The organism is Pseudomonas sp. RIT778, from assembly GCF_019718735.1.
Taxonomy (GTDB): Bacteria; Pseudomonadota; Gammaproteobacteria; order Pseudomonadales; family Pseudomonadaceae; genus Aquipseudomonas; species Aquipseudomonas aphyarum.
On the sequence record NZ_JAIHBA010000028.1, the window covers coordinates 42,977 to 100,647 of the forward strand.

The window sequence follows — 57,671 nt, forward strand, 5'->3', positions numbered from 1 at the left end:
GGCTCTGCACCGAATACCTGCCGCGCCTGAAGCGCCACCGCACTGTCGGCCCCGGCCAGCGCTGCGCCGAAGGTGTCGAGAATGTGTCGCTTGGCCTGTTCCACCAACGCTGGCGGCAGATCTTCAAACCGCGTTTCGACGCAAAACTGCGCCAGCCGCTGCATGCGTTCCGTCATACGAGGTAGTCCCGATAATGGCGCTCATACACCGACGCCGGATGATCCTGCGCAACCGGCGCCGCCGTTTGCGCCCACCACTGCGCGACCTCAGCGCCGGTGGCGATCCACACATCGTCGTGCTGCTGAATGCCTTGCAGCAATTCCTGCAGCACGCCGATGCGCCCCGGCGTGGCGATGATTTCCGGGTGCAGGCGCAGCACGTAGCACAGGCCGAAGCGGTGAAACCCGGCGAAGTCCATTTGCAGGTTGCCCAGGGTGTGGCTGTAGGAAGCGATCCGCGATTGTGCCGGCGGCACGGCCGGGCTCAGGTTGAAGGCGAAGTAGGGCTCGTCTTCCAGTTCGTAATGCAGCGGCAGCTCGACCACTTCAGGCGCGGTCGGATGCAAGAACGGCAGGTCATCGCCACGCCAAGATGACGACCAGAGAATGCCGTGATCTTTCAAGGTTTCGATGAAGCCCGGCGCGCCGTTGCCCGCCGGAATCCGGAAACCGGTTGGAGGCACGCCGGTCAATGCTTCCAGCGCTGCACAGCCCTTGGCGACTTCCGCGCTTTGCGCCGCCAGATCCAGCGTGTCGTAATCCTGATGGCGGTAACCGGCGCAGGCGATCTCATGCCCGTCAGCCAGAATCGCGGCGATGTGCTGCGGGTTTTCCTCGGCAACGATGCCGGGCACGAACCAACTGCTGCGCACCCCGAGTTCCCTGAACAGGCCGAGCAATCGCTCGACGCCGCGTTGCGTGCCGTAGCGCCACACCGACAGCGTCTTGTCGCGCCCGGCGACTTCCGGGGCCTGGGTGAGAATGCCGTGGATGTCGTTGTAATCGACGGTCAGCACCACCGCGCAGCGTTTGCCGGCGGGCCAGAGGTTGTCAGCGTCAGCCATGTTGATGCTCCTTCAGCCACCAGCGGGCGACGTCGCGGCAGGTGGCGAACCACACGTCATCGCGCTGGCGCATGTGTTCGAAGAGTTTCTCCAGCAACAGGATGCGCCCCGGTTTGCCGGTGATTTTCGGGTGGAACAGGGTGGTCAGGCACAGGCCTTCGTCCATCGCGCCGTCGTACTCGCGCTGCCAGTTGTCGAGGGTCAGCTCGTAGCTGGCGGTGCGATCGAGCCCGGACGGGAAGTTCGGTGCGCGGGTGTAGGCGAGGGAGGCGTAGTCGTCCATTTCCCAGCGACCGGGGATTTCCACCAGCGGCGTGTCGTGGCCGGGGACGTTGACCAGATACGGGCGATCATCGCCGCGCATGCTGCTGGAATAGATGACGCCGTTGTCGGCCAGCATCGCCGGGGTTTCGGCACGCCAGTCGCCGGACGGGGTGCGAAAACCCTCGGCGCGGATGTGCAGGTATTGCCAGAACACGTCGCGGGATTTGTTCATCACGGCCTGCTGCTGGTCCAGCGTCAGGGCGTAGAAGGATTCGTGCTTGTAGCCGTGGTAGGCGACTTCATGACCGCGCTCGACGATGGCCTGGCATTGTTTCGGCCAGTTTTCCACGACCCAGGCGGGGACGAAGAAAGTGGTCGGGATCTTGAAGGCGTCGAGCAGATCCAGCAGGCGCGGCAGGGCGCGGTACGGGCCGTAGCCGCCGAAGCCGAAGTATTCGGGTTTGTGCCAGATCGAGTTGTTGAGCATGGCATCGCCGGTCGGGCCGTCGAGGTCGAAGGCCAAGGCGAGGCAGGCTTTGTGCTGGTCGGGCCAGGTGGGTTGGGGGGAGGACATCAAGGGTGCTCCAACTGTCTGAAGATGGGCACCTGACCTGTAGGAGCGAGCCTGCTCGCGATGACGGTATGACTGGCGGCATCAATGTTGAATGTGCCGGCCTCATCGCGAGCAGGCTCGCTCCCACATAGGGTCGCGGTGCCTGCAAAATTACTTGCCGGCGTTAATGGTCACATCCTTGATCGCACCCAACTCCAGATCCCACTTCTTCAGAATCGCGTTATAGCTGCCGTCATCCACCATGCTCTGCAACGCCACCTTCACGGCTTCACTCAGCTCAGGCTTCTTCTTGCTCACCCCCAGCCCGGTGAACTGCACGGAGATCGGCTGGCCGACCGTCTTGTACATGTCCTTTTCCTGGGTCTTGAGGTAAGACAGGGTTTCGCTGCCCTGCATCGCCGCATCAATACGGCTCTGGCGCAGTTGCGCACGGGCGTCGGCCGAGCCTTCGGTGCCGATCACGTTGATTGCAGGTTTGCCGGCCGCTTCACAGTTTTCCTTGCTCCACGCGGCGATTTCCGCCGGGAAGGTGGTGCGGCGGCTGGTGCCGACTTTCTTGCCGCACAGGTCGATGATCTCGTTGGTCGCTGCATTTTTCTGCAAGGTGTAGAACTGCGGGCCGCTGGTGAAGTAGTCGACGAAGGTCACGCTGGCCTGACGCTCGGCGGTGTCGGTCATGCCCGACAGGACCATGTCCACGCGGTCGGTGGTCAGGGCGTTGATCATTTGCTCGAAGCCGGTTTCCTGCCACTTGATCTTCACCCCGAGGCGTTCGGCCAGGGCGTTGCCCAGGTCGTAGTCAAGGCCAGTGAGCTTGTTGGTGGCCGGGTCCTTGAAATCCATCGGCGGATAGTTGGGCATGATCGCGACGACGATCTCGCCTTTTTCCTTGATGCTGGCCGGCAACTCGGCGGCCACGGCGAAACCGCAAGACATGAGGGAGGTGAGTACTGCTGGAATGACGAAGTTCTTCATGGACGTTCTCTTATGAGTGTTGTGAAGGCCAAAGGGGCCTCAGGTTCGAACGGCAGAAATGAAGCTTTGGGTGCGCGGGTTTTGCGGACTTATTAGTATTTCTTCGGGGCTTCCAGCCTCCACGATCTGCCCGCCGTCCATGAACACCATGCGGTTGGAAACCTCCCGGGCGAAGCCCAGTTCATGGGTGACGACGATCATGGTCATGCCGGTCTGCGCCAGATCGCGCATCACCGACAGCACCTCACCGACCAGTTCCGGGTCGAGTGCCGAAGTGGGTTCATCGAACAGCATCAGCTTGGGGCGCATGGCCAGGGCGCGGGCAATCGCCACCCGTTGCTGCTGACCGCCCGACAGTTCAATCGGGTAGCTGTTGCGTTTGTCGGCCAGGCCGACCCGGGCCAGCAGTTCCAGGGCTTCTTCGTGCGCCTCCTTGGGCGAACGCTTGAGCACCTGGCACGGGCCTTCGATGATGTTTTGCAGCACAGTCATGTGCGGGAACAGGTTGAAGCGCTGGAACACCATGCCGGTGGCCAGGCGCTGACGGGCGATCTGCGACTCGTTGAGTTCGTGCAGCTTGTGCCCGACGACACGGTAGCCGACCAGTTCGCCGTCGACCCAGAGGCCGCCCTTGTCGATCTTTTCCAGCTGGTTGACGCAACGCAGCAGGGTGCTCTTGCCCGAGCCGGACGGGCCGATGATGCACAGCACTTCGCCTTGCTCGACCTCGATGTTGATGTCCTTGAGCGCGTGGTACTGGTCGTAATATTTGTTCAGGCTCACGGCCTTGACGATGCTTCTCATGACGAATTCCTCAAGAACGCTTGCCGGCGCCGCGAGCGAAACGACGCTCCAGACGGCTTTGACCAAAGGACAGGACGGTGACGGTGGCCAGGTACCAGATACCGGCGACGATCAGCAGCTCCATGACCCGGGCGTTGGCGTAGTAAATGTTCTGGGCGTTGTAGAGCAGTTCCGAGTACTGGATGACGCTCGCCAGCGAGGTCATTTTCACCATGCCGATGAACTCGTTGCCGACCGGTGGAATGATGATCCGCATGGCCTGGGGCAGGATGATCCGGCGCAGCGCTTGCAGGCGCGGCATGCCGATCGACTTGGCGGCTTCGTACTGGCCGGTGTCCACCGACAGCAGGCCGGCGCGCACCACTTCAGCGGTGTAGGCGCCCTGGTTGATGCTCAAGCCGAGCAGGGCAGCCACGAACGGCGTCATCAGGCTCACGGTGTCGAGTTCGAACAGACCGGGAATGCCGATGGTGGGGAAGATCAGCGCCAGGTTGAACCACAACAGCAGTTGCAGAATCAGCGGCGTACCGCGAAACAGCCAGGTGTAGGTCACGGCCACGTAGCGCAGGATCGGGTTGGCCGACATGCGCATGATCGCGGTGATCACCCCGAACACGATGCCCAGCGCCATGGCCAGCACGGCCATGACGATCGTGTTAAACAGGCCCCACATGATCGCTTCGGAGGTCAGGAACTGGCCGATGTACGACCATTCGATCTTGCCTTCGGCGAAAGCCCGCACCAGACCGATGATCGCGATGACGATCACGGTGGCAAAGAAGATCCGCCCGTAATAACGCCGTGGCACGTGCTGGTACTGGGTAATGTCGAACTGGTTTTCCGCCAGTTTGCGCTCCGCCTGGAGTCGTTCTGCCTGAGTCTGGCTCATGGTGTTTCTCCGAACTGTACTTTCAAATCCACCGCATTCCACTGTGGGAGCGAGCCTGCTCGCGATTGCGGCAGCACTCTCGACATCTCTGCTGGCTGATCCATCGCCATCGCGAGCAGGCTCGCTCCTACAGGGTTTGCGTGTTGGCCGTTAGAGGCGGAAGCCCTGGTAGTTTTCGGTCCACTGTTGCTGCGCGGCGAGGGCGGTTTTCAGGCGGCCGATCTGCTCGCGCACCTGTTGCGGCGCGGTGCCGCCCCAGCCGCTGCGGGCGGCGATGGCGGCTTCCAGGGTCAGGCTGTCACGCACGTCTGCCGTGAGGCGCGGGTCGATCTCGGCCAGCAGCGCCGGCGAGGCTTCCCACAATTCGAGGTCGTGTTTCTCGCAGGCCTGAACCAGCGCACCGGTGATTTCGTGCGCTTCCTTGAACGGCACGCCGCGCACCGCCAGCCAGTCGGCGACTTCGGTGGCGAGGGTGAAACCCAGCGGTGCCTGACGGCGCAGTTCCTCGACGTTGACGGTCATGGTCGCGACCATCCCGGCCATCGCCGGCAGCACCAGCAGCAGGGTGTCGACGCTGTCGAGCACGCCGTTCTTGTCTTCGCTCAGGTCGCGGTTGTACGACAGCGGCAGGGATTTGAGCGTCGACAGCAGGCCGGTCAGGTTGCCGATCAGACGCCCAGCCTTGCCCCGCGCCAGTTCGGCGATGTCGGGGTTTTTCTTCTGCGGCATGATCGAGCTGCCGGTGGCGTAGGCGTCGTCCAGGTCGACCCAGCGGAACTGGCGCGACGACCACAGGCAGAACTCTTCAGCCAGACGCGAGATGTTGATCCCGAGCATGCTGGCGATGAACAGGAATTCGGCGACGTGATCGCGGCTGGCCACGGCGTCGATGGAGTTTTCGCAGACCCCGGCGTAGCCCATTTCCTTGGCCGACTGCTGCGGCTGGCGAGCGATCGCGGAACCGGCCATGGCCGCAGCACCGAGGGGCGACAGCGAAGTGCGGGTGTCCCAGTCCACCAGTCGCTGCACGTCACGCAACATCGATTGCGCGTGGGCCAGCAAGTGGTGGGCGAACACGATCGGCTGCGCCTGCTGCAGGTGAGTGAAACCCGGGCAGATGCTCTCGACGTGCTGCTCGGCCTGACCCACCAGCGCCGTTTGCAGGGCCAGCACTTCCACGGCCAGGGTGCGGACGTGGTCACGCAGGAACAGGCGTAGGTCGTTGGCGGTCTGGTCGTTGCGTGAACGGCCGGCGCGCAGCTTGCCGCCCAGTGCGCCGAGGCGCTCGGTCAGCAGGCGCTCGATGAAGGTGTGAACGTCTTCGTCGTCCAGCGTCGGGGCGATGCGCCCGGCAGCAAAATCGGCACCGATGCCGTCCAGGGCTTCGATCATCGTGCGGGTTTCCTGCTCATCCAGCAGGCCGGCACGTTGCAGTTCCCCGGCGTGGGCCTTGGAGCCGGCCAGATCGTACGGCGTCAGGCGGAAATAGCGCTCGGGGCAACGGGACAGGGCCGCCAGGGCTGCGGACGGGCCGCTTTTGAAACGGGCACCCCAGAGACGGTCGGTGGTTTGAGACATTTGTTGTTTTCCTCGTCGGTAACGCGAACTGAAATCGGTGTGCATGGCCCTGAAAAAACGTGCCGAACAATCAGCAGACGGAATCAGGCCAAAGCAGTTTTCAAGAGGGCAGTTGCAAAGAGACAAGAGCTGATCGAAGTGTCAGCTTTTAATGTTTGGCGATCAGTGAGTTGGCACTGATGTTCGGGATTTTTTGGCGGTTGCCAAGGCTTGTTTTCTGTGATCATTATTATTAGCCGGCGATGTTTTTGTTGTTGGACACAGATTGTTGAACATTGCGCCAGAGGTAAATCAGCATTATGGAAACCCCACTTTCCAATTCCGGAAACCCACCGGTCAAAACCGCTCACCGGGCACCTTTGGCCCTCAGCGGACTGGATTTCAAACTGCTCAAGGTGTTCAAGGCGGTGGTCGAGGCCGGCGGCTTCAGCGCGGCGCAAAACGAGCTGAACGTGGGCCTGGCCGCGATCAGCAAGCAGATCTCCGACCTGGAAATCCGCATCGGCATGCGGCTGTGCACCCGGGGGCGCGAAGGGTTTCACCTGACCGAAGAAGGGCGTCTGGTGTATCAGGCGTCGATCGATCTGTTTGCCTCGGTCGACAACTTTCGTGACCGGCTTAGTTCAGCGCAGAATGAACTTATCGGCGATCTCGGAGTGGGGGTGATCGATAATACGATCAGTGACGATAATTCACCGTTAGTTGCTGCGCTTAGAAAAATAAATGAACACTCGCCGAAAGTAAGATTTCAACTTCAGGCGACCCAGCTGGATGAAGTGGAAAGAGGCGTGGTGGAAGGTCGCTTAGTTGCCGGAATAGTCCCGGTTTATCAAAAACGCGAAGAGTTCGATTATTACCCGCTCTATGAAGAACGCTCGCAGGCTTACTGCGCCGTCGGCCACCCGTTGTTCGAGATGCCGGCGGAGCAGATGGGCGGCAACGTATTGCAGGATTACGAGTGCATCAACCACCGCTACGCGATCCATCGCGACAAGCTCAACTTTGCCCGCTACGACAGTTTTTCCGCCTCGGCGACCCAGGTCGAAGCGGTGGCGCTGCTGATCAAGACCGGGCGTTTCGTGGGCTTTCTGCCCCAGCATTACGCCGCCACACTGGTGGCCGCCGGGCAGTTTCGCGCGGTGTGCCCGGAGCTGATCCACTTCGACACGCCGTTCAATCTGATCCTGCGCCACAACACCGTGCGCAGTCCGTTGGTCAAGGCGTTCGCCCAGGCGCTGGGGGTTGATCTCAAGCCGACGGCGTGAGTATCAGGCGCATGGCGCAACGTCGCTCGCCGGGCAATCCGTGAGCGATTTCATCGAGCAATACATGGTTCAGACGCACGTCCGTGTCCTCGGCGTTCAATAGCGCAAAACCCATGCGTTGATAGAACGGCGCATTCCACGCCAGATCGCGAAAGGTCGTCAGCGTCACCGCTCGAAGTTGCCACAGACGCGCCTGTTCAATCGCCGCCAACAGCAACTTGCGACCGACGCCCCGGCCCTGAAAGTGTTGGCTGACGGACAGTTCCTCAATGTGCAACTGTTGGTCGACAGTCACCGCCCTTAAAAAACCTGCAAGTTGCCCGTCATTGTTTTCCGCGACCCACAGTTCGCCCCGTTCAATGGCCGGTAAATGCGCCGACGCCTGCGGCACAGACGCATCCGCCAGCCAGGCCAGTGACGGGTCGAGGCGAAACAGTTCGGCGGCCGAGCGCTCGATGGCGGGGAGGGCGGTGGCATCGGCTGCCAGGGCCTGTCGCACGGTAAAGGTCATCAGTCAGCGGTTCCTGTCGAAATCACGTCGCGCAGGTTAAGGCGTCAGCCACAGCAACACATAATCGTTTTTGTCGAAACGCCCGCTCAGCACCGGCCGCAGCGTTCCGAGCGGCGTGCCTTGCAGGGCCTGATAGTCGCTGCGATCCATCATCAGCCATGCCGGCCCCTTGAGCGCTTCGAGTGCTTGCGTGGTTTCAGTGAACAGCGGTTGCAGATCCTGCTCGACGTTGACCATAAACTTGATCGCCTTGGCATCCTTGCCCATGCCGTGCAGCACTAGCGGCGCAGGTTGCTCGTGGATGCGCGCGAGTGCCGCCTGGCTGAAGGTTCGCGTGTCATACAGCTGGCGCTCCACCGGCTCGAACACCAGCGCGTACGCCGACCAGACCGCCAAAACAGCGCTGAGCGCGAGGACTTCGGTTCGCCAGCGCGGCAGCCACAACCGCGACAACGCGGCCAGTTGCAGCAATCCGAGCACGATCATTACCGGCGTCAGGTCGGTCAACGACTCGGGAAACCGCCGCTTCGCCACCCACAACAAAGCGATCAACAACGCGGGAATCAACAACCACAATCCCTGCATGGCGACACGCAGCCACGCAAACACCCGGCCATGCACTACCTGAAACGGGTACGCCGCAATGATCGCCGCCATGGGCAGCATCGGCAGCAGGTAACGGGCCTTTTTCGCCTGCGGAATCGACAGCCCGAGCATCACGATCAACCCCGCAGCAGCGCAATACTGCACCAGTCGCAAAGCCGGGCCGCGCTGGCTGGGCTTGCTCAGCCACGCCGCCACCAGTGCCAGCAAGGCCAGCGGATACGCCAGCGCGTAGTTGCCTAGTGAGCTGGTGAAGTAATACAGCGAACCGCTGACGCCTTCGCTGCCGTCCATGCGCCCCATGAACTGCATGCGGATCACGTCCTGACGAAACGCCGGCCCACCGCTGACCTCCGCCAGCCACAACAACAGCCCGACGCAGGCCGCCAGCAACAGCGAAGCCAGCGCGCCGAAGGTCAACAGGCGCGACCATTGGCGATCCAGCAGGTAGTAACTGCACAGCATGCCGGTCGGCACCACCAGCCCGATCGGCCCGCGAATGCCAAATCCCAGCAGCAACAGAATGAACACCAGCGGCCAGCGTCGTCCGGCAGCGAAATGGTCATGGGCATAGCCGAGGTAGAACACCGAGAACGCCACGGCGGCGAGCATCAGGTCCTGCGACACCGCGCGGGTCTCGGTGATGAAGGTGCTGGTGAGCATCAGCAGCGCGATGCTGACCACCGCCCAGCGCACGGACGAAGGCGCGAGCAAGCGATACATCAACGTCACGATCACCGCGCCGGCGACAGCGCTCGGCAGCCACGCCGTCAGGCTGTTGACCGTCCCGAACGGCAACGACAACAGCCAGATGAACAAGGTCGAGAGCGACGAATAATCGGCGTACGGCTCACCATAAGTGGTGGGAAACACACTGGGCCCGTGACGCAGCATTTCCTGGGCGAACAGCACGAAGCGCGAGTCGAAACCGATGGGCGCCTGCCCGTACACGCCGGCGATGAACAGCAGAAACGCCAGCAGCCCTGCGATCAGGGACTGCCGGTGCAGGGCAGGGGTTAAACCGATCAAGCCACGTCCGAGGCGTGCGGCCATTGCTGCAACGGAATCGGCAAGGTGCGCGATTCGCCACGGCCCATCGGGAAGTAATGGAAGCCGTTGCGGGCCAGGCGTTCGGCGTCGTACAGGTTGCGGCCGTCGAAGATCACCGGAGCCTTGAGGCGTTGCTGGATCAGGTCGAAATCCGGCGCCTTGAACTGCTGCCATTCGGTGCAGATGATCAAGGCATCGGAACCGGCGAGTACCGATTCCGGGGTGCCCATCAGCATCAGTTTCGATTCTTCCGGGTACAGATGCTGGGTTTCCTGCATCGCTTCCGGGTCGAACGCCCGCACGCTGGCGCCGGCGGCCCACAACGACTCCAGCAAAACCCGGCTCGGCGCATCGCGCATGTCGTCGGTGTTCGGCTTGAAGGCCAGGCCCCACAGGGCGAAGGTCTTGCCGCGCAGTTCGCCCTTGTAGAACGCGTTGATGCGTTCGAACAGCTTGTGCTTCTGCCGCTGGTTGATCGCTTCCACCGCTTGCAGCAGATCGCTGGAGCAGTGCGCCTCTTCGGCGCTGTGGATCAGCGCGCGCATGTCTTTGGGGAAGCACGAGCCGCCGTAACCGCAACCGGGGTAGATGAAGTGGTAGCCGATGCGGCTGTCGGCGCCGATGCCCTGGCGCACCGATTCGATGTCCGCGCCCAGGTGTTCGGCCAGTTCGGCGATCTGGTTGATGAAGCTGATCTTGGTCGCCAGCATGCAGTTGGCCGCGTACTTGGTCAGCTCGGCACTGCGCAGGTCCATGAACATGATGCGGTCGTGATTGCGGTTGAACGGCGAATACAGATCGCGCATCACGTCGCGCACTTCTTCGCGCTCGCAGCCGATGACGATCCGGTCCGGCCGACGGCAATCGGCGACTGCCGAACCTTCCTTGAGAAATTCCGGGTTGGACACGATATCGAACTGCAACAGGCGCCCGGCCTTGATCAGCGCTTTGTCCAGGTGGGTGCGCAAGGTGTCGCCGGTGCCGACCGGTACGGTGGATTTCTCCACCAGAATCAGCGGCTGCTCACGGTGGCGGGCCACGGCGTCGCCCACCGACAGCACATAACGCAGGTCGGCCGAGCCGTCTTCTTTCGACGGGGTGCCGACGGCGATGAACGCGACCTTGCCGTGCTGCACCGCGAGTTTTTCATCGCAGGTGAATTGCAGGCGCCCGGCGTCCAGACCCTCGCGGACTAAGCTTGCCAGTCCGGGCTCGAAGATGCTGACGTAACCCTGGCGCAGCAGCTCGACTTTTTTCTCGTCGATGTCCATGCACACCACGTCATGGCCGACTTCGGCCAGCACGGCGGCCTGCACCAGGCCGACATAACCGCTACCAAACACTGTGATTTTCATGGCGAACTCCTCAATTCGGGCGCACGGGCCGGACGAGTGTTGATGGTGATGACCCCGAGCATGACCAGCGCCACGCCCAGTGATTTAGAGAAACTGAAGGATTCGTTGAACAGCGGCAGGCTGGCCGCCAACAGGTACACCAGCGCGTAGCTGATGCTCAGCAGCGAATAGGCCCGGCCCAGCGGCAGATCGCGCAGGGCGGCGAGCCAGCAGAGCATCGACAGCGCATAGGCGAAGATCGCCGCGAGCACCACGGCCAGCGCAACTGAATCGACGCTGGGCACGGCCAGCCACTGATCCGGCCGGGGCAGGCGCGTCATGCTCCAGCGCATGCTCAGTTGCGCCACGCTGACCAGCAGCACGCTGGCCAGGGCGAAGAAGATTCCACGACGCTGGTTCATGACTGCTGCCCCAACAACGCCACGCCACCGATTACCAAAAACACGCCGAACCAGTGTTGAACGTCGACGGGCTCCTTGAACACAAAGCGGGCGATCAAGGTGATGATCACGAAGTTGAGGCTGAGCATCGGGTAGGCGATGCTGACCGGCAGACGCTGCAATACCAGCAGCCACACCAGCAGACCGGTGCCGAGGGCAAACAGCGCCAACCACAGCCACGGCGAGCGCACTTTGCGTGACCACGACAGGCTCGCACCGCGCCAGCTCTCGACGGCGAATTTCTGCGCGACCTGGCCCAGGCAGGTCAGCACGCAGGCGAGCAACAGCAGCCACAGACTCATGAGGCCTCCTGCGGAAGAATCACGATCACCAGATTGCCTTGCTCATAACGAACGCCGTCCTTGGGCAGTCTGTCGAGTTCGTCCAGTTCGTCTTGCCCCTTGACCCGCATCAGCACGCCGACCGAACCGGTCTTGCGGGCGTCGCGCATCCACTGTTGCACCTGATCGGGATCGACCCGTTGGTGAATGCCATCAGGATAGGCAAGGCCATATTTCAATTCGCCTATCGTGTTGTACATCGCCACCTGCGGGCGTTTGACCCGCCAGGACAGGGCCGACGCGGCGCCCAGATCGTTGCTCAACAGGTGCGTGGTGGCCGCCAGTTCCGTCTGGTGGGCGAGCACGAACTGATCGGGCATCTTGTTCGCCACCACCGATTTGGGCAGTGCCGCCGGCAGCAATGCGATCAGCAACAGGCTGCCCACCGCTGGCGCCGCCCAGCATTGCAACGGGCGGAAGGCTTGCAGCAGGTTGCTGATGATCCAGCCGGTCAGGGCGATGAACACCAGCACCAGGCTGTGCAATTCGTGGTCGTACAGCGGACGCTTCAGTTGCACGTAAACCAGTCCGATCAGCGTGACCAGTCCCAGCAACAGGTTCAGCAGACCATTGAGGCCCAGCGCCCGGCCTTGCTCCAGGCGCAAGCGATCGGCCAGCGCATGGCCCAGCAGCAACGCCAGCGGCAGCAGGCACGGCAGGATGTAGGTCGGCAGCTTGCCGTTGCTCAGGCTGAAGAACAGCAGCGGCATCAGCAGCCACAGGCCGAGAAACGCGATGCCGGTTTCGCGGCGGGTCTGCCACGCCTGCTTGAATGCCACCGGCAACATCCCGACCCACGGCAGACTGAACGCCACCAGCAGCGGCAGGTAGAACCACCACGGCGCGTCATGCTGGGCATCGTCCCCGGCAAAGCGGCGGATGTGCTCGTGCCAGAAGAAGAACCGCCAGTAATCCGGTTCCTGACCGTGCACCGCCAACACCCACGGCAGGCTGACGATGATCGCCACCGCAATGGCCAGCGGGCCGTACAGCAGCAATTCCTTCCAGCGTTTTTGCCAGAGCATCCACGGCAAAGCGATCAGCACCGGCAGCAGCCAGGCGAGAAAACCCTTGGTCATGAAGCCCATGCCGCAGGCCAGGCCCAGCACCGCCCAACCGGCCAGGCGCTGACCGTTGGAGCGGCTGTCGAGGGCAAACCACAGCGCCACCAGACTCAGGTTGACCCAGAAGGTGAATTGCGGATCGAGGTTGGCGTAACCGGCCTGGCCGGCGACGATGACGAAGCTCATGTAGAGCAGGGCGCAGACGAAGCTTTTGCGCGGGTCATTCCACAAACGGCGAGCGATGAGGAAGCACAGCAGCACGCTCAGCCCGGTACTCAGGGCCGAGGCAAACCGCACGCCGAACAGGTTCTGCCCGAACACGGCCTGCCCGAGGGCGATCATCCAGTAACCGGCCGCCGGTTTTTCGAAGTAACGCAGGTTCATGAAATGCGGCGACACCCAGTTGCCGCTCAACAGCATTTCCTGGCTGATCTGCGCATAACGGGTTTCATCGGGAATCCACAGACCATGACTGCCCAGCGGCAGCAGACAGGCCAGCAGGAAAATCCCCAGCAACAGCGGCAATGCCCAGCGTTTGCTCATGCGCCTTGCACTCCCAGCCAGCCTTCGCGGCCTTCGAGGGCACCGCGTTGCACACGGCCGACGGGCAGGGTGTTGAGAAACTCGGGCAGCAAGTCGCCCAGCGGCTGAAAGTTGATATCTCGCTGGCGTGCGTCGGCCAGCAGTCGACGAAAATCTTCGGCCATCAGAATCCCTTCTACTTCGGCGTGAATGGTGTAGACGTTGAGGTTGTCCGGGCGGAACCGGTCGAGGATGAAGGCGTTGAAGTCCTTCGCCGCCACACTCGGCCCGACCACTTCATCGAAGGTCGGCAAGTCCACCGGAATCTGCGGCGCACCGACCGAGCCGTCAGACAGCAACGGGCGGAACAGCCGCTGCCCACGGCAATCGCTGTTGTAGCGAAAGCCGAAGGCTTGCTTGGCTTCGATCACACGCTCGTCCGCACGCCAACCGGCGGCGGCCGAACACGTGACCTTTTCGCCGAGGATGTCGCTCAAGGTGTCGACACCCTGACGGATCTGCTCGACCAGTTGCGCATCGCTCCAGCGCCCGGCATTGGCCTGCCAGCCGTGGTGATCCCAGGCGTGCAGGCCGACTTCGTGGCCGGCGGCCCGGGCCTGACGCATCAGGTGCCCGAGGTCGCGGCCGATCGGTTTGCCCGGCCAGGCGGTGCCCGCCAGCAGGATGTCCCAGCCGTACAGGCCGGCGGCGTTGGAGCGCAGCATCTTCCAGAGAAACCGCGGACGGATCAGGCGCCACAGATGCCGGCCCATGTTGTCCGGGCCGACACTGAAGAAAAACGTCGCCTTGATCTGCGCTTCATCGAGGATTTCCAGCAAGCGCGGCACACCTTCGCGGGTGCCGCGAAAGGTGTCGACGTCGATGCGCAAACCGGCCTGCATCAACGCTTGCTCTCGATTTCGGCCATTGCTTCACGCAAGAAGAAATCCAGCGTGTTGCCGATGGTCTCGCGCATTTCCACGGTCGGCGTCCAGTCCAGCAGGCGCTTGGCGTTGGCGATGCTCGGTTTGCGGTGCTCGACGTCCTGGTAACCGGCGCCGTAGAACGCCTTGCTTTCCACGTCGCGGAACCCGGCGAACGGTGGGAAGTTGGAACGCAACGGGTGAGCCTCGAACTGGCGCAACAGTTCTTCGCCCAACTGACGAATGCTGGCTTCGTTGTCCGGGTTGCCGATGTTGATGATCTGGCCGTTGCAGACGTCGTTGTCGTTATCGATGATCCGCGCCAGCGCCTCGACGCCGTCGGCGATGTCGGTGAAGCAGCGTTTCTGCTCGCCACCGTCGAACAGGCGGATCGGCGTGCCTTCCACCAGATTGAGGATCAACTGGGTGATGGCCCGGGAACTGCCGATGCGCGCCGAATCGAGGCGATCCAGCCGTGGGCCCATCCAGTTGAAGGGACGGAACAGGGTGAAATTCAGGCCCTTGGCGCCGTAGGCCCAGATCACCCGGTCCAGCAGTTGTTTGGACACCGAGTAGATCCAGCGCTGCTTGTTGATCGGGCCGACGATCAGGTTCGAGCTGTCTTCGTCGAAGTGCTTGTCCTGGCACATGCCATAGACTTCCGAGGTCGACGGGAAGATCACGCGCTTGTTGTATTTGACGCAGTAGCGCACCAGTTTCAGGTTTTCTTCGAAGTCGAGTTCGAACACCCGCAGCGGGTTGCGCGTGTATTCGATTGGGGTGGCGATGGCCACCAGTGGCAGGACCACGTCGCATTTCTTGATGTGGTACTCGATCCACTCCGAGTGAATGCTGATGTCGCCTTCGACGAAGTGAAAACGCGGGTGGCTGCGCAGCCGGTCGATGGCATCGGAACCGATGTCCAGGCCATAGACTTCGTAGCGATCGTCACGCAGCAGGCGCTCGGACAAATGGTTGCCGATGAAACCGTTGACGCCGAGGATCAGCACCCGCGTGCGGCGCGGGCCACGGCCGGATTCGGCGCCGCGCAGCAGCGAACCGTCCACCAGACCGAGTTCATTGGCCAGTTGCGGGCCGCTCAGGTACAGGCCGTTGTCGTTGCGCTGGCCGGCGTTGATCACCAGCGAATCTTCACCGCAGGCGATGCGCAGCGGATCGACACTGATGACCCGGCCCGGCGCCTGGCCTTCGTTGCACTTGACCACGTCGGCGCTCCACACGATCAGCTTGTGCTCGCCCACGGCGCAAAAGGCGCCGGGGTAAGGCTGAGTCACGGCCCGCACGAGGTTGAACAGTTGCTCTGCCGGTTGCGCCCAGACCAGTTTGCCGTCTGCCGGAGTGCGACGACCGAACACCGTGGCCTGGGATTCGTCCTGCGGAGTTTCCCGCAGCTTGCCGTGCAACATCGCCGGCAGAGCATCGCGCAGCAGGTCGCTGGCGGCAATCCGCAGTTTGCCGTGCAGGCTCAGCGCGGTGTCGCTGCGTTCGATGGCCACGCGTTGCTGGGCGAGGATGGCGCCGGCGTCGGCGCGCTTGACCATGCGGTGCAAGGTAACGCCGGTTTCGGTTTCGCCATTGACCAGCACCCAGTTGGCCGGGGCGCGGCCACGGTAGCGCGGCAGCAAAGAGCCGTGCAGGTTGAACGCGCCTTTTTTGGCGGTGGCCAGCAAGGGCTCGCTCAGCAGGTTGCGATAGTAGAACGAGAAGATGTAATCCGGATCGAGCTTGGCAATCCGCTCGATCCACAGCGGGTGGTTGGCGTCTTCCGGTGCATGAACCGCGATGCCTTTGTTGGCGCACAGTTGCGCGACGGAGGCGTAGAACGCATTTTCCTGTGGGTCATCGGCATGGGTGAATACCGCCGCAATGTCGTAGCCGCTGTCGAGCAGGGCTTGAATGCCGGCGCAGCCAATATCGTGGTAGGCGAAGACAACGGTTTTTGCGCTCATGAGAGAACCTGATCGGACGTGGAGTTGGAAGTGAGGCCGTCAACGGTGATGGCGGGGGCCGGCGAGGCGGGGTGCCCGCGCAGGACCTTTTCGATGAAGAAACGCGGGCGGGCGCGCACATCGCTGTACATGCGCCCCAGGTATTCGCCCAGCAGGCCCATGCCGATGAACTGGCCACCGGTAAACACGAACAGCACGGCGAACAGCACGAACAGGCCATCGCCGGCCCATCCGGCGCCAAAGGCCAGGCGCATGACGATCAGCGCCGCGGCGAACAGCACGCCGAGCCCGGCCATGGCGAAGCCGACGATGCTCAGCAGGCGCAGGGGTGTGGTGGTCATGCAGGTGATCAAGTCGAACATCAGGTTGATCAGGCGCATCGGGCTGTATTTCGAATCGCCGTGTTCGCGCTCGGCGTGGGCCACGGTGATTTCCGTGGTGTGGCGGGCGAAGCTGTTGGCGAGGATCGGGATGAACGTGCTGCGTTCGCGGCAGGCGAGCATCGCGTCGATGATCGCGCGGCGGTAGGCGCGCAGCATGCAACCGTAGTCGCTCATGGCAACGCCGGTGGAGCGTTGCACGGCGAGGTTGATCAGTTTCGACGGATAACGGCGCAGGGCCGAATCCTGGCGATTGCCGCGCACGGTGCCGACCACGTCAAAGCCTTTTTCGGCCTCGGCCACCAGGCGCGGGATTTCTTCCGGCGGGTTCTGCAAGTCGGCGTCGAGGGTGATCACCACGTCGCCCTTGCACTGTTCGAAACCGGCCATGATCGCCGCGTGCTGGCCGTAGTTGCGGTTGAGGATGACCGCCACGAAAGGGCTGTCTTCGACTGACGCGGCGTCTTCGAGCAATTGCGCGGAGGCGTCGCGGCTGCCGTCGTCGACCAGCACGATTTCGTAGTCATGCCGCAATTGCTGGCAGGCGGCCTGGGTGCGGCGCAGCAGCTCCGGCAGACTGTCTTCTTCGTTGTAGACCGGGATGACGATCGACACGCAATGAATCGGATAAGGTCTCACGGGCGTTTCCCCATCAGGTGTTCAATGGCCCCGACGACCCGGTCCAGATCCTGGTCGGTCATGTCGGGAAACAAGGGAATCGAGCACAGCCGCGCCGAGTTCCACTCGGTGTCGGGCAGGGACAGGTGCGGATCACGCTGGCGATACCAGGTGTGCAGGTGGGTGGCGATGAAGTGGATGCCGGTACCGATGCCTTGCTCCTGCAAACCCTTCATGAAGGCTTCGCGATCGATCCCGAAGTGCTCGCTGTCGATGCGCAGGATGAACAGGTGCCAGGCGTGTTGTTGGGCGTACTGCGGCACGGCCAGCGGTTGCACCGGCAGGCCTTCGAGTTTTTGCAGGTATTGCGTGGCCAGTTCGGTGCGGCGGGCGTTGATTGCGTCCAGACGCTCCAGTTGCACCAGCGCAATCGCGGCGTTGATGTCGGCCAGGTTGTACTTGAAACCGGGCTCGATCACCTGGGCCTGGGGTTTTCGGCCGTGGGTCAGGCGGTCGTAGGCATCGACGCCCAGGCCATGAAACTTGAGCATGCGCACACGGTTGGCCAAGGCTTCGTCGTCGGTGACGAACATCGCCCCTTCGGCGCAGGTCATGTTCTTGATCGCGTGGAACGAGAAGATCGCGGTGCCTTGCGAACCCACGTGGCGGCCCTTGTAGCGAGTGCCAGCGGCGTGGGCGGCGTCTTCGATCACGGCGATGCCGTGTTTGTCAGCCAGTGCGTACAGCGGATCAAGGTCGAACGCAGCGCCGGCGTAATGCACGGGAATGATCGCTTTGGTGCGCGGCGTGATGGCGGCTTCGATGCGCGCGGCGTCGGTCATCAGGGTGTCGCGGTCGACATCGACGAACACCGGCGTGGCGCCGAGCAGGGAAATCATGTTGGCGGTGGACACCCAGGTCTGCGACGGGGTGATGACTTCATCGCCGGGGCCGATCCCCAGCGCCAGTAAAGTTACATGCATGGCACCGGTGGCCGAGGAAAGTGCTACGGCGTGCCGACTACCGACATAGTTGCCGAAGTGTTCTTCCAATGCCTGATTCTTCGGCCCGGTGGTGATCCAGCCCGAACGCAATACTTGTTCGACGGCGGCAATTTCTTCTTCACCGATACTGGGGCGGGAAAACGGGAGAAACGCTTGACTCATAAGAACCTCGGGGCGACAGCCATCCTTCAGCCAATTGTCTGAAAAACACGTGTTTTCAAGGGTTTGAAGTACCACCCGGGGAATGCCTGATTGACTTTTGCGTCCCCGGACGGCACGTTGTGAGCCATTCGGGGCCCACCGGATGCATTTAAGGTTATGCGCGTTTTTGTGAAAGGAACATGAAAAAGCGGTTGGTGATTCGTCTATCTGAAACTTATACAGCCACCGTTCAGACTTCTTCCGTTCATCGGCGTTTTTAGTAGAAAAGTCCTACAGAAGTGCCCCGTCTTATTTAAGTTTTGTTGCCGTTTTTAGTTGTTTTGTTGAACTGTTTCTTATTCAAGGCCGTTTCGTTTGATTGACTTGTCGAGTACTGAATCCTCACCCTCCAACAGCAATCCGCTGACTGTTTATCTGGCGCGCCTGGCGCCCTCCAGCCAACTGACCATGCGTTACGTGTTGCAGGACGCTGCCGACCGTCTCGGTTTTGAAGACGTGAACCTTGAGGACATTCCCTGGCACGGGCTGCAACCGGATGACGTCGTTGCGTTAGTCGCTGCATTGCGCGCCGACAATTACGCACCGAACACTTCTTCGCTGTATGTAAACGCGATTCGCGGTGTGATGAATGAAGCGTGGCGCATGAGCCTTATCAGCCAGGACCATCTGTTGAAGATGCGCTCGGTCAAAGGCATTGCCGGCACGCGACTGTCTCAGGGGCGCAATCTGAAGCGCACGCTGATTCATGAATTGATGGAAGTTTGCGCGGCCGATCCGCGACCACAAGGTTTGCGCGATGCGGCGGTGATTGCGCTGTTGTACGGCACCGGCATGCGCAAGTCGGAGTCGGTGGATCTGGACCTGAATCAGGTGGACTTCACCGAACGCAGTCTGTGCGTCACCGCCAAGGGCAACAAACAACTGATCAAGTACGCGCCGGCTTGGGCGTTCGCCAAACTGAATGCGTGGCTGGAGTTCCGTCGCTCGGAACTCAAGGAAGGCGAAAGCGACGACGCGTTTCTGTTCAACCGTATTCGCCGTGGCAGTCACATCACCCGCGAGCGCATCACCAAGCATGCGATCTATTACATCGCCCGCCAGCGCGGTACTCAGGTCGGGGTGAAGATCATGCCCCATGATTTCCGGCGCTCGTTCATCACCCGGGTGATCGAAGAGCACGACCTGTCGATCGCCCAGAAGCTGGCCCATCACAGCAACATCCAGACGACCGCCAACTATGACGTGCGGGACGACAACGAGCGGCGCCTCGCGGTGGATCGCTTCGACCTGTAGTCAGGGTGTTGCAAAGACGTGGGCCGCTCCCAGAATGGACAACTGCACAGCGCTGCCGGCGGGTGGCGCGTGCATGCCGGAGCTGCGCACCAGCAGTGAGCGCCCGGGGCTGGCCTGGGAGCGAAGTTCCACCGTCAGGGTGCAGACGTTACCGCCAAAGTCCCGATCAGTGACCACTGCGTGACAGCCGTCCGGATCGGCGGGGATGTCCGACAGTTGCAGCTGTTCGGGCCGCAGCATGATCTGCGCGGCGCCGGAAAAACCGTTGGTGTTGACCGCCACCCGACCCAGATCGCAATGGGCCCAACCGGCTTCGATCCGGGCGGGCATGACCACGGCTTCGCCGAGAAAACGCGCGGTCTGTTCGTCGTCTGGGTAGCGATAGAGGTCCATCGGATGCCCCGACTGCACCAGCCGCCCATCACGCATGACGGCCAACTGGTCGGCGAACGACAGTGCTTCGCCCTGATCGTGGGTCACCAGAATCGTGGTCACGCCGGCATCTTCCAGCAGGCGCGCGACCATTTTGCGCATGGCGCCGCGCAGGCCGGTGTCGAGGGCGGAAAAGGGCTCGTCGAGCAGCATCAGGCGCGGCCGCTGGGCCAGTGCCCGGGCGAGTGACACTCGCTGCTGTTGACCGCCGGACAGTTCGTGGGGCCAGCGCGCGGCCATGTCGGCGTTCAGGGCGACGCTGTCCATCAGCGCCTGAATGCGCTCGGTTCGGGTACTGCCGGTTTCCGCCAGCCCGAAGCCGATGTTGTCGGCCACGGTCATGTGCGGGAACAGCGCGCCGTCCTGCGGCACGTAACCGATCTGCCGTTGATACGCGGGCACGGCGTGGGTGCTGTCGACCAGGGTCTGGCCGTTGAGCGTCAGGCTGCCGGCGTCGGGGAATTCGAACCCGGCAATCATCCGCAACAGGGTGGTCTTGCCGGAGCCGGACGGACCGACGATCACCGTGCGGCTGCCGGTCGGAACGGACAGGCAGATGTTGTCCAGTGCCGTTTGCGCGCCAAAGGATTTGCTTAAGGAAATGATGTCGAGAGCGTTCATCGGCCGGCACTGCGCCTGGATTGGTGATAGAGGATGGCCGTGAGCGGCAGCGACAGCAGCACCATCAGCAGTGCATAAGGCGCTGCGGCGGCATAGTCGATTTCGCTGGTCATGGCCCAGAAACCGGTGGCCAGGGTGCGCGTGCCGTTGGGCGCGAGCAGCAGGGTCGCGGTCAGTTCATTGGTAATCGCCAGAAACACCAGCGCCGCGCCCGCCGCCGCACCGGGCGCCGCCAGACGCAAGGTGATCAGCCACAGGGCGCGCAACGGCGAGCGACCGAGGCTTTGTGCGATGTTCTCCAGCTCCACCGGCGCCTGTGCAAACCCGGCGCGCAGGCTGACCAGCGCCCGGGGCAGAAACATCAGCAGGTAGGCCAGCAGCACGGTGATCGTGGTCTGGTAGATCGGTCGGGCGAAGTGGATGGTCACGGTGACCAGCGCAAGGGCAACCACGATTCCCGGCAAAGCGCTGGTGATGTAGTTGCAGCCTTCGAGCAGGCGTTGCAGCTTGCCGGGGGCGCGGATCGACAGCCAGGCAATCGGGATCGCCGCGAGGCTGGTCAACAGTGCGCCGGCCACGCCGAACGACAGTGTTTGCAGCAACGCCGGCAGCAGTTCATTGCCTTGCCAGACTTCGGCGCCACCGGCGATCAGCCATTTGCCGAGGGTCAGCAACGGCACGCCGAGGGCCAGCAGGCAGGTCAGGCCTTGCAGGCATAAACCCAGCGCGGCGGTGCGTCGTTGCAGGCGCACGGTGCGTTGCTCACGAGCGCTGCCGGAGCCGACGCGGGCGTACCGCGCATGACCACGGGCGCCGGATTCCACCACCAGCATCGCCAGGCAACACAGCGCCAGAACGCTGGCGAGCATGTTGGCGGCGGGGCCGTTGAAGGTCGATTTGAACTGGTCGAAAATCGCCGTGGTAAAGGTGTCGAAACGGATCATCGCGTACAGGCCATACTCGGCCAGCAAATGCAGGCCGACCAGCAACGCACCGCCGCAGATCGCCAGGCGCAGTTGCGGCAACACCACCCGGAAAAACACCGCCCATGGCTTGAGGCCGAGGGATTCGGCGACGTCTTCAATCGCCGGATCGAGACGACGCAACGTCGCCGCAATCGGCAGATAGAGGAACGGAAAATAGGCGATCACCGATACCAGCACCCCGGCCGGCAATCCATTGATCGACGGAATCAGACTGACCCACGCGTAACTGTGCACGAACGCCGGCACTGCCAGCGGCGCGACCGCCAGCAATGACCACAACCTTCGCCCCGGCAGGTCGGTGCGCTCGGTCAGCCACGCCAGGGTGGTGCCGAGCACGATGCAGATCGGCAGCGTGATCAACACCAGCAGCACGGTATTGATCAGCAGTTCGGCGACCCGAGGGCGGAAGACCAAGGCTTCGATGGTCGCCCAGCCGGTGTACCACGACACGCCGATCACGAAGCCGATCGGCACCAACGACAGCAGCGAAACCCCGATGGCCAGCACGACCACCCACGGACTCCCGCGCCCATTGAGGGCGCGGGTCCGGCGTGACACATGGGCGGAGGGCGCCGCAGCGATCTCCGCAGGCAGCGGTTCAGGCATCAATTACAGCAGTCCTGCCTGGGTCATCAGTTCGACGGCTTTCTTGCTGTCGAGCTTCGATGCATCGACTTTCGGCGCGTCCAGATCCTTCAACGGCACCAGTTTGGGGTTGGAAGCAGCGTCCTTGCCCACCGCGTATTCAAAGGATTTGCCGGTGCGCAGCACTTCCTGGCCTTGCTTGCCGGTGATGTACTGGAGGAATTTCTGCGCGTCCTCCTGATGTTTGCTGGAGGCCAGCACGCCACCGCCGGAAATGCTCACGAACGCGCCCGGATCCTGATGCTTGAAGTAGTGCAGGGCGGTGTTCTTGCTGTTTTCACCGGTCTTGGCCTGATCGACGAACGCGTAGTAGTGGTAGATCACGCCGCTGTCGACTTGCCCGGCGTTCACTGCTTTGAGCACCGAGCTGTTGCCACGGTAAGCGGTGAAATTGGCTTTCATGCCCTTGAGCCATTCGAGGGTGGCGGCTTCGCCTTTCTGCTCCAGCACGGCGGCGACGATGGCCTGGAAATCCGCACCGGCAGGCGACGCGGCCCAGCGACCTTTCCAGGCTGGGCTCGCCAGATCCATCAGGGATTTGGGCAGGTCTTTTTCCGGCAACTTGGACGGGTTATAGACGAACACCGTGGAGCGCGCGGCGATACCGACCCATTGGCCGTGGGCCGGGCGATACGCAGCGTCGACTTGCTCAAGTGTCGCCGGAGCCACGGGCGCGAACAGCTTGGCGTTGTCCACCAGCACCATGGCCGGGGAGTTTTCTGTCAGGAACACATCCGCTGGCGATGCCGCGCCTTCCTGCACGATCTGATTGCCCATTTCCGTGTCATCGCCGTTGCGCACCGTGACCGGAATCCCGGTTTCCTCGGTGAAACCGGCGACCCAGGCCTTGGTCAGGGTTTCGTGCTGGGCGTTGTAGACCACCAGACCGACGGAATCGGCGGCAAACGCCTGCCCGGCAGCGAGCAGCGCAGTCGCCAGCGCGGCCTGTTTCAGAAAGGACGGAACGGATGGACTCATGGCGGGGCAGCTCCTGTTTTTAGACGTTATGGTTTGCGAGCACCCGCAGGGGATTCAAATGCGAATGCTTTGCAAAAATAGAGTCGCGGCAATGTAGGGTGGCAAACGAGAAAAATACGTCAAAGAAATCGTTAATAAATGTCATTGCCATTCAGATTAGCAGCGTCTGGCCGCTTGCACGGCGGCCGTACGTCATGCCGACTGGAGGAGGGATCAGGAGGAGGGTGGGCAGCCGCGTGAGCCGGTGGCGGCCTGACTGATCAACGCAGCCAGGCGCTTGACGTTGTTCTGCTGGGCGACCACCAGATCGTCGATGGTCGGCCCGGACGGGGTTTGCAGCAGCGAACGGCAGGCGATCAGGGCGTCGTCCCCGGCGTTGGCCTGGCGCAGGCGCCATTTGGCGTCGATCAGCCCGTATTGCCCGGGAATCGAATCGAAGCGTTGCACATCGATGCGCACCGAGGTTTTACGCTGGCCGCCGGCATTACTGAGCTGATCCACCAGCGCGCTGCGCAATTCATCACTGAGGCTCGCGCCCCACCATTCGGTCTCCAGAATCGCCAGACCGCTGTTGCCCTGGCGGATGACGATCTGTGGCCGATCAACCTGCGGCGGCACGCTGATGCCCTCGATGGCGATTTCCGAACCGGCGCGGCCGGCCATCGGTTGCGTCGGGGTCAGGGTGTGAAAGCTGATCGGGGCGCTGCTGCAGGCGCCCAGCAACAGGCCGATCGCGAGCACGGTGAACTTCAGCTTTAAAGCCATGGGACAGCTCCTGTGCTCAATTGCGCGGCGGCCCTTTGAGGTCCAGCGGCGCGGCGTTGTCGGGGCGGCCGCGAATCAACGATTCCGGATGCCGGCCCAGATAATCGGACAGCTCACGCAACGAACGGGACATACGCCCGAGCTCGTCGAGGGTCTCGGTCAGTTGTTCGCGTTGCGGGGAGTCTTCGGCCAGGGTCGAACTGGCCGATTGCAGGGTCTTGCTCACGTCGGCGAGGGTGTTCTGCACGCCGGGCAGGGTCTTGGCGTTGAACTGGGTCAGGCCTTTGCGCAATTCCACCAGGTTGCTGTCGAGGTTGCCGGCAATCCGTTCCACCGGCAGCTTGTTGAGCTTGTCGATCATCGCTTCGAGTTTTTCCTGCAACTGTTCGAGGCTGCCGGGAATGGTCGGAATGCTGATCGGGCGGGCGGTCGGGTCAAACGCGACTTTCTCGGCTTTCGGGTAGAAGTCCAGCGCGATGTACAACTGGCCGGTCAGCAGGTTGCCGCTGCGGGCCTGGGCACGCAGGCCGTTGTCGATAAAGGTGCCGATCAGGCGCACGGCGGCGGCTTCGTCCTCCGGATTGTGATTGAGCACCTTGAGCATCTTCACGTGAGCCTGGCCGAGACGTGCCGGGTAGATCACGATCCCGACGTTGAGCGGGAAGCTGCGTTTTTTCGCATCGAAGTCCAGGTTGACGCTGACCACCCGGCCGATTTCCATGCCGAGGAATTCCACCGGCGCATCGACTTTCAGCCCGCGCAACGCCTGATCGAAACGCAGGCTCAGGTACTGCGCCTTGCCGTTGGGCGGGGCGAGGGCGGTTTGCTGGTCCTCAAACAGGTCGTAAGTCCTTTCTTCGGCGGCGGCAACGTCGTTGGGGCTGTACTCCGGCGCGCGGAAGGCGATGCCGCCGACCAGCAAGGTCGACAACGATTCGGTTTTCACCGCAAAACCGTTGGCGCCGACGTTGACGTCAATGCCGCTGGCGTTCCAGAACCGGGTGTTTTCGGTGACGTAGGCGTCGTTTGGCGCATGGATGAACACCTCGATGTTCACCCCTTTGCCATCGGCGTCCAGCGCGTAGGCCACCACCTGGCCGACCGGGATCTTGCGGTAATAGACCGGCGAACCGATATCCAGTGAACCGAGGTCCGAGGCGTGCAGATTGAAGCGTTTGCCCGGCTCGCCGTAGGTGATCGGCGGCGGGTTCTCCAGACCTTTGAAGTGCTTGGCGCGCGAGTTGGACTGACCGATATCGGCGCCGATGTAGTCGCCGGACAGCAACGTGTCGATGCCCGAGACACCGCCCGCACCGATGCGCGGACGGACGACCCAGAACTGCGAGTCTTCGCGGGTAAAGGTTTCGGCCTGCTTGGCCAGTTTGATCGTGGCGTTGACGCTTTTCTGGTCGTCGCTCAGCTCGACGTCCGTGACCTGGCCGATGACCACGTTGCGGTATTTGACTTCGGTCTTGTTGGCGGTCAGGCCGCTGCCGGTCTTGAAGGTGACGACGATGCTGGGGCCTTCCTGCATCAGGTTGTGCACCACCAGCGAGATGCCCACCAGCACCGCGATGATCGGCACGATCCACACCAGCGAGATGCTGAAACGCCGGGTCTTGACCGGCGCCTGGCCGGGCGCTCGCGGTTGATCGGCGGCTGACGACTCCATCCATGACCTCCAGGGTGTGTTGGGCACTGAGCGTCAGGAACGCAAAAGCACTTCATCAATATAGAAGTGCTTCGCGATAGAGCAAATGTAAGGTGAGTTCGCGCTAGCTGGAGCGTTGTGCTAATAACTTTTCAATGGTCAGGTAAGTATTCGATGCAAATGTCGAGGATCGACGCTGACAGCCTTTACCTGTTGAGCAAGCAAGGAGCTGAAATGCCGGCACTGACTAATGTGGGCGAGGCCCGAGTAGCTGTTCTGGTCGATTGCGACAATGTGTCACCTGAAGTGTTGGAACATGCTCTGAAGGTCGTCGCACAATTTGGCCGCATTGTGCTGCGCCGCGGCTACGGTAACCATGGAACGCTTGCCAACAAATGGCAGGAGGCGCTCGTGCGTCTAGCCTTCTCTCCTTGCCTGCAATATCAGTATGCATCGGGGAAAAACACCTCTGACATTGCTCTTGCACTGGATGCGCTGGAGGCCCACTTTGACCACCGGGCGGACATGTTCTGCCTGGTCACCAGTGATTCTGACTTTGCCTATCTGTGCCGTAAGTTGCGCGAGAGAGGCGCCGCAGTTTGTATCGTTGGAGAAGCTAAAACGCCTGATGCACTGCGCAATGCAAGCGATCAGTTTTTTGAATGGCGCAAAACTGAGGACGCAACCGGAAATGATACGGCTCCTGGTAAAGAACCTCAGGAACCAACGAGCATCAGGAAGGAAGCCCGTGACATAGGTCCTAAGCCGAAGCTTCGCCGTCCAAGATTTTTGGTTGACGCGGTATCGCTTCTCGTGGGAGGTACGAATGAGGGAAGAGTCACTCTCAGTGGATTGGGCCACTATTTGAAAAGAACAGATCCTGCATTTTCTCCTGTTGAGTATGGATACTCCGGGTTACTTGAAATGGTTAAAACGTATGACTTGCTTGAGTCCAGACAAGAATCAGGGGGGCAGTGGACGGTTGGGTTGATAATGAAAAAAAACATGGAAGATGTGAGCGGAATCCATAAATAAACACTGCGAAAGCAAGGCTGCCAGCCTACCGAAAAGTATTTCAAACAGCCACATGCCGAGAATCAGCTCTTCGACACTCATATTCCATGCTCACGAAATTCTCTATGGTAAAAATGATGTCAATATGACTTGGTGGTGATTGTGCGACGCGATTTCCAAAGAAAAATATGCTTATGAATTTTGAACTTATCACCATCAGAAAAGGAATTTGAGATGTTCGTTGCGCCAGAGGATTACAAAAAATCGCTGACAAGCCTGATATCCGAAGAGAAAAATGTCGATTTTGCAGTCGCATTCTGGGGCGAGGGAGCACAGGACCTGATTCCTGAAAACACTGACCACACCATTCGAATTATCTGCAATCTCACGACAGGCGGGACAAATCCATCCGTCGTCAGGTCTTTTTTGACACGCATCAGAGACGGTAACAGTTCGCTCCAGATCAGACATTCCAGTCGTCTTCACGCGAAGGTTGTTGTTGGGAGCAAGCAAGCCCTGATTGGATCAGCCAACCTGTCCACGAATGGGTTAGGGCTGGAAGACGAGTCTTTGGCCCATTGGCTTGAGGCGGGTATCCATACCTGTGACCTCCAAGAGATCGGCGCAGCACAGAAATGGTTTGAAACCCTTTGGCAGTCCGATGCTGTGTCGGAGATCAATGACGAAGATCTCGCTGCTGCGCAGATCGCCTGGGATCGTAAGCAGAACGCCAGACCACCTTTGGATGGTGATCCAATGTCCCCTTTCACAATGGGAAAGTTCAGCGTCGATGAACTTAAAGGCAGACCTGCTTACGTCACGATCTACCGCAAATGGTTGTCCAGAGAGGCGAGAGAGGCCAAAGAGGCCGAAGAGCAGTCGGCATCTTTGGCGTTGAAACAGGCAGGCAAAATTGATTGGTGGGCTTATGAATGCTGGGACGGATTGCCTCAAGCACCTGCCGAGTTGCTCGGAATTTACTGGGGACTGAAAGGCAAACTGTTGGTGGAAGGCGTATGTACCCTCGTAAGCTGCAAAAGTGTTCCCTTCACTTATGACAACGGTGAAGACGGCTGGATCGAGTTGGCAGCTCCTAGGCCGCAGCTTTTGGGTCGGCCGTTTACAACTCAAGACGCGAGTGCACTAAAAGAAGAAATCAGTGAGTTCATCGAGGTGCTATGGCACAACGCTAGAAAGCAGGAGAACGGTGAGCACGCCTGTGTGATCCACTTGGCCGAGATGGTTCGGGTATGGAACGACTGGAAGACTAGCCGTTGATTCAAGCGGAAATACGCAAATCGGATAACCTTTTGATGTCGTAGCCTGCTTTCGCAGGCTACGACATCGTATCCAGTCATCCCAGCAGTTCCCGCAGGCGATACCAGAACATGCCCAGTGCCAGCAGTGGCGAACGCAGCGCCGGGCCGCCGGGGAAGGTCATGTGCGGCACGTTGCTGAACACATCCATGCCCTGACTGTGGCCGGCGTGAATCGCCTCGCCCAGCAGCTTGGCGCACCAGTGGGTGACGTTCAGGCCGTGGCCGGAATAGCCCTGGGCGTAGAACACGTTCGGGTGCTGCTTCAAACGGCCGACCTGCGGGAAGCGGTTGGCGGTGATGCCGATCTTGCCGCCCCACTGATAGTCGATGCGCACATCCGCCAGTTGCGGGAACACCTTGAGCATCTTTGGCCGCATGTAGGCGGCGATGTCGGCCGGATCCCGCCCCGAATAATGGCAGGCGCCGCCGAACAGCAAGCGTCGGTCCGCTGAGAGCCGGTAGTAATCGAGGCCGACTTTCTGGTCGCACAGCGCCAGATTTTGCGGAATCAGTTCGGCGGCGCGTTCCGCCGACAGCGGTTCGGTGGCGATGATGTAACTGCCGGCGGGCAGGACCTTGCCGCTGAGTTGCTGTTCGAGTTCGTCCAGGTGCGCGTTGCAGCCGAGCACCAGACTGCCGGCACGCACGGTGCCGCTCTGGGTGCGCACCTGAACGGTCGGGCCGTGGACGATTTCCAGCACCGGGCTCTGTTCGAAAATACGCACCCCGAGGGAGGCTGCCAGCCGCGCTTCGCCCTGCACCAGATCCAGCGGATGCAAGTGGCCCGAGCCCATGTCGATCAGGCCGCCCTTGTAGACACCCGCGTTCACCACTTGCTGACGAATCAGCTCAGGGGCAACCAGCCGCGTTTCATGGCGATAACCCAGCTGCGCCAGGCTGTCCTGCTCGGCCTTGAAGGCGTCGAACTGCGCCGGCGTGTTGGCCAGCTCGCAGAAGCCCCAGCGCAGGTCGCACTCGATGGCGTTGTCGGTGATGCGCTGGCGCACCAGCTCCACCGAGTCGATCCCGGCCCGGTGCAGGTAGCGCACGCCTTCGGCGCCAACATGCCGCGAGAAACCTTCGACGTCATGACCGATCCCGCGAATCAGTTGCCCGCCATTGCGCCCGCTGGCGCCCCAGCCGATGCGCCGGGCTTCAAGCAGAATTACCGAAAGCCCGCGCTGTGCCAGTTCAATGGCGGTGTTGACGCCGGTGAACCCGCCGCCGATCACGCAGACATCGGCGATCAGGTCACCCGCCAGTTCCGGATAGGGTGTGCTGGCCCGGGCCGACGCGGCGTAATAGGAGCGGGCGTGTTCCTGGGTGTACTGATTCATTTGTTCGACTTCACTTTGCTCCAGGACCGGGTCATCAGACGCATGATCGACTGGGGCGGGGTAGAGGAGATGTAGAGCTTGTCGAGGACTTCCTGGGACGGATAGACCTCGGGATTGTTGACCAGCTCGGGATCCATGTATTGCTTGGCCGCCGGGTTCGGGTTGGCGTAACCGACCGAGGCGCTGACCTTGGCGATCACTTGCGGATCGAGCAGGTAATTGATGAAGGCGTGGGCTTCCTTGGTGTTGCCGGCATCGGCAGGAATCGCCAGCAGGTCGAACCACAGGTTCGCGCCTTCCTTGGGAATCGAGTAGGCGATGTTCACGCCGTTCTTGGCTTCCTTGGCACGGTTGGCAGCCTGGAACACGTCGCCGGAATAACCGAAGGCCACGCAGATGTCGCCGTTGGCCAGGTCGGACACGTATTTCGAGGAGTGGAAATAGGTGATGTATGGCCGGATGCTCAGGAGTTTCTCTTCGGCTTTCTTGTAGTCTTCGGCTTTCTCGCTGCGCGGGTCCATGCCCATGTAGTTGAGGATCGCCGGGAACACCTCATCGGCCGAGTCCATCATCGACACGCCGCACTGGGTGAGTTTCTTCAGGTTCTCCGGTTCGAACAGCACGGCCCAGGAATCGATGTGATCGATGCCCAGAACTTGTTTGACCTTGTCGACGTTGTAGCCGATGCCGTTGGTGCCCCACAGGTACGGCACCGAGTGCTCGTTGCCCGGGTCGTTCTTCTCGAGCAGGGCCAGCAGTTTCGGGTCGAGGTTTTTCCAGTTCGGCAGTTGCGAGCGGTCCAGCTTGAGGAACGCACCGGCCTTCACCTGACGGGCGAGGAAGTGGTTGGACGGCACCACCACGTCATAGCCGGTACGCCCGGCGAGCAGTTTGCCTTCGAGGGTTTCGTTGGAGTCGAAGACGTCGTAGATCACCTTGATCCCGCTAGAGGACTGGAAGTCGGCGAGGGTGGTTTCGCCAATGTAATCGGTCCAGTTGTAGACGCTGACCTGGGGTTGGGCGAGGGCACCGGCACTGCACGCCAGGGCCAGCGCGGCGGGGATCATGGATTTCAACAGACGCATATCGACACCTCTTCGATTGATCGTTCCCACGCTCTGCGTGGGAATGCAGCCCGGGACGCTCCGCGTCCCAAAGCGGATGCAGAGCGTCCATTGAGGCATTCCCACGCAGAGCGTGGGAACGATCGTGGGTTGGTTTTTGTTGTTTTAATCAGACGCTCAGCAACAGGAACTCCCGCTCCCAGGAACTGATCACGCGCTTGAAGTTTTCATGCTCGGCGCGTTTCACCGCGACGTAGCCGCGCACGAACTTGCTGCCCAGGTATTGCGCGACGGTGTCGCACTCTTCCATCTGGGTCAGGGCTTCTTCGATGGTGATCGGCAGGCGCAGGTTGCGGCGCTCGTAAGCCCGGCCTTCGACGGCGGCGCTCGGTTCGATGCCTTCGACCATGCCGATGTAGCCGCACAGCAGGCTCGCCGCGATGGCCAGGTACGGGTTGGCGTCGGCGCCGGGCAGACGGTTTTCAACCCGCATCGCCTCAGGCCCGGAGGTCGGCACCCGCAGGCCGACGGTACGGTTTTCTTCGCCCCATTCGACGTTGACCGGGGCCGAGGTGTCCGGCAGGAAGCGGCGGAACGAGTTCACGTTCGGCGCGAACATCGGCAGCACTTTCGGGATGTACTTCTGCAGGCCGCCGATGTGATGACGGAACAGGTCGCTCATGCTGCCGTCGGCATTGGCGAAAATCGGTTGGCCGCTGGCGATCTCGACCACGCTCTGATGCAGGTGCATCGCGCTGCCGGGCTCGTCACCGATCGGCTTGGCCATGAAGGTCGCGGTCACGTTGTGCTTGAGCGCGGCTTCACGCAGGGTGCGTTTGAACACGGTGATCTGGTCGGCCAGATCGAGCGCGTCGCCGTGGCGGAAGTTGATTTCCATCTGCGCCGGACCGTCTTCGTGGATCAGCGTGTCCAGGTCCAGGCCTTGCAGTTCGCACCAGTCGTAGACGTCTTCGAACAGCGGATCGAATTCGTTGGCGGCGTCGATGGAGAACGACTGACGACCGCTTTCGGCGCGACCGGAACGGCCCAGCGGTGCCTTGAGCGGCAAGTCCGGGTCTTCGCAACGCTGGGTCAGGTAGAACTCCATTTCCGGCGCCACGATCGGCTTCCAGCCTTTGTCGGTGTACAGCTGCAGGACTTTCTTTAGCACGTTGCGCGGCGACAGTTCGATCGGGTTGCCGAACTTGTCGAAGGTGTCGTGGATAACGATGGCGGTCGGCTCGATGGCCCACGGGATCACGTACACCGCATCGCTCACCGGCTTGCAGACCATGTCGATGTCGGCCGGGTCGAGCAGGTCGTAGTAGATGTCGTCGTCGACAAAATCCCCGGTTACCGTTTGCAGCAGCACACTTTCCGGCAGGCGCATGCCTCGCTCATGCAGGAACTTGTTGGTCGGTGCAATTTTGCCGCGGGCGATGCCGGTCAGGTCGCTGACCACGCATTCCACTTCGGTAATCTTGTGATCTTTCAGCCACGTGAACAGCTGATCGAAAGGGGCATTCATAAAGACCTCGTCGTTGGTTTTGTTGACGCGGGGGAAGGCGATTTCATCTTTCGCAGACTTCCCCTGAGGCGCGTTGACGACTATCTTGGGCGGGCCTTGACGTTCCATCTATCCACTTTCAGCAGCACCAAAGCGCACCAAAAGAGTGCGCAAGGTCTCCCATGACAACGTGTAATCCGCTACAGGTTCAAGCTTTCAACACCGCCGATGTCACCGAACAGATCCGCGCCACGCCGGGTTGGGTTCAGCATTACCAGCAGATGTCGCCGGGGCATTTCGCCGGGCAGATCCGCTATCTGGATTTGCAGGGTGTGGAGGTTTACGAAGAACAGATGAACACCCGGGTCGAGCAGAATTTCAGCGCGCCGGAAGGGTCGCTGGCGTTCTGTTTCGATCGCAGCGACAACGCGCTCTATCTGCTCAATGAAGAGAGCCGCAACATCTGGATCACCCCGGAGAACTACCAGGAAATCGCCGTGGTGTTCGGCCCGGAATTCGTCCAGCGCAACGGCCTGGACGTGGCCAGGCTGGAAGGTCTGTTCATGGCGCCGCTCAATGGCGCGCAGAACGGATTGTTCAGTCGCTGGTTAAGCTCGACCCTCACGAAGTTGTCGCAAACCCTTGATCAGCCAAGCAAAGAAGCACTGACTCAACAGTTGCTGGAGGACTGTCTGTTTATCCTCGACAACGCGAGCGTGTGCCTGGATGGCGGTGGTTTGCAGCGTCGCGCCGAAGAGCGAATCACCCTCAAGCGCGTGGGCGAGTGGGCGGCGGATTCGCCGGAAGAAACCCTCAATCTGCTGGAACTGTCGCGGGTGGCCGGGGTTTCCTTGCGGCAGTTGCAGCAGACGTTCAAGGCGTACACGGGGATGTCGCCGAGCCATTGGCTGCGTTTGCGCCGGCTCAACAGTGCGCGGCGGGAATTGCTCAAATGCTCGCCGGCAGATACCACGGTGGCGGAGGTCGCGATGAACTGGTCGTTCTGGCATTTGGGCCGTTTTTCAAGCAGTTACCGGGCGATGTTCAAGGAGTTGCCGAGCGAGACCTTGAAGCGCTCATCGTCGATGTGACGGGCACTCTGCACCACAAAAAAAGACGGGAGAGGTTTCGGTATTCGCCGAAATCTCTCCCGTCTTTTTCATTTATTGATAGGCCGATGTTGCCAAGCCTGTTGCGCTACCGACTAACCAACTCTGAGACGCTTGAAGGAGGATGAAAGGGATCTTTTCATCAGTCTGGCCATCGGGGTTTCTATTTCTTTATGGATGACATGGGACGCACCTATCATCAAAGCGATGGTGCCCCAGAGCAGCAAATGTGGATTGATGGCCGGATAAGCCATATTGAAGATCATGAAGCCGATCATTTGATGCAGCAGGTAAAGCGGGTAAGTCAGGGCGCCCAATGCTGTCCAGTCGAACTTCCCGATGGCTGACGTTTTGTGCGTCGCGATAAAAAGAAACGTCATGAAAAACAGGGCAATGACACCGCAGATGATCAAGGCGTCGTATTCGGTCGAATATTTCAGTTCGATCGACTCGGCCCAGGTGATCGCGTTGTAGCTGGCCAATGCCTGTGCAGCGGCCAGCAGGGAAATACGCGCTTTGGTAAAACCCTTGTCCCATATGATGTAGAACGTAGCGCCAGCGATGAAATAGGCCGCGTAGTCGGTGATCAGTACCGAGCGCAACTTTTCGAAAGCAAAGACTTCCGCTGTGGCTGAAACCAGCAGCCAAAGTACAAGGAACGTTTCTATTTTCTCTATCTTCTTGAAAGCCAACAGAATGGCGATCATCAGGTAGAACTTTATTTCGACGAACAGTGACCAGTAGACCCCGTCTATGGGCGGCACTCCGAGCACGTCGCCGAGGAATGTCATGTTGATCACGTACTGATAAAGGTCAGCCGAAAATCTTGGCTGCCCAATGGCCAGCGTGACCAGAAAAGTGATCGTGCAGCACACCCAGAATGCCGGGCAAAGGCGGATGACGCGGGAAATGAAAAACACTTTGAGGTTGTTGCTCGAAGCCGTCATCAGGATCACGAATCCACTGATCATGAAAAACAGCTCGACCCCCAGATAACCGTATTTGGCCACGTCAGCCAATAGTGGGTAGGGCATTACAGACATATCGCCCCTTGCATAACCGCGAAACGCATAGTGAAAAAACACCACGGCGATCGCTGCGAGGAAGCGCAACAAGTCCAGCTCGTTCAGTCGCCGGTTGTTCATGTACAGGCGCTCCAGACTCGTCAGCGCGGATCGATAACTGAGGACTGTGTCGTGTGAAATTCGACTCAAGGCCAAAGCGGCGTAGGGTTGCTCAAGGACTGCGTAGCCACATGCGGATGTAATCGACTTCGAACGTGGAGGGCAGGTCAGCATCGTCGACCACGCCGAACCATTTCCACATGGCCTCACTGTCAAAGACGATCTGCATGGGGTAGAAAAAGTGGTCGTTCTTCGACTCCCTGACCAGCACGCCATCGACGTACCAGCGCAGGGTGTCGGGCTGCCAGTCGAAGCCGTAGACATGAAAGTCACTGGCCAGCCGCCAGGGGCTGGTCCAGGTGCTGCCGTTGGCGATATGTTCGGTGCTCTGTGGCGTGGCCCAAAGGTGGGCGTTCATGTTGTAGGCGCGGTCTGAAGCCGCGTCTTTGGTCTTGCCGCCGATTTCAAAGATATCGATTTCGGTGGCGTTGTTGGCCATCCCTGTCCATGCCAGCCAGAATGCGCTGGAAGCTGCAGAGTTCATGGGTTTGGCCCGTGCTTCGTAATAGCCGTAAAAGCCGCGTTCGAGGGTACGAACCATCGCAGAGGTGTAATCCTTGAAACCGAGCTGGACGTACTTTTGCGGCAGGGTTTCCTTGCGAAAGACAATCTTCAGATGGCCGTTGCTGACGCTGGCATTGCGCTCGGTGAACAACGCCGGTTTGCGTCCCAGCGATTCGTTGCCGACAGCATTGTTGACGTGCCAGCGTGTGCGGTCGAGGGTGGTGCCATCGAACTCGTCGGACAGTGTCGTGTTGAGCAACCACCGGCCGGCATTGGCTTGATCGGACAACGGCAGATCGGTATGGATGTGGGACGGCAGAGCGTCCAGGGGACCGACACGTGTCCAGGTATCGGCCTGAACCGGTATGGCCACGGTCCACTTGTCTGCCAGGTATCGAAATACGCGCTGGCGCTCCGCGAGCGAGGCAAGCGGGCGGTCATACACCAGGACTTCGGCGATGTCGCCGCGAAAGTTTTCGGCATTGCCGACGGCATTGCGCCCCACGCCATACGGTCCCAGTGGCACGTCCTGCAGTTCAAGGACAGAAACCGTCGGTTCATAGGCACCGGTTTGCGGCAGGCTGACAGCGAAATTCGGCAGCACGTTATCGTTGCTGGCGGCTTGCGGCCGCGAACTGAACAACCGTTGCCAGGGATCGACCCCGGCCTGCTCTGGCAACCGGCGGGACACGATCAGTACGGTCGCAGACCCTTTGGCCGTGCGCAGTGCCCGGCCCAGTAATCCCGAGTTACCGCTCAAGCGCACCACCGCCTGGCCATTGAGGCTGTTCTCCATCCGTTGTGGCGGCGAAGAAGCGCCATCGACTGTCGCATCATTGGCCTTGCCTGATTTGTCGCTCCAGCGCTGGAGACGGTTCTGCGCATCCAGGCTCATCGTCGACGCGTCGGCGGCGTCCAGCCACAACACGAGCCCGGTACTCGGCACAGAAGAAGGCGCCTGCGCGGCGTTGCTTGCCAGCGAAACCGAAAACAGCGCGGCCAGCAGACATTCCTTGAACATCGGCATCACTTCACCGCAACGGGTGCCGGAATCTTGAATGAAGATTGATACCCCTGCGGATTGCACGACTGCCAGCGCCAGGTATCGGTGATCATTTGTTCCAGGCCGCGCTGTGCGCTCCAGCCCAATTCGCGTCCTGCCTTGCCCGGATCGGCCCAGCATTTGGCGATGTCACCGAGACGTCGAGGGGCGAAGCGGTAGGGAATGCTGATGCCGGTGATGTCCTCGAAACTGTGGATGATCTGCAGCACGCTGTAGCCAACGCCCGTGCCGAGGTTCCAGAAGTGAATCCCGTTGTTGTGCTGCAGCACTTGCAGTGCCTTGAGATGCCCGATGGCCAGGTCGACCACGTGGATGTAGTCGCGCACGCAGGTCCCGTCCACGGTGGGATAGTCGCTGCCGTACACCGTGAGTTCGGGTATCCGGCCTATGGCAACCTGGGTCAGGCACGGCAACAGGTTGTTGGGGCGGCCCCTCGGGTCTTCGCCGATCATTCCGCTTTCGTGGGCGCCGATCGGGTTGAAGTAACGCAATAACCCGATGCTCCAGCGCGGGTCGGAGGCGCACAGATCCGTCAGCAGCTCTTCGATCATGAGCTTGGTGCGGCCGTAGGGGTTGACCGGTTTGCCAGTGCCGAAATCTTCGGCAATCGGAGTATTTTCCGGCTCTCCGTACACCGTGGCCGAAGAACTGAATACCAGTTGGAATACGTTATTGCGGGCCATCGCCTGGCACAGGTCGAGCGTGCCGGCGACATTGTTGGCGTAGTAGTCCAGCGGCTTGCGCACGCTTTCCTCGACGGATTTGAGACTGGCAAAGTGCACCACGGCCTCGATGTCGTACCGGCTGAAGATATCGTCGAGCAGCACCGGGTCGCGAATATCGCCCTTGATGAAGTCGACGCGGGTCAGGGTCAGTTGTTCAAGGCGCCGGATGCACTCTCGACAGCTGTTGCACAGGTTGTCGAGCACCAACACCTTGTGGCCGGCGTTAATGAGGGCCAAAGCCGTGTGCGAGCCGATGTAGCCGGCCCCGCCAGTAATCAACGTGGTTTTGCGCATGATGAGGTCTTCCTGTCTCGGGGACTGAACTCAGCGGGAGGTGAAAACCGATTTGAATTCCTGTGGCCAGTGCGGGTGCATGACGCTGTAACCCACGGCATAACTCAGCACGCCGACCACGATGCTGCCGATCAAGTGCAGATAGCCCTGGAGTCCCAGCTGCGGTAGCACGACCAGCACGGTTGCAGCCATGACCAGTGAAGCGATAACGCTGCGGTAACTGGCTTCGAAAAAGCCGCGCCAGCTGTAACCGACCGCCGTGTTGAGGCCACGGATCTGCAGCGGCGTAATGACCAGCATTCGCGCAAGCAGAGCGCCGGCTGCGGCCATGCCGCCGTACAGATTGCCGAGGGTGTAGACCAGCGCCAGGGCCAGCGCGGTGGTCAGCACTTCGGCCTTGATTGTGAGGTGGCTGCGGTTGACCGCCACCAGTGCGGTGGTGGCGTACATGGCGCTGTTGCCGATGGCTGCCGTGCAGGCCAGCACTTGCAGCAGAGGAATGGCTTCGGCCCATTTGGCGCCGAAGATCAACAGGATCAGATCGTTTGCCGTGAGTGCGATGCCGATGAACAGCGGCGTCAGCAGAAAGCCGCTGACAGCGGTTGAATCGCCAATGATCCCGATCAATCGTTTGGGCTCTGCGCTGCGCCGGGAGAACGCCGGCAGCGCATAGCTCAGCAAACCGTTGTAGATGGCGGTGCGTGGCAGCTCGATGATGCGCATCGCCATGTTGAACATGCCGACGGCGTTCGCGCCGGCGGTGATGCCCAGAACCACGTTGACCCCGCGCTGCAAGGTTTGCGAGCTCAGCGCGTTGATGGCCACCGGTGCGCCGGACTTCAACAACTCGCGCAGGATCGGACCGTCGATGTGAAAGGGGATGCGTCGCGGGTCTGCGCGCATCAACACAATGATCGACACCAGCTCCATGATCAGCGCCTGGGCAATGACCGCCCACGCACCCAGTCCCCAAAGCGCAACGGCAATCCCGCCGACGCCACCCGCCACCTTGCCCAGCAGCGTGCGCGACGCCAGCATCCTGAAGTTGCTGCTGCGGCGCATCTGCGCCACATAGACCCGCGCCATCATGGTGAACAGGATCTTCAGCGAGGCCACCGCCGTCATCCATTGCAGCAGCGGATCCGGGGTGTACAGCATGACCGCGCCCGAAATGACGCCAATGCTCGCCAGACTGACCAGCACCGCCGCCCAGTAGGCGGTGCTGATGTGCCTGTCCTCCAGTCGCTCAAGCCGGACCAGCGGGTCTTCGAGCACCGACGAGTACACCAGACCGATCAACTCGACGATGGCGATGATTACCGTGCCCACACCCAGCTCGGCTGGCGACAGCAGCCTGGCGTAAGCGACGAAGGTAATCATCGACAGCAGGATCAGGCCGAATTTTTCGGTGAAGATCCAGGTCAATGTCATCAGGCGATGGTTGGCCATGGCGGATACCGGTTCAATGAGCCGTGGTTGACGCCGTTGTCTTGCGCAAGGTTCTGGCGCGGGCATAGAGGTAGCGCAAGGTCGGTTTGCCGCTGGCGAAGATCAGGGCCTGCCAGGAGCAATCGAGCATTCGCCGGTACACGCCGAGGACCTGGTCATGCTCGCCACGTCGGGAAAATGCTTCGAGAAAATCGGTGTGGTTACCCAGCTCGAAATCGATCCGCTGCTGGCGGGTCAGTTGCGCGCCGTAGCGGGCGAGGTACACCTCGATGAAGCGGATTTTGTTCTGGTAGTATTTTTTCGGATTCGCGGTCATGTTGCCGCCATTGACCGTGCGCTCCAGCAGCACCTCCGGTACCGTGTGGATCTCCCAGTGCTCGGCGATCCGGGTCCACATGAAGCGGTCTTCGGAATAACGCAGGCTGGCATCGAAGCCGCCGAGTTGCATGATCACGTCACGTTTGACCAGCGCGGTCGAGACGCCATTGACGACGTTGGCGTGGATGAAATCGTAGAAGTGCCTGCCGTGCTTGAGCCGGTCGTCCAGCTGGCGCCTGCCATCGCTGTAATTGACTTGCGCGTAGCAGTCGATCAGCCCCACCGGCCGGCCCTGGCGGGTGAGTTCGTCATACAGTGCCAGCTGCAATTCCAGCTTGCGCGGATGCCATTGGTCATCGGCATCAAGCATTGCCACGAACGTCTCTGCGGAGTGCCGCATCCCGTGATTGCGGGCGCTGGCCTGGCCTTCGTTGGCTTGCTGCAACAGCGTCAGGCGAAACGGCGCGACGAAGTCTCTGACCCGCTGGGGTCCGTCATCGGTAGAGCCATCGTCGATGACAATCACGTGATCGGGCAGTCGGGTTTGCCGGGCCAGGGACGTCAGTGTCTGCTCGATGCTGTCGGCGCCGTTGTACATCGGAATGACGACGCACACTGAATCTGCTGAACGGGGAGCTTGGTTTGGCACGGTGATTCTCCTTGGGTTACGCGCTGGCGGAATCGCGCGGTAGTGCGCTGCCCGACGAACGCTGACGCAGCGCTGCCGGTGAGGATTCGGGATAGGTCGCGTGGTGGTGCCGGAAGGTCAGGGCCAGCGTGCAGAACACCAGGAACTCGGCGGAGCGGTAGTTGGGAATCACGTAGGCCACATAATTGGTGATGGCGAACAGACCGATGATGACCAGCGCACTGGCGCGAAACCGGGCTGCCTGATTCGCCGTCACGGCGCGGTATTGCTTGAACAGTGCTTCACCGAACATCAGCGCCAGCGCCGTCAACTGGATGAGGCCGCCGTTGAGCAGGGTTTCCATGTAGCCGCTGTGGGCGTTGCCGATGTAACCCCAGCGGGTGATGAACGCATCGGCATCAGGGCTGGACCAGAAGGCGCCGAAGCCGTAGCCCTTGAGAAACTGGCTGTCGATGAAAGGCGCGAGCAGTTCCCAGATCAACGTGCGATCGGTCAGTGACGGGTCGCGACCGGCCATTTCCAGCAGTACCGCAAAGTTGCTGTACAGAAACAGGCAAACCAGCAGGTAAAGGACGGTGCATCCCAGGAACAGCAGCTGTGAGCGATTGATGCCCAGGCGGATCATCGTGAGGAAGTACCAGTAGCTGATCGTGCCGGAAATGATCAGCGCCACGCCGGTGGCTGACTGGGCAAGCAGGATCGCGACCAGCGAAAAGAATGAACAGAAGAGTGCCCAGCGATTACGCTGCCGGATCATCGGCAGCAACAGCACGATGGCGATCGCGTTGAGCCGGGCGCCGGCATTCTTTTCGGCGAAAACGCCTTTGAATGCGCCATCGCGAATGCCCCCGGAGAGGAACGCCACTTCAGGCATGACCACGGCGAGCAACAACCCGATCAATGCCGCTATGCCGATGGCGCAACCGAGCATGAAGGTGATTTTTTCAAGGGAGTAGTTATAGGCAAGAAAACCGGCAAAAAACACCACGCCGAGCAGGGCGATGAACCGCTTGAGACTGAGCATCGGGTCGTGGGACCAGCCGATCGACGCAATGACGCAGAGCAGGAACACCAGCAGGAAGAAGTTGCTGCGATAAAAGGTCTTGCTGAGGAATACCTTGTTGCGGATAAAAAAGAACAGCGGCACCAGCAGGGTGATGAGGCCGCAGACCTGATTGGCGACGTTGCCTTCGAGGTCCTTATTGATATCGCCAAAGCTCGCGGCACTGCCCAGACCGAGCACAAAAGTGATCACCTGTATGTAAAACAGGATGCCGAACACGGTGAAGGCGTCGCGTAACGTCGAATACCTGATCGTCAGTGTGCTCATGATGACGGGCTCCCGATCAACGCTCTGAGGTAGGTCTGCACCGCGCTGGCACTCATGAATCGCGCGGCTGCATCGAGGCGTGACTGACGCTGCAGATCGCGCGGTATGGACAGTTGCTCGGCGATGGCCTGCGCCAGGGCGATGGGATCATCGACAGCTACCAGCGGCGCCACCAGACCACCGACGAGGATGTCTTGCGGACCGTGGGGGCAGCGGGTCGCCACCACCGGTGTGCCGGTGGATAACGCCTCGACCAGCGCGTTGGGACTGCCCTCGAAACGCGACGACAGTACGAAACAATCGGCTGCGGCCACTTCTGCCAGGGGATCATCGGCATAGCCCGGCAGATCGAAGCGCTCCGCCACCCCCAGCTGTTTCGCCTGTTCCAGCAGTGCGGCCCTGAGGGCGCCTTCGCCAAAAATGATCAGGCGGGCACGAGGGTCCGGCAATGCCGCGAACGCTGTGATCAGCGTGTCGAAACCTTTTTGCGGCGCCAGGCGCCCCACGGCGACAATCACCGTGCCGGACTTTTCCAGCAGCCAGCGGTGGCGGGGCAGTCCCGGCGTCTTCTCGCGAAAGTCGTTGTCGAGCACCGGATTGTCGGCAATGGTCACGTCCTGGCGCCGGGCGAGGGTGGTATCGACCAGATCCTGGGCGACACCGCGCGATACACAGATCACCGGGTTGGGGATCAGCCGATACAGCAGCGGTGCCACCCGATAAGCCATCCGCACCATGAAGTCGGGGTTCACGTGCCGGTCATGGGAAAAGGCATTGCGCTCGCTGACGTGCAGCCGGGCCAGCGTGCCGGACAGGGCCGCCGCGACGATCGCCACCACGTTGACGTGGGTGAGAGCCGCCAGTTGGGCGTCAAAGCGATTGGCACGCAGAAATCGCGTGAGTGCGGGCACCGCACGGACGCTGCGCGGGCTGTGCAATTCAACCTTTTTCACCCGCGGGTCGAGATGGGCTGCGTGAATGCCGCCGCCGGTGAGCATCAGCAATGTCACGTCATTGCCCGCATCCACCAGTGCCTTGGCCAGGCGCGCCATCATTTTTTCAGCGCCGCCGGCGCTGAGGTCATGGAGGATGATCAGTAACTTTTTCATTGATTCCAGACCTGGTAATACGCCTGCGCCGCGTACTGACTGGTGTACGGGCGCAGGGTGGCAGTGAGCGTCTTGTCGCTGCAGGAAATGTCATTGCGCAGGGTCAGGTGTCGCAGCATGCCGTCGGCCAGCGCCTGTACATCGTTGACGATAACCAGCTGGCCAAGCCGGCCGTGGTCCAGCAACTCTCTCGGCCCGGTCTCGCAATCGCACGCCAGCACCGGCGTGCCCAGCGCCAACGCCTCGATCAGCACGGTCGGCATGCCTTCTTGCAGGGAGCTCAAAATGAACAGCCGGGCGTGTCTGAGCACGGGATAGGGATTGCTGAGGAAGCCGCTGAAGTGCACCTGTTGCGCGATACCCAATTGATTGGCCTGAGTGACCAGTGCTTCGCGCAACGGGCCATCACCGACGATCACCAGATCCGGCAGCGCTCCGCTGCGTAGCGCCAACGCATAAGCGTCCAGCAGCAGGTGAAACCCTTTGGGCTCGACCAGACGCCCCAGGCCCAACCAGTAGTTGCGGGGGAAACCGGCGGGTTGCGGTGCCTGGGCGGCCTCGAACAGTTGATCGGTGACGACGGCATTGGGGCAATAACGGATGCGCTGCCGCCCCCAAGGCACAGCATCGGCGAGGGTCTGGCGCAGGGCCGAGGAAACCGTCACCACCTTGCCGCTGCCACACAGGTACAAGGTGTAGAGCAGGCGCAGGCTTGAGGGGCCGGTTTTCTGTTCGCTGCAATCGAGTGTCGCGTGGCGGCTGTAGATGACCTTGCAGGCACTGCCCAGGGTGGCGAACCACGTGCAGAGGTTCGCCTGTTCCTTGGCGGAAATGAGGTGGGTGACGCCTTCACGCTGTATGAGCCGGCGCAGCAATACGATGGACTTGAACAGGCCGGCAATGCCGCTGCCACCACCGCTGAAGCATTGAATGTCCCGGGTGTCGGGCATGTCTGCGTTCATGACGAAAAAACTCACACGCCGGCCGTCCTTGAGAAACTGCTCGGACAACCGTTGCTGAACGCGCTCGACGCCACCGCCGGGCTTGAAATCCTTGAGGATAAACAGGATGTGCATGGTCATTCCCCAACGCTGATGGCGACTTTGTGTCGAACGATCATGTTCAGCAGGTGCAGGAAGTTGGTGGGGTAATCGATGAGGTAGCGCTTGATCGTGTGGGGCTCGCGGTACATGCGATAGAACGCGCGCAGGTGCAGTCGATTGATCAGTGCCGGGTAGTACTGCCGCGTCGCCAGGGCTTCTTGCCGGATGAACCCGCCACAGGTGAAGGCGACCCCGCGAAAGCCTGCGCGCAGGGCATCCTGTTCGAACTGCTCTTGCAGTCCGGCGCCCAGGCCGACGATCAGAATGTCCGCTGCACTGCGGCAGATGTCAGCCCGAATGCCTTCGGCCTGGGCGGCGTCGAAATAGCCGTTGTGATAGCCGGCGATGCTCAGTTGCGGATAAAGGGTTTTGATCTTGCTGATGAACAGGTCGAGTTCAGCTTGTCGGGCGCCGACGAAATAGACGCGTTTGCCCTGTTGCTCGGCGCTGCGCAGCACGACGTCGGCTATCGAGGTGAAGTCGAAGCTGACCCGGCCAATCGTTCTGCCGGTGACGCGAGACATGAAGGTCGACATCAGCATGCCGTCGCAGAAATAGGCAACGGTGCTCGGGTTCTGCTCGAAAAAGCTGCCGATCGAGGCAAAGTTGATGAAGGAATAGGCCTGGTTGGCCTCCAGTAATTTCGCCGAGTAATGCCCGACTATCTCCAGCTTGAACATGGCGCGGCTCCTCTCAGAGAACTGAAGGGGTCTGCCGACCCACGGAGACGTAGGTGAAACCGCGTTTGCTCAACCGCTGCGGATCGAACAGATTGCGTCCGTCGAAAATCAACGGCTGTTTGAGCAACTGGCTGAGCCGGTCGAAGTCCGGCGCCCGGAACGATTGCCACTCGGTGACGATGATCAGGGCGTCGGCATTTTTCAGCGCCGCTTCCTTGGTGCCTGTCAGGGTCAGGTCATCGCGCGAGCCGTATAAGCGCTGGGCCTCTTCCATGGCTTTGGGATCGAACGCCTGCACGCTGGCGCCGGCTTGCCACAACGCCTCCATCAGTACGCGGCTGGGGGCCTCGCGCATGTCGTCGGTGTTGGGTTTGAAACTCAACCCCCACAGGGCAAACGTCTTGCCGCGCAGGTGACCGTCGAAGTGATCGAACACTTTGCGGAACAGGCTGGCCTTCTGCTCCTGATTGCGCGACTCCACGGCCTTGAGCACCCGGGCGTCGATGTCTACACCGTTGGCCGCCTGTATCAGTGCCTTCACGTCTTTGGGAAAACACGAGCCGCCGTAGCCGAGACCGGGGTAGATAAACTGGTAACCGATGCGTGGGTCGGCACCGATGCCGTGGCGCACCTTTTCGATGTCGGCGCCGAGCTTTTCAGCGAGGCAGGCCATTTCGTTCATGAAACTGATCTTGGTCGCCAGCATGCAATTGGCGGCGTACTTGGTCAGTTCAGCGCTGCGAACGTCCATGACGATGATTTTTTCGCGGCTGCGATTGAACGGCTCATACAGTTCGCGCATGACCTCTTCGGCACGCGGGCTGTCGGTGCCGATGATGATCCGGTCCGGGCGCATGCAGTCTTCGACCGCGCAGCCTTCCTTGAGAAATTCCGGGTTGGAAACCACGTCGAACATCAGGTCACTGCGACCGTTGTCGGCCAGTACCTGCCCGATACACGCTCGCACCCGGTCACCCGTACCGACCGGCACGGTGGATTTGTCGACGATGATCTGATGCCGATCCATGTTCAGCGCGATGGTCTGCGCCACGCTCAGCACGTATTTGAGATCCGCCGAACCGTCTTCGTCGGGCGGCGTGCCGACGGCGATCAACAGCACATCACCATGGTGAACGGCGTCCACCAGGTCTGTGCCGAACCGCAGCCGGCCGCTTTGATAATTGTCACGCACCAGGCTTTTCAGGCCGGGCTCGTAGATCGGCAGCGTGCCTTCTTTCAGCGCCTCGACCCTGCTCGCGTCGACGTCGACGCAGAGCACGTTGTGCCCGACCTCGGCCAATGCAGCACCCTGGACAAGGCCTACGTAACCAATACCGAATACGCTCACATTCATGGTCGAACCTCAGGTCGTCGTGACGGTTATCAACGGTCGGGCAGGGGAGCGGCAGAAGTGGGACAGGGGCTCAATAGATGTTTTTCGAGAACAGCGTGAAGGGGGTCTTGATAAGGATTTTGATGTCGAGCCACAGCGACCACTGGTTGATGTAGTTGAGGTCCTGGGCAACGCGCAGCTGCATTTTTTCCACGGTCTCGGTTTCGCCACGGTGGCCGGTGATCTGGGCCAGCCCGGTGATACCCGGCTTGAGGCGATGCCGGGCCATGTAGGCGCGCACCTTGCCGGTGTAATAAATGTTGTGGGTGACGGCATGCGGGCGCGGGCCGACCAGGGCCATCCGGCCGGACAGGACATTGAACAGCTGAGGCAATTCGTCGATGGAACTGCGGCGCAGGAAACCGCCGATCGGCGTCAGGCGGTCATCGTTGCGGGTGGCCTGGCGAACCTCCTGGTCGTCGTGGACGTGCATGGAGCGAAACTTCCAGACCTTGATCACTTCACCGTTGCAACCATGACGGTTCTGCTTGAACAGCACCGGGCCTGCGGAGGTGAGCTTGACGGCAACGGCCACCACCAGCAGCAAGGGGCTGAGCAGGGCAATGGCCAGGCCGGCGAGGCTGCGTTCAAACAGATCCTTGCAAAACAGGCTGGCAGGGTGCGAGCTGAGCAGGCTCTCGTTGAGGTAGATGGCCGGCATCCGCTCGATTTCCGAGATCGAATGGTTGAGCAACACCATGCTGCCGAAATCCGGGATCCACACCACGTCGACATTCATGTCCAACAGGTCGATGTAGAGCGCTTCGATGGTGGCGGCATGGGCCATCGGCAGCACGATATAGACGCGACGCACTTCCAGGCCCGTGATGATCTCGCGGATGGCGGAAACATGGCCGAGCAACGGCAGAATGCTGGGTGCGGGGCCACTGCTGTCGGCAGCGGCGATGAAGCCCAGCACCAGCGCGCGGTTCGGCAGCGACAGTTTTTTCGCCAGTTCATGGGCCGTCGGGCAGGTACCGATGATCACCGAGCGGCGTCCGTTGCAGACCCTGCGCGAATACAGACGGGCCAGGTAATGCAGAGGCAAAAAGCTCAAGGCCTGAACCACGAAGCCCAGCACCGCCCAGACCATGATCACCTGGCGTGAATAAATGGCGCTGGTCTGGGTGAAGAACGCAATCGCCGCCAGAACGGCCAGCAGGATCAACCAACCGGCCAGCAACCTGCCAAGCCCGACCAGCAAGCCATGGCGCTTGTGGTAGACCTGCATCACGCTGTAGATCGGCACCGAGCCGAGCACGGTCAGAATGATCAGGATGCGGTATTCACTGGTCAGACTGCCGACGCGCCACTGCACGAGCAGCATCAACAGCGCTGTCACCAGCGACAGTGCGCACAGCCACTGGCCCCAGAACGTCAGGCCTCGGCGGTGTGTCATGTGAGCGGTATAGAGCGACGTCATGGGCTTAACCTCAAGACAGCATTCATGCATCAGCGCGAATCGAACAGGCACGAGGTGCCTCCCGATGGCTTTTCCGTAGCTCGGCGGAGGTGAAGCGAGTGGTGCGTTGGCAGAAGAGGGCGTAGCGGCGGGCGTATGCGCCCGATGGTTACCTGGGCGCGAAATCGTAGTTATAGAACGCCCGGGAGTGGTGGTAGCCGTACTTGCGCGCCTTGCGCAGGTCGACCTGGTTGAGCACCGTGCCAAAGACCGGCACATGGCTTTGTTGCAACATGGCAATCCCTCGCTGAACCTGGCTGATCGAGGTGCTGTCAGCCTTGACGACATAGATCACCGCATCGGAATGTCTGGCCAGCAACAGCGCGTCACTGATCATCTCCGCAGGGGGTGAGTCGATAATGATGTGGCGATAACGTGATCTGAGCGCCTCGAGCATGCGCGCCATGCGCGGCGAGCTGAGCAAATCCTGTGGCGGTGGCTGAACCGGGTTGAGCGGATCGCCAGGGGACGGCAGGCGCGGCGCAACGAACATATCCAGCGACGGCGGCAAGACCTTCCCGGCCGGCAGCATGTCCAGATTGCCCACTGAAACAATGCAGTCTTCAAGCCTGGCCGTGCCGGCAATGACATTCGCCAGTCCGGGGCTGTCCGGCGGAAAATCAAAGTTCAGCGACAGGGTTGGCTGACGCATGTCGGCATCGATCAGCAGCACGCGTTCCAGCGGTGTCAGCGAACTGGCGAGGTTGGTGGCGATGGTGCTTTTACCCTCGCCGGCAACCGTGGAGGTCACGAGCACCACTTGTGACGGTTTTTCGCTGCTTTGCAACATCAACCAGGTGCGCAGGTTGCGAATGGTCTCGGAAAAACGCGGGTTGTCGTTGTCCTCGAACAGGCGCGCCAGTTGCCGGCGACTTTTCTTTATCACCAGCGGCACGACGCTGAGCAGTGGAACATTCAACACGCTCTCGACCGTCTCATCGGTTTTGAAGGTATTGCTCAGACTTTCGAAGAGCAGTGCCAGCCCGACGCCGATGACCGCAGCGACCAGCCCGACGATTGCGACAATCAATGTCTTGCGGGGTTTGCTTGCGTCGACTGGAACGATGGCCGGGTCGACGATGCGCACTTTCGTCGAGTCCATGTCGGCGGTGGCCGTGGTTTCTTTCAGACGGGTGACGAAGGTTTCATACAGCGCGCGTGTGCTGTCGACCTCACGCTGGAACTCGCGCAACTGGAATTCTTTGCGCGCGATGTCCTGGATTTGCGCCTTGTTGCTATTGAAGGATTGACGCAGCGACGCTTCACTCGCCGTGGCGAGCTGGTATTGCCGCTCGATACCGGCCACCACTTGCTGGACCTGCAATTGCAGGCTGGTGGTGGCGGTGCGCAACTCGGTTTGTGCGGAAATCAGGCTCGGGTGCTTCGGACCGTAGCGTCCCGCCAGTTCATCGACCTTGGCTTGAGCCACAGCGCGATCGGCCTGGAATTTCTGCACCAGGGGATTGCTCAAGACCGCAGGCACGCTGGAGAGCCGGCTCAGATCGCCGTTGCCCAAGGCCTTGGCCTGCCGATACTCGCTCTCGGCTTCAGCGCGGTTGCGACGGGCGTCGACCATGCGGTTACCGGTCATTTCCAGTTCGTTGGCGCTGATGGTGGCGACGCCTCCAACATCCACCAGACCTTGTTCTTCGCGGTAACCCTGCAGTTTTTTCTCGGCCGCACGCAGGTTATCGCGCAGCTTGATCAGGCGAGTGTTCATCCACGCCGTGGTGGTTTGCGATGATTTCTCGCTGGTATCGAGCTGGCTGTCGGTAAAGCCCTGAGCCAGTGCGTTGGCCGCCGCCGCTGCGAGAACAGGGTCTGGCAACTCGACTTCGATTTCGAGCAGCTGGCTTTTGCCAACGAACTTGACGCTGGTGTGCAGCATGAGGTTCTGCGTGACCTGATTGAAGACCTCTGCTTCAGTGAGCTCCTCTTTCTTCGGCGGTAAAAATCGACCCAATCCCGGGATCCATTGATCAAGGTCCAGATTGGCCAGCCATTGGCGCGGAGCAAACCAGGGCTTTGGCTGCTGGCGCGGGTCGGTGACCGGGTGGGTCGTCAGGCCGAGTTTTTTCACCGCGCGTTCGGCGAGGTCCCGCGATTGCAAGAGCGCCTGCTGGGTCTGCAAGTAATCAGTGGCGTTGCCGCCTGAGTCCTTGACTTGCTGGAAGGACATCAGAGGAGGTGTCTTGTCGTTGAACAGCAGGGTGGTGCTGCCAATGTATTGCGGCGTGATGCTGGAGACCACAGCGGCCGCCAATGCGCAGCTCAGCAGAACCAGCCACCCGATGCTCCATTTGGCGCGCCAGATGACCCTCCACAGATTGAGCAGATCCAGGGTGTCCTTGTCTTCGGCGTGCTGCGGATGCAGATGCGCTTGAAGAGGACGTTCGACGTAGTTGCTAGGGCTGTTGTCCATGATCAGAAAAAGCCTTGTGCAATGGAAATGGTATCGCCGGGGGCAATCGTGGTGCTTCGCGTAACGTTATCGGTCACGGTCGCGCCACCATCGCCGCGCAAGATGGTCACTCGCTTCATCGAGGCGCGCTCGGTCAGGCCGCCGCCCAGCGCGATGGCTTTCTCCAGTGTCAGTCCGGGCACGAACGGGTAGCTGCCGGGCTTTTTCACTTCGCCATTGATGTAGAACGAGCGGTATTCGATCTGGCTGAGACTGACTTTCGGGTCGATCAGATAACCCTGCTTGAGCCCGTCGACGATGATTTTCTCGACCTGGCCGGGAGTCAGTCCCTTGGCGGAAATCTCGCCCAGGAACGGATAGGAAAAGGTGCCGGCGTCACTGAGCCGGATCTTTTTCATGCTTAATTCCGGCTCACCGAAAACGATGATTCGTAACACGTCGCCGGCAGCCAGTTTGTATTGCGTGTCGGGATCTGCCGCGTAGGTATGAGGTATGAGAAACAACGCGAACAAAATAAAAACCAAGCGAGCGTTCATGTCGAAACCCTCTTAAAGGCTGACGTTGAAGCTGATCTGGAACACGTTGCGGGTGAAGCTTTCATCGTCGGCATCGGAATCGTTGTCGCGATATCGATAACCCAGTTCGATATCCAGCCAACGGCGCATGGCGTACACCACGGCCAGGTTGTAGTCCTGAAGATTGTCGGTACGGCTTTGGCCTTCGTAGACATAGCGGCCGTAACCGGCCTGTGCCACGGTAGTAATCCGTTCAGTCCAGCCGTGACGCCAGCCGACCTGGGTGAAGGTCGACTTCACGGCATCAGCGCCGTCGTCACCCTCGGCAAGGGCCTGGCGAGCGACGAAGGTGAATGTCGAATAGGTCCGCGGTTTCCATTGCAGATCGACTTGCCAGGTCGGGTTGTCGAGGTCTTTGGATTCGCTGTTGTCGAAGTTCTTTTTCTCGTAACCGACGCGGACTTTACCCGTCGTGCGTGCCGTGAAATCCCATACGGCACCGGCCATGACGGCGTCGGATTTACTGCTGCGCGGGCTGTTGGCCTGCTGGTAATCAAAGTCGGTGTGGTTATATTCCACCAGACCCCGGGTGTTGCTGCCGATGCGGTGATACCAGGTGCTGGTGAGGGCCGTGGTATTGCGTTCCTTGTCGTCGTTGATGCCATCAGCGTTGTCGTAGCGCAGTTGGGCGTAACTGGCCCCGAGATCGATTTGATTGTCAGCGCTTTTCGCCCCGAAGGTGTAGAGCCCCCCCACGCGTTTGTTGTTGAGCTTGTCGTTGATGCCTTCGACCGCCGTCGATTCAGTGCGCTCCCATTTCCGGTACTCGGCATCAAGCTTCAGGCGATGCCGGTCGGTAAACTCCATGATGCTGTCCGCTCGCACGCGTTGTGCCGTGTTCGAGGCATCCGACTCATCGTGATAAATGTAGCGAGTAGGTTGCCAGATCAGCCGGGTGGCGCTGTTGCGATCCTCGGCCTTGAGCTCGAAAGAGGGCGCCAACTTGGTGACCATGGAGGACTGCTTGCTGTTTTCCAACTCGCGAAAGTTGTCGTCATAACTTTCTGAAAACAGGAAGGATGGCGTGAAGTCGAATCCGTAAACATCAATGGCTTGCGGATTGATGCTCCAGGCCATTTCCGGATAGAGGCAGGCCATCATCAGTGCGACAGGGCATCGTGACTTTAAAGCCATGTTAGAGCTCCTGAGCAAAGGCATGTAAGGCAAAGTCGTTAGTTATAGGTGTGAAAACCGGCTTGTTGACGTTCAATCACGCTGAGTGGCAAACAGACAGGCTGCTCACGGTTAAGAAACTGCAGAAGGATCATGACGCGGTCGGTACCGTGCAACCCCAGGAACACGCCTTCCAGTGGCGCGAGCGGACCGCTGACGATCTGCAGGTTTTCTCCGGGTTTCAGCGCTTCGTCCGGCTCCGACAACGTTGATTCAAGGCAACGTGCACGCAGATGCTCGATGACGTGCTCCGCCACTGTCGCGGGACCATGATTGAATTCGACAAAGCGACTGACCCCTCGAGTGGAACGCAAGGGTGCCCAGTTGTCGTCACGACTGAGTTGGATGAACAAGTACCCGGGGAAGAGGGATTCCTGGACTCGCTGTCGTTTCCCGCGAATGACGCGCTCACTGACGAGTTGGGGGTGAAAGACCACGTAGTTCTGTTGAAGCAGGTTGAGGTGGGCACGCTCATCCTGACGTGGCTTGCATTGTAAAAGGTACCAATTAGGTTGGTCCGAGCTGATGACTGGCATGCTTGTAAACTCTTTGATGATCGAAAGTTTATGGCAGGCAGAAGCTCTAACGAAGGCTAAGTAATGGCAGGCTGTGAAAGTGCATTTCTTATTGTTGGGGGGAGTGAAGTGTTTCAATCATGAATCACAAGTGTTTCATTGGTGTACATCGCGCGGTGAAGTTGTGCCCTGTTATGCGGCGTCTTCGGGTCATTGTCGGCTTAACTTTTTAGAAGACAAAGCTACCGCACGGTCTGTTCGTCGCAGCCTTAAGGTTAGGTAACTAAGTAGTTGCCCCTGAAGCGACAGGGCGCGAGTAAGTGATTGCTCGCGCCCTGTAAAAAATCAACCTTGGTAGTTATCGGCCAGACTTTGCGGTCTGTCAAACGTTACCAGTCAAAAAACACGCCATCCATCCAGTAATGAATTTGCCAGTATTCAAGCTGTTGTTTTTAAATGGTATTTCCTTTTGTCTGAATGGTAGAAACTTTTTTTGCTTACCACGGTCGAGGCTGTGATTTAGATCAGAAACTATCCCCAATATTGGGTGTTGTTATAAAGGCTGGACTCAATAAGTCGACCGAGGCTATAACTAATCGCCTGTCGGCTTAAATGGAGCAGGGATTATGACCGTTCTTGTTACAGGTGCTGCGGGCTTCATCGGGTATCACACGGTCAAACGACTGAGCCTCCAAGGACAGGAAGTTGTCGGTATCGACAACCTCAATGATTACTACAGTGTGGATCTCAAACAGGCACGGCTTGAACAGTTGAGCGGTCTGCGGGGTTTCAACTTTGAAACACTGGATATTGTCGACAAGCCTGCCTTGATGGCGTTGTTCAAAACGCATGATTTCACCGAGGTTGTGCATCTGGCTGCTCAGGCAGGTGTTCGCTATTCACTCGACAACCCGGATGCCTATGCGCAATCGAACCTGGTGGGGTTTCTCAATGTACTGGAAGCCTGCCGACACCATCCGCCCGCGCATCTGATCTACGCCTCCAGCAGTTCGGTATACGGAGCCAACAGCAAATTGCCATACAGCGTCGACGATGCGGTCGAGCATCCTGTGTCCCTGTATGCCGCCACCAAGCGTGCCAATGAACTGCTTGCCGACAGCTACTGCCATCTTTACGGTTTGAAGGCCAGCGGCCTGCGTTTTTTCACCGTTTACGGGCCTTGGGGCAGGCCGGATATGGCGCTGTTCAAGTTTACCGAGGCCATTCTTCAAGGGCGGCCGATCGATATCTACAACCAGGGTCAGATGGCGCGGGACTTCACTTACGTCGATGACATTGTCGAAAGCATCGTCCGGCTGTGCCCAAAGCCTCCAGAACCGGACAAGGAGGCGCAGGGCGTCAACCGGATTTTCAACCTGGGGCGCGGCAAACCGGTAGCGTTACTGGATTTCGTCGACTGCCTCGAGCAGGCATTGGGCATCAAGGCCCAACGCAACTTGTTACCGATGCAGGCCGGCGATGTCATCAAGACCTGGGCTGATGTTTCAGCACTGGCGCAATGGATCGGGTTATCTCCCCAGGTGGAAGTTGAAGAGGGCGTGGCGCAGTTTGTGAGTTGGTATCGCCAGTATTATCGGATTTGAGCACCGGCTCGTGCTCTCGGTCCGATGGCGTCCGGTCATGAGCCGAATCCTGCCCTGTTATTGCGCATGATCGAGAAATTCAACGCCGCAGCGACACACAGCCAGGCCAGATAGGGAAACAGGATCAACCCGGTGATCACATCCAGGCGCAAGGCCAGGACTACCATCGCCGCGACGACCAGCCACAGCAGCACGAGAATGACCATCGCCGCAACGATCCGCTGCGCACCGAAAAACACCGGCGTCCACAGCGTGTTCAGGGCAATCTGCGCCGCCCACAACGCCAGGACCATTTCGCTGCCGGGAATCATCGTCAAACGGTAGCCAACCCAGGCCAGCAGCAGATAGATCGTCGTCCAGGCCACCGGAAACACCCAGTTGGGTGGCGTGAATTTCGGTTTGTTGAGCTGCGCGTACCATTGGCCGGGCTTGAAGACCATGCCGGTGGTTGCGGCTGCACCGCAGGCGATCAGGAAAATCAGGAAAGTCACCATTTATCACTCCTTGGCCGCAGCCAGTCTGCTTGGGTTGCTATTTGGCTCTCGATGACATCAGGTCAATCACCCGCGCCACCAGCGTGTCGACTGCGAAGGGCTTGGTCAGCACCTGCATGCCGGGGCCGAGTTGGCCGGCGCCGATCACTGCGTTTTCTGCGTATCCGGTAATGAAAAGTGTCGTCAGGTTCGGCCGGATCTCCCGGCCGGCGTCGGCCAGTTGCCGGCCGTTCATGCCACCCGGCAGGCCGACGTCGGTGATCAGCAAGTCAATATGCACGTTCGATTGCAACACCTTAAGCCCGGCAACGCTGTCGCCTGCTTCGAGCAGGTTGTAGCCGAGATCGCCAAGCACTTCGGTCAACAAGGCGCGCACGGTCGGTTCATCGTCCACCACCAGAATGGTCTCGTTGGCCTTGGGGGCTACGGCCGGTGCGATGTGCTGGTCATCGGGACTTTGCACGGGTTCGCCACAGTGACGCGGCAGGTAGATGCACATCGTGGTGCCCCGGTCGACTTGCGAGTGCACGCGCACCTGGCCGCCGGACTGCTTGGCGAATCCGTAGATCATCGACAGCCCGAGCCCCGTGCCCTGGCCCAGCGGCTTGGTGGTAAAGAACGGGTCGAAGGCCTTGGCGATGACATCCGCCGACATGCCGGTGCCGGTATCGCTGACGCACAGACACACATACTCTCCGCCGGGAATCTCCAGCGTGCTGGCGGTTTCGGCATCCATGGTGCGATTGGCGGTCTCGATGGTGATGCGTCCGCCATCGGGCATCGCATCGCGGGCGTTGATGCACAGGTTGAGCAATGCGTTTTCCAGCTGACTGGCATCCACCAGTGTCGGCCAGAGCTGCGGCGAGCCAATGGTTTCCAGAAGAATGCTCGGGCCCACGGTGCGCTGGATCAGTTCGGTCATGCCGGTCATCAGCATGTTGACGTCGGTGGGCCGCGGATCGAGGGTCTGGCGTCTGGAGAACGCCAGCAGGCGGTGGGTGAGGGCGGCGGCACGCTTGACCGCGCCCTGTGCGGTGACCATGTATTTGTCGACTTCGCTCAACCGGCCCTGACTGATCCGCGTCCCCATCAATTCCAGCGCGCCGGAAACGCCGGCCAGCAAATTGTTGAAGTCATGAGCGAGGCCCCCCGTCAGTTGGCCGACCGCTTCCATCTTCTGCGACTGACGCAGTTTTTCCTCCGCTTGCATCAACTCGGCGGTGCGCGCTGACACCCGCTGTTCCAGTGTGTCGTTGAGCGCACGCAAGGCGGCGATAGCCCCGTCGCGCTCTGCCTCGACGGTGCGGCGTTCCTCGACGTCAATCAGTACGCCAGGGAAGCGCAGTGGTTTGTTGTCATCGGCCCACTCAACGCGGCCGTTGGCTTCGATCCACTGGTACCTGCCGTCCGCGCGGCGCACACGGTACTGATGGGAATAGGCGCCACCGCGGCCAATGGCTTCGTCGATCGCCGTGGTCAGCCCGTCCCGGTCGTCGGGGTGCACGCTGGTGATCACCTGTTCGAGGCTGAGGCCTTCGCGCCCCAGACTCGGGGCGAGGTTGAACACCTGAGCGAAGCCTTCGTCGATGGCAAAACGATCGGTCAGCAGATCCCAATGCCAGGTGCCGATAATCGCGCCGGCGGCGAGGGCCAGTTGCACACGTTCGACGTTCTCCCGGGCAATCGCCTCACTGGCGCGCAAGCGCTCCTCGGCGTCGCGCCGTTCGGTGACGTCGTTGAACAGGATCGCGATCTGCCGGTCGGCCGGATCGCCGACCCGCACGGCGCGCACATCGAACCAGCGTTCAAAGGTATTGGCGTAATTCTCGAAGTTCGCCGGTTCCCCGGTCTTGGCCACGTGGCCGTAGGTTTCGAACCAGAAGCGTTCCAGATTGGGCGCGAATTCGGTCACCCATTTGCCGCGCAGGTTGACCCCGCACTGGCGCTCGAACGCCGGGTTGGCCTCGACGAAGTAATAGTCGACAGGCTCGTCGTTGGCGTCGAATTTGACTTTGACGATGGCAAACGCCGATTCGATGGTTTCCAGAATCGTGCTGAAGCGTTCCTCACTGCGGGCGAGCGCAGCTCTGCTGGCCTGCAGTTGGGCCGCCACATTTTGCTCAGTGTCGACTTCATTGCTCAGCAGCGCGGCGCGTAATCGCTTTACCTCGGACTCAAGTGCTTCGCGATCAAGGTGTTTGAGGGTATCCATTTCACCTGCTTTGTCAGGTTTTTCAGGGGCCGGATTCATGGGGCGGACAGGCCGGACTGGGGCAGTGGTCATCTCGAAGCGGTCTGGCTGGATGGTTGTTCATTCGTTGACCGGTGGCGTCGTCGGTAAGTTTCACGGATGGCTCCGCGCGGACGCTGATTTCAGATCGACTCCCCGTTATCCAGGCGGGCCAGCAGCATCTGGCCGCGTTGCCAAAGTGCCTCTTGCTTGGCCTGAGGCATGCGGTCGAGGTTCTTGTACATCATGGCCATGCGCTGATTGCCGCGCAGCAGCTCGCCGTGGCGCATCAGGAAATGCCAGTAGAGTGAATTGAACGGGCAGGCATTGTCCGCCGTGCTTTCGCTGACCTTGTACGCGCAACCGCGGCAGTAATCAGACATGCGATTGATGTACTGGCCGCTGGCGCAATAGGGTTTGGAACCGAGATAACCGCCATCGGCGTGCATGACCATGCCCAGCGTGTTGGGCAGCTCGACCCAGTCGAAGGCGTCCATGTAGATCGCCAGATACCACTCGCAGATTTGGCTCGGTGCGATGCCGGCGAGCAGGGCGAAGTTGCCGGTGACCATCAGCCGCTGAATGTGATGCGCGTAGGCGTGCTGCAAGCTTTGACCGATGGCGTGGCGCATGCAGTTCATTTGCGTGTCGCCGGTCCAGTAGAACTCGGGCAGAGGCCGAGTGTTGCCGAACGAGTTGCCCAGCGCGTAATCAGGCATTTTCAGCCAGTACACGCCCCGCACGTATTCACGCCAGCCAATCAGTTGCCGAATGAAACCTTCGGCGGCATTGAGCGCAACACTGCCGGACCAGTACGCCGACTCCACGTCGCTGCACAGCTGGCGCAGATCCAGCAGTCCGATGTTGAGCGCGGCACTGATGCGCGCATGAAACAGGAACGGCTCATCACTGGCCATGGCGTCCTGGTAATCGCCAAACCCGGCCAGACCGTAATCGAGAAAGTACGCCCAAAGAGCCTGCGCATCGGCATGGGTGACGGGATAGTTGAAGTCATCGAGCGCGCCGTAGTGCTGGCTGAAGCGCGCTTTGACCAGTGCCAATACTTCGGCGGTGATGGCGTCATTACTGAAGCGTGCCGGGTAGGGGGCTTTGACGTTTTTGGGCAGGGCCTTGCGATTGTCGGCATCGAAATTCCACGCGCCACCCACCGGCGAGCCATCGCCATTGAGCAACAACCGGCTCTTGCGGCGCATCTCCCGGTAGAAAAACTCCATGCGCAGCTGTTTCTTGCCCTCGGCCCAGGCGGCGAACTCTTCGCGACTGCACAGAAAACGCGTATCGGCGTGCCAGTGAATCGGCAAGCCGCATTCCTTCATCGAGTGCTCCAGCCGCCAGTCGCCACACTCGGTGACGTGCACTTCCTCGGCCTGCAACAGCGCTTGCCAGCGATGCAATTCACCCGGCACCGAACCGCTGTTTTCCGGATCATCCAGCCTGACGTATTCAACGCGTACACCCTGGTCTTGCAGCGACTGGGCGAAATGGCGCATGGCACTGAAGACCAGGGCAATCTTCTGTGGATGGTGGGGCACGTGGCTGGCTTCTTCCATGACCTCAACCAGCAACACCGTGTCGCGCTCGGCATCGAGTGCTTGTAAGGAAGCCAGGTCGAACGACAACTGGTCGCCCAGTACCAGGCACAAGCGGCGGGTAACGTTCATTCAATCAAACTCTGGGTTGTGCGGTTCATTGGCTTGCTTCGGTGCCCTGGCGGCGAAAGAACAAAGTCACCTGACCGACTTCCACCCCGAACTTGGACATGCTGGTGCGGTTGATCAATGTGTCCTCGTCCATCAGGTACATCCAGTCGTCCATGCTCACTTCATAGGTCGAATCGTCGACCGCCAGGTTCAGGCGATAAACCCAGTGCACGGCGTTCCCGGCAACCTGGCCCTGGGCAGCGCCGATCACATCGCCGGCGCGACCGCTCCAGCGTCCCTGGCCCTCGGGCGTCAATGTCCAGACGCGGTGCTGGCGGGTGCCGTCGCTGTACAGGAAGCGCTCGTCGAGAATCAGGTTGTTGCCTTCGCGACGGCTGACGATCGTGACTTCAAAACGCTTGGTCACTTCGCCGCCGGGCTTCTGGAATATCCCCCAGGCTTTGACGGGCTGGCTGAAAAAGCGCTCCAGGCTCAGCGCCGGTTGTTGATCGGCATAACGCGTGACGTCCACGTTGCTGCAGCTTGCGAGGTTGAGCATCAGTGCCAGTAACAGCAGTAATCGAGTCATTGCCTTGCTCCCTGATCGCGGGTGTTGAGGGAGAACGTTCGAAGCATTTTCTTGTACGCAGTGAGGGGC

50 protein-coding genes are annotated in these 57,671 nt (G+C 60.5%); 6 read left to right on the plus strand and 44 right to left on the minus strand.

The window, feature by feature from the left end; genetic code table 11:
* The 7 genes from K5E37_RS29485 to argH all read right to left on the minus strand — a co-directional run.
* On the minus strand, positions 1–176 hold a 176-nt coding region (locus K5E37_RS29485), incomplete at its 3' end, for an MmgE/PrpD family protein (protein WP_260404350.1).
* Complete coding sequence (locus tag K5E37_RS19830) at positions 173–1,063, minus strand: polysaccharide deacetylase (protein WP_221534917.1); 891 nt, start codon at positions 1,061–1,063, stop codon at positions 173–175. The genes K5E37_RS29485 and K5E37_RS19830, both read right to left, overlap by 4 nt.
* Positions 1,056–1,904 carry a polysaccharide deacetylase gene (locus K5E37_RS19835; protein WP_221534918.1) on the minus strand — a complete coding sequence of 283 codons (849 nt, stop codon included), beginning with the start codon at positions 1,902–1,904 and terminating at the stop codon, positions 1,056–1,058. The genes K5E37_RS19830 and K5E37_RS19835 overlap by 8 nt, the downstream gene beginning before the upstream one ends.
* 147 nt (positions 1,905–2,051) lie before the next feature.
* Positions 2,052–2,876: an ABC transporter substrate-binding protein gene (locus K5E37_RS19840; protein WP_085603455.1), complete on the minus strand. Its 825-nt coding sequence runs from the start codon at positions 2,874–2,876 to the stop codon at positions 2,052–2,054.
* Between the two features lie 39 nt (positions 2,877–2,915).
* Positions 2,916–3,680, minus strand: a complete 765-nt coding sequence (locus K5E37_RS19845) for an amino acid ABC transporter ATP-binding protein (protein ID WP_007951284.1) — start codon at positions 3,678–3,680, stop codon at positions 2,916–2,918.
* Positions 3,681–3,690: 10 nt separating this feature from the next.
* Positions 3,691–4,569, minus strand: coding sequence for an amino acid ABC transporter permease (locus tag K5E37_RS19850; protein ID WP_221534919.1), 879 nt, complete (start codon positions 4,567–4,569; stop codon positions 3,691–3,693).
* A gap of 150 nt (positions 4,570–4,719) precedes the next feature.
* The gene (gene argH / locus K5E37_RS19855; RefSeq protein WP_085603458.1) at positions 4,720–6,147 is read right to left on the minus strand and encodes an argininosuccinate lyase; all 1,428 of its coding nucleotides are present in this window, start codon (positions 6,145–6,147) and stop codon (positions 4,720–4,722) included.
* 299 nt (positions 6,148–6,446) lie between these two features.
* Between argH and K5E37_RS19860 the strand changes: the two genes are divergently transcribed.
* The gene (locus K5E37_RS19860; protein WP_085603460.1) at positions 6,447–7,412 is read left to right on the plus strand and encodes a LysR family transcriptional regulator; all 966 of its coding nucleotides are present in this window, start codon (positions 6,447–6,449) and stop codon (positions 7,410–7,412) included.
* Here K5E37_RS19860 and K5E37_RS19865 read toward each other — a convergent pair.
* Genes K5E37_RS19865 through arnB form a run of 10 tightly spaced genes read right to left on the minus strand, consistent with a single transcriptional unit; the run spans position 7,396 to position 18,355 of the window.
* Positions 7,396–7,923: a GNAT family N-acetyltransferase gene (locus tag K5E37_RS19865; protein ID WP_221534920.1), complete on the minus strand. Its 528-nt coding sequence runs from the start codon at positions 7,921–7,923 to the stop codon at positions 7,396–7,398. The genes K5E37_RS19860 and K5E37_RS19865 overlap by 17 nt on opposite strands.
* Positions 7,924–7,959: 36 nt before the next feature.
* Complete coding sequence (locus K5E37_RS19870) at positions 7,960–9,579, minus strand: glycosyltransferase family 39 protein (RefSeq protein ID WP_221534921.1); 1,620 nt, start codon at positions 9,577–9,579, stop codon at positions 7,960–7,962.
* The gene (locus K5E37_RS19875; RefSeq protein ID WP_221534922.1) at positions 9,552–10,931 is read right to left on the minus strand and encodes a UDP-glucose/GDP-mannose dehydrogenase family protein; all 1,380 of its coding nucleotides are present in this window, start codon (positions 10,929–10,931) and stop codon (positions 9,552–9,554) included. Before K5E37_RS19875 ends, K5E37_RS19870 begins: the two co-directional genes overlap by 28 nt.
* Positions 10,928–11,332: a 4-amino-4-deoxy-L-arabinose-phosphoundecaprenol flippase subunit ArnF gene (gene arnF / locus K5E37_RS19880; protein ID WP_085603468.1), complete on the minus strand. Its 405-nt coding sequence runs from the start codon at positions 11,330–11,332 to the stop codon at positions 10,928–10,930. The genes K5E37_RS19875 and arnF overlap by 4 nt, the downstream gene beginning before the upstream one ends.
* On the minus strand, positions 11,329–11,673 hold the full coding sequence (gene arnE, locus K5E37_RS19885) for a 4-amino-4-deoxy-L-arabinose-phosphoundecaprenol flippase subunit ArnE (protein ID WP_221534923.1): 345 nt from the start codon (positions 11,671–11,673) through the stop codon (positions 11,329–11,331). The genes arnF and arnE overlap by 4 nt, the downstream gene beginning before the upstream one ends.
* Complete coding sequence (gene arnT / locus K5E37_RS19890) at positions 11,670–13,319, minus strand: lipid IV(A) 4-amino-4-deoxy-L-arabinosyltransferase (protein WP_221534924.1); 1,650 nt, start codon at positions 13,317–13,319, stop codon at positions 11,670–11,672. Before arnT ends, arnE begins: the two co-directional genes overlap by 4 nt.
* Entirely contained in the window at positions 13,316–14,200 is an 885-nt protein-coding gene (gene arnD / locus K5E37_RS19895) for a 4-deoxy-4-formamido-L-arabinose-phosphoundecaprenol deformylase (RefSeq protein WP_221534925.1), read from the minus strand. The genes arnT and arnD overlap by 4 nt, the downstream gene beginning before the upstream one ends.
* On the minus strand, positions 14,200–16,191 hold the full coding sequence (gene arnA, locus K5E37_RS19900) for a bifunctional UDP-4-amino-4-deoxy-L-arabinose formyltransferase/UDP-glucuronic acid oxidase ArnA (protein WP_221534926.1): 1,992 nt from the start codon (positions 16,189–16,191) through the stop codon (positions 14,200–14,202). Before arnA ends, arnD begins: the two co-directional genes overlap by 1 nt.
* Positions 16,188–17,210: an undecaprenyl-phosphate 4-deoxy-4-formamido-L-arabinose transferase gene (arnC, locus tag K5E37_RS19905; protein ID WP_221534927.1), complete on the minus strand. Its 1,023-nt coding sequence runs from the start codon at positions 17,208–17,210 to the stop codon at positions 16,188–16,190. Before arnC ends, arnA begins: the two co-directional genes overlap by 4 nt.
* Positions 17,207–18,355 (minus strand): UDP-4-amino-4-deoxy-L-arabinose aminotransferase, encoded by a 1,149-nt coding sequence (arnB, locus tag K5E37_RS19910; RefSeq protein WP_221534928.1) that lies wholly within the window; start codon positions 18,353–18,355, stop codon positions 17,207–17,209. The genes arnC and arnB overlap by 4 nt, the downstream gene beginning before the upstream one ends.
* 447 nt (positions 18,356–18,802) lie before the next feature.
* Here arnB and xerC point away from each other — a divergent pair, with 447 nt between their 5' ends.
* Positions 18,803–19,648, plus strand: a complete 846-nt coding sequence (xerC, locus tag K5E37_RS19915; protein WP_260404351.1) for a tyrosine recombinase XerC — start codon at positions 18,803–18,805, stop codon at positions 19,646–19,648.
* Here xerC and K5E37_RS19920 read toward each other — a convergent pair whose 3' ends face one another.
* The 5 genes from K5E37_RS19920 to K5E37_RS19940 all read right to left on the minus strand — a co-directional run bounded on the left by K5E37_RS19920 (position 19,649) and on the right by K5E37_RS19940 (position 25,747).
* A complete protein-coding gene (locus K5E37_RS19920; RefSeq protein ID WP_221534929.1) occupies positions 19,649–20,701 on the minus strand; it encodes an ABC transporter ATP-binding protein in 1,053 nt (350 codons plus the stop codon).
* On the minus strand, positions 20,698–22,293 hold the full coding sequence (locus K5E37_RS19925; protein WP_085603495.1) for an iron ABC transporter permease: 1,596 nt from the start codon (positions 22,291–22,293) through the stop codon (positions 20,698–20,700). The genes K5E37_RS19920 and K5E37_RS19925 overlap by 4 nt, the downstream gene beginning before the upstream one ends.
* A 3-nt stretch (positions 22,294–22,296) precedes the next feature.
* Entirely contained in the window at positions 22,297–23,310 is a 1,014-nt protein-coding gene (locus K5E37_RS19930) for an iron ABC transporter substrate-binding protein (RefSeq protein WP_207982804.1), read from the minus strand.
* A 213-nt stretch (positions 23,311–23,523) separates the two neighbouring features.
* Complete coding sequence (locus K5E37_RS19935; protein ID WP_221534930.1) at positions 23,524–24,075, minus strand: membrane integrity-associated transporter subunit PqiC; 552 nt, start codon at positions 24,073–24,075, stop codon at positions 23,524–23,526.
* 16 nt (positions 24,076–24,091) lie between these two features.
* Positions 24,092–25,747 (minus strand): intermembrane transport protein PqiB, encoded by a 1,656-nt coding sequence (locus tag K5E37_RS19940; RefSeq protein ID WP_007951303.1) that lies wholly within the window; start codon positions 25,745–25,747, stop codon positions 24,092–24,094.
* A gap of 213 nt (positions 25,748–25,960) precedes the next feature.
* Here K5E37_RS19940 and K5E37_RS19945 point away from each other — a divergent pair, with 213 nt between their 5' ends.
* Both K5E37_RS19945 and K5E37_RS19950 read left to right on the plus strand, forming a co-directional pair.
* A complete protein-coding gene (locus K5E37_RS19945) occupies positions 25,961–26,761 on the plus strand; it encodes an NYN domain-containing protein (RefSeq protein WP_221534931.1) in 801 nt (266 codons plus the stop codon).
* A gap of 213 nt (positions 26,762–26,974) precedes the next feature.
* Positions 26,975–28,018 carry a phospholipase D family protein gene (locus K5E37_RS19950; protein WP_221534932.1) on the plus strand — a complete coding sequence of 348 codons (1,044 nt, stop codon included), beginning with the start codon at positions 26,975–26,977 and terminating at the stop codon, positions 28,016–28,018.
* A gap of 76 nt (positions 28,019–28,094) precedes the next feature.
* Here the strand turns inward: K5E37_RS19950 and K5E37_RS19955 are convergent, their stop codons facing one another.
* The 3 genes from K5E37_RS19955 to K5E37_RS19965 all read right to left on the minus strand — a co-directional run bounded on the left by K5E37_RS19955 (position 28,095) and on the right by K5E37_RS19965 (position 31,988).
* The gene (locus tag K5E37_RS19955) at positions 28,095–29,396 is read right to left on the minus strand and encodes an FAD-binding oxidoreductase (protein WP_221534933.1); all 1,302 of its coding nucleotides are present in this window, start codon (positions 29,394–29,396) and stop codon (positions 28,095–28,097) included.
* On the minus strand, positions 29,393–30,481 hold the full coding sequence (locus K5E37_RS19960) for a polyamine ABC transporter substrate-binding protein (RefSeq protein WP_221534934.1): 1,089 nt from the start codon (positions 30,479–30,481) through the stop codon (positions 29,393–29,395). Before K5E37_RS19960 ends, K5E37_RS19955 begins: the two co-directional genes overlap by 4 nt.
* A gap of 148 nt (positions 30,482–30,629) precedes the next feature.
* Positions 30,630–31,988 carry a glutamine synthetase family protein gene (locus tag K5E37_RS19965; RefSeq protein ID WP_007951306.1) on the minus strand — a complete coding sequence of 453 codons (1,359 nt, stop codon included), beginning with the start codon at positions 31,986–31,988 and terminating at the stop codon, positions 30,630–30,632.
* 161 nt (positions 31,989–32,149) lie between these two features.
* Here K5E37_RS19965 and K5E37_RS19970 point away from each other — a divergent pair, with 161 nt between their 5' ends.
* Positions 32,150–33,058, plus strand: a complete 909-nt coding sequence (locus tag K5E37_RS19970; protein ID WP_221534935.1) for a helix-turn-helix domain-containing protein — start codon at positions 32,150–32,152, stop codon at positions 33,056–33,058.
* 113 nt (positions 33,059–33,171) lie between these two features.
* Here K5E37_RS19970 and K5E37_RS19975 read toward each other — a convergent pair whose 3' ends face one another.
* The 15 genes from K5E37_RS19975 to rfaH form a co-directional block, all read right to left on the minus strand.
* Positions 33,172–34,221, minus strand: a complete 1,050-nt coding sequence (locus tag K5E37_RS19975) for an acyltransferase (RefSeq protein WP_221534936.1) — start codon at positions 34,219–34,221, stop codon at positions 33,172–33,174.
* A 91-nt stretch (positions 34,222–34,312) separates the two neighbouring features.
* Positions 34,313–35,785 carry a family 16 glycosylhydrolase gene (locus tag K5E37_RS19980; protein ID WP_260404347.1) on the minus strand — a complete coding sequence of 491 codons (1,473 nt, stop codon included), beginning with the start codon at positions 35,783–35,785 and terminating at the stop codon, positions 34,313–34,315.
* A 5-nt stretch (positions 35,786–35,790) separates the two neighbouring features.
* Positions 35,791–36,846 (minus strand): UDP-glucose 4-epimerase GalE, encoded by a 1,056-nt coding sequence (gene galE, locus K5E37_RS19985; protein WP_221534938.1) that lies wholly within the window; start codon positions 36,844–36,846, stop codon positions 35,791–35,793.
* A 30-nt stretch (positions 36,847–36,876) separates the two neighbouring features.
* On the minus strand, positions 36,877–38,295 hold the full coding sequence (locus K5E37_RS19990; protein ID WP_221534939.1) for an oligosaccharide flippase family protein: 1,419 nt from the start codon (positions 38,293–38,295) through the stop codon (positions 36,877–36,879).
* Positions 38,296–38,308: 13 nt separating this feature from the next.
* Complete coding sequence (locus K5E37_RS19995; protein WP_221534940.1) at positions 38,309–39,262, minus strand: glycosyltransferase family A protein; 954 nt, start codon at positions 39,260–39,262, stop codon at positions 38,309–38,311.
* 16 nt (positions 39,263–39,278) lie between these two features.
* Positions 39,279–40,592, minus strand: a complete 1,314-nt coding sequence (locus K5E37_RS20000; RefSeq protein ID WP_221534941.1) for an O-antigen ligase — start codon at positions 40,590–40,592, stop codon at positions 39,279–39,281.
* Entirely contained in the window at positions 40,589–41,701 is a 1,113-nt protein-coding gene (locus K5E37_RS20005; protein ID WP_221534942.1) for a glycosyltransferase, read from the minus strand. Before K5E37_RS20005 ends, K5E37_RS20000 begins: the two co-directional genes overlap by 4 nt.
* On the minus strand, positions 41,698–42,777 hold the full coding sequence (locus K5E37_RS20010; protein WP_221534943.1) for a glycosyltransferase: 1,080 nt from the start codon (positions 42,775–42,777) through the stop codon (positions 41,698–41,700). Before K5E37_RS20010 ends, K5E37_RS20005 begins: the two co-directional genes overlap by 4 nt.
* 2 nt (positions 42,778–42,779) lie before the next feature.
* Positions 42,780–43,484 carry a WecB/TagA/CpsF family glycosyltransferase gene (locus tag K5E37_RS20015; protein ID WP_221534944.1) on the minus strand — a complete coding sequence of 235 codons (705 nt, stop codon included), beginning with the start codon at positions 43,482–43,484 and terminating at the stop codon, positions 42,780–42,782.
* 13 nt (positions 43,485–43,497) lie between these two features.
* Entirely contained in the window at positions 43,498–44,838 is a 1,341-nt protein-coding gene (locus K5E37_RS20020; protein ID WP_221534945.1) for a UDP-glucose/GDP-mannose dehydrogenase family protein, read from the minus strand.
* A gap of 70 nt (positions 44,839–44,908) precedes the next feature.
* Positions 44,909–46,300, minus strand: coding sequence for an undecaprenyl-phosphate glucose phosphotransferase (locus K5E37_RS20025; protein WP_115077992.1), 1,392 nt, complete (start codon positions 46,298–46,300; stop codon positions 44,909–44,911).
* A gap of 148 nt (positions 46,301–46,448) precedes the next feature.
* The gene (locus K5E37_RS20030) at positions 46,449–48,761 is read right to left on the minus strand and encodes a GNVR domain-containing protein (protein WP_085603542.1); all 2,313 of its coding nucleotides are present in this window, start codon (positions 48,759–48,761) and stop codon (positions 46,449–46,451) included.
* A 2-nt stretch (positions 48,762–48,763) separates the two neighbouring features.
* Positions 48,764–49,297 (minus strand): polysaccharide biosynthesis/export family protein, encoded by a 534-nt coding sequence (locus tag K5E37_RS20035; protein WP_221534946.1) that lies wholly within the window; start codon positions 49,295–49,297, stop codon positions 48,764–48,766.
* Positions 49,298–49,309: 12 nt separating this feature from the next.
* Positions 49,310–50,470: an outer membrane beta-barrel protein gene (locus K5E37_RS20040; protein WP_221534947.1), complete on the minus strand. Its 1,161-nt coding sequence runs from the start codon at positions 50,468–50,470 to the stop codon at positions 49,310–49,312.
* Positions 50,471–50,508: 38 nt separating this feature from the next.
* The gene (gene rfaH, locus K5E37_RS20045; protein WP_007951327.1) at positions 50,509–51,045 is read right to left on the minus strand and encodes a transcription/translation regulatory transformer protein RfaH; all 537 of its coding nucleotides are present in this window, start codon (positions 51,043–51,045) and stop codon (positions 50,509–50,511) included.
* Positions 51,046–51,650: 605 nt separating this feature from the next.
* Between rfaH and K5E37_RS20050 the strand changes: the two genes are divergently transcribed.
* Positions 51,651–52,628 carry an NAD-dependent epimerase gene (locus K5E37_RS20050; protein WP_221534948.1) on the plus strand — a complete coding sequence of 326 codons (978 nt, stop codon included), beginning with the start codon at positions 51,651–51,653 and terminating at the stop codon, positions 52,626–52,628.
* 35 nt (positions 52,629–52,663) lie between these two features.
* On the opposite strand, the gene tspO is transcribed toward K5E37_RS20050, so the two are convergent.
* The 4 genes from tspO to K5E37_RS20070 form a co-directional block, all read right to left on the minus strand.
* Positions 52,664–53,122: a tryptophan-rich sensory protein TspO gene (gene tspO, locus K5E37_RS20055; protein WP_221534949.1), complete on the minus strand. Its 459-nt coding sequence runs from the start codon at positions 53,120–53,122 to the stop codon at positions 52,664–52,666.
* A 37-nt stretch (positions 53,123–53,159) separates the two neighbouring features.
* A complete protein-coding gene (locus K5E37_RS20060; protein ID WP_221534950.1) occupies positions 53,160–55,334 on the minus strand; it encodes a hybrid sensor histidine kinase/response regulator in 2,175 nt (724 codons plus the stop codon).
* 161 nt (positions 55,335–55,495) lie between these two features.
* Positions 55,496–57,034: a cryptochrome/photolyase family protein gene (locus K5E37_RS20065; protein ID WP_221534951.1), complete on the minus strand. Its 1,539-nt coding sequence runs from the start codon at positions 57,032–57,034 to the stop codon at positions 55,496–55,498.
* 25 nt (positions 57,035–57,059) lie between these two features.
* Positions 57,060–57,602, minus strand: coding sequence for a DUF3833 domain-containing protein (locus K5E37_RS20070; RefSeq protein ID WP_221534952.1), 543 nt, complete (start codon positions 57,600–57,602; stop codon positions 57,060–57,062).
* Between the last annotated feature and the right edge of the window lie 69 nt (positions 57,603–57,671).

Excerpts from the sequence above, each read along its gene's own strand:
- K5E37_RS19970 (WP_221534935.1), top strand. The coding sequence starts at position 32,150 with ATGACAACGTGTAATCCGCTACAGGTTCAAGCTTTCAACACCGCCGAT.
- K5E37_RS20040 (WP_221534947.1), bottom strand. The coding sequence starts at position 50,470 with ATGGCTTTAAAGTCACGATGCCCTGTCGCACTGATGATGGCCTGCCTC.
- galE (WP_221534938.1), bottom strand. The coding sequence starts at position 36,846 with ATGCGCAAAACCACGTTGATTACTGGCGGGGCCGGCTACATCGGCTCG.
- K5E37_RS20005 (WP_221534942.1), bottom strand. The coding sequence starts at position 41,701 with ATGAAAAAGTTACTGATCATCCTCCATGACCTCAGCGCCGGCGGCGCT.
- K5E37_RS19965 (WP_007951306.1), bottom strand. The coding sequence starts at position 31,988 with ATGAATGCCCCTTTCGATCAGCTGTTCACGTGGCTGAAAGATCACAAG.
- K5E37_RS19875 (WP_221534922.1), bottom strand. The coding sequence starts at position 10,931 with ATGAAAATCACAGTGTTTGGTAGCGGTTATGTCGGCCTGGTGCAGGCC.
- K5E37_RS19930 (WP_207982804.1), bottom strand. The coding sequence starts at position 23,310 with ATGAGTCCATCCGTTCCGTCCTTTCTGAAACAGGCCGCGCTGGCGACT.
- K5E37_RS19975 (WP_221534936.1), bottom strand. The coding sequence starts at position 34,221 with ATGAACAACCGGCGACTGAACGAGCTGGACTTGTTGCGCTTCCTCGCA.
- K5E37_RS19950 (WP_221534932.1), top strand. The coding sequence starts at position 26,975 with ATGTTCGTTGCGCCAGAGGATTACAAAAAATCGCTGACAAGCCTGATA.
- K5E37_RS20060 (WP_221534950.1), bottom strand. The coding sequence starts at position 55,334 with ATGGATACCCTCAAACACCTTGATCGCGAAGCACTTGAGTCCGAGGTA.
- K5E37_RS19935 (WP_221534930.1), bottom strand. The coding sequence starts at position 24,075 with ATGGCTTTAAAGCTGAAGTTCACCGTGCTCGCGATCGGCCTGTTGCTG.
- arnE (WP_221534923.1), bottom strand. The coding sequence starts at position 11,673 with ATGAGTCTGTGGCTGCTGTTGCTCGCCTGCGTGCTGACCTGCCTGGGC.
- K5E37_RS20010 (WP_221534943.1), bottom strand. The coding sequence starts at position 42,777 with ATGCACATCCTGTTTATCCTCAAGGATTTCAAGCCCGGCGGTGGCGTC.
- K5E37_RS19845 (WP_007951284.1), bottom strand. The coding sequence starts at position 3,680 with ATGAGAAGCATCGTCAAGGCCGTGAGCCTGAACAAATATTACGACCAG.
- K5E37_RS19870 (WP_221534921.1), bottom strand. The coding sequence starts at position 9,579 with ATGGCCGCACGCCTCGGACGTGGCTTGATCGGTTTAACCCCTGCCCTG.
- K5E37_RS19980 (WP_260404347.1), bottom strand. The coding sequence starts at position 35,785 with ATGTTCAAGGAATGTCTGCTGGCCGCGCTGTTTTCGGTTTCGCTGGCA.
- rfaH (WP_007951327.1), bottom strand. The coding sequence starts at position 51,045 with ATGCCAGTCATCAGCTCGGACCAACCTAATTGGTACCTTTTACAATGC.
- K5E37_RS20000 (WP_221534941.1), bottom strand. The coding sequence starts at position 40,592 with ATGAGCACACTGACGATCAGGTATTCGACGTTACGCGACGCCTTCACC.
- K5E37_RS20050 (WP_221534948.1), top strand. The coding sequence starts at position 51,651 with ATGACCGTTCTTGTTACAGGTGCTGCGGGCTTCATCGGGTATCACACG.
- K5E37_RS19925 (WP_085603495.1), bottom strand. The coding sequence starts at position 22,293 with ATGCCTGAACCGCTGCCTGCGGAGATCGCTGCGGCGCCCTCCGCCCAT.
- K5E37_RS19945 (WP_221534931.1), top strand. The coding sequence starts at position 25,961 with ATGCCGGCACTGACTAATGTGGGCGAGGCCCGAGTAGCTGTTCTGGTC.
- K5E37_RS19940 (WP_007951303.1), bottom strand. The coding sequence starts at position 25,747 with ATGGAGTCGTCAGCCGCCGATCAACCGCGAGCGCCCGGCCAGGCGCCG.
- arnF (WP_085603468.1), bottom strand. The coding sequence starts at position 11,332 with ATGAACCAGCGTCGTGGAATCTTCTTCGCCCTGGCCAGCGTGCTGCTG.
- K5E37_RS19850 (WP_221534919.1), bottom strand. The coding sequence starts at position 4,569 with ATGAGCCAGACTCAGGCAGAACGACTCCAGGCGGAGCGCAAACTGGCG.
- argH (WP_085603458.1), bottom strand. The coding sequence starts at position 6,147 with ATGTCTCAAACCACCGACCGTCTCTGGGGTGCCCGTTTCAAAAGCGGC.
- K5E37_RS19860 (WP_085603460.1), top strand. The coding sequence starts at position 6,447 with ATGGAAACCCCACTTTCCAATTCCGGAAACCCACCGGTCAAAACCGCT.
- K5E37_RS20025 (WP_115077992.1), bottom strand. The coding sequence starts at position 46,300 with ATGACGTCGCTCTATACCGCTCACATGACACACCGCCGAGGCCTGACG.
- K5E37_RS19955 (WP_221534933.1), bottom strand. The coding sequence starts at position 29,396 with ATGAATCAGTACACCCAGGAACACGCCCGCTCCTATTACGCCGCGTCG.
- K5E37_RS19865 (WP_221534920.1), bottom strand. The coding sequence starts at position 7,923 with ATGACCTTTACCGTGCGACAGGCCCTGGCAGCCGATGCCACCGCCCTC.
- K5E37_RS19960 (WP_221534934.1), bottom strand. The coding sequence starts at position 30,481 with ATGCGTCTGTTGAAATCCATGATCCCCGCCGCGCTGGCCCTGGCGTGC.
- K5E37_RS19840 (WP_085603455.1), bottom strand. The coding sequence starts at position 2,876 with ATGAAGAACTTCGTCATTCCAGCAGTACTCACCTCCCTCATGTCTTGC.
- arnA (WP_221534926.1), bottom strand. The coding sequence starts at position 16,191 with ATGAGCGCAAAAACCGTTGTCTTCGCCTACCACGATATTGGCTGCGCC.
- arnD (WP_221534925.1), bottom strand. The coding sequence starts at position 14,200 with ATGCAGGCCGGTTTGCGCATCGACGTCGACACCTTTCGCGGCACCCGC.
- K5E37_RS20030 (WP_085603542.1), bottom strand. The coding sequence starts at position 48,761 with ATGGACAACAGCCCTAGCAACTACGTCGAACGTCCTCTTCAAGCGCAT.
- K5E37_RS20070 (WP_221534952.1), bottom strand. The coding sequence starts at position 57,602 with ATGACTCGATTACTGCTGTTACTGGCACTGATGCTCAACCTCGCAAGC.
- tspO (WP_221534949.1), bottom strand. The coding sequence starts at position 53,122 with ATGGTGACTTTCCTGATTTTCCTGATCGCCTGCGGTGCAGCCGCAACC.
- xerC (WP_260404351.1), top strand. The coding sequence starts at position 18,803 with ATGCGTTACGTGTTGCAGGACGCTGCCGACCGTCTCGGTTTTGAAGAC.
- arnB (WP_221534928.1), bottom strand. The coding sequence starts at position 18,355 with ATGAGTCAAGCGTTTCTCCCGTTTTCCCGCCCCAGTATCGGTGAAGAA.
- K5E37_RS19830 (WP_221534917.1), bottom strand. The coding sequence starts at position 1,063 with ATGGCTGACGCTGACAACCTCTGGCCCGCCGGCAAACGCTGCGCGGTG.
- K5E37_RS20015 (WP_221534944.1), bottom strand. The coding sequence starts at position 43,484 with ATGTTCAAGCTGGAGATAGTCGGGCATTACTCGGCGAAATTACTGGAG.
- arnT (WP_221534924.1), bottom strand. The coding sequence starts at position 13,319 with ATGAGCAAACGCTGGGCATTGCCGCTGTTGCTGGGGATTTTCCTGCTG.
- K5E37_RS20035 (WP_221534946.1), bottom strand. The coding sequence starts at position 49,297 with ATGAACGCTCGCTTGGTTTTTATTTTGTTCGCGTTGTTTCTCATACCT.
- K5E37_RS19920 (WP_221534929.1), bottom strand. The coding sequence starts at position 20,701 with ATGAACGCTCTCGACATCATTTCCTTAAGCAAATCCTTTGGCGCGCAA.
- K5E37_RS20020 (WP_221534945.1), bottom strand. The coding sequence starts at position 44,838 with ATGAATGTGAGCGTATTCGGTATTGGTTACGTAGGCCTTGTCCAGGGT.
- K5E37_RS19990 (WP_221534939.1), bottom strand. The coding sequence starts at position 38,295 with ATGGCCAACCATCGCCTGATGACATTGACCTGGATCTTCACCGAAAAA.
- K5E37_RS20065 (WP_221534951.1), bottom strand. The coding sequence starts at position 57,034 with ATGAACGTTACCCGCCGCTTGTGCCTGGTACTGGGCGACCAGTTGTCG.